This window comes from Thiothrix eikelboomii (assembly GCF_900167255.1).
GTDB lineage: Bacteria > Pseudomonadota > Gammaproteobacteria > Thiotrichales > Thiotrichaceae > Thiolinea > Thiolinea eikelboomii.
In genome coordinates, this window is the sequence record NZ_FUYB01000007.1 from 56403 (window position 1) to 114073 (window position 57671).

The following is a 57671-nucleotide window of genomic DNA, read 5'->3' on the forward strand; positions in this document are numbered from 1 at the left end:
GCCTATGCGGAACAGCACAATATTCCAGTTGACTTCAAAAAAGCAGGCAAGAAATCGCCTTATTCAATGGATGCAAATCTGCTGCATATTTCCTATGAAGGTGGCATTTTAGAAGAGCCGTGGGCCGAAGCTGAAGAAGATATGTGGCGTTGGAGTGTGTCTCCAGAAACTGCACCTGACCAAGCCACGTATATTGAGCTGACTTATAAGCAAGGTGATCCTGTTGCCCTCAATGGGCAAAGTTTAAGCCCAGCGGAGATGCTAACTATCTTAAATAAACTGGGTGGCGAAAATGGGATTGGCCGCTTGGATTTAGTTGAAAATCGTTATGTTGGTATGAAATCACGGGGTTGCTATGAAACCCCCGGTGGTACGATTATGCTCAAAGCCCATCGAGCCATTGAGTCCATTACTTTAGATCGTGAAGTAGCCCATTTAAAAGATAGCCTCATGCCTAAATACGCCGAGATGATTTACAACGGTTATTGGTGGAGTCCTGAGCGTCAAATGCTACAAACCCTGATTGATCATTCTCAGCAATATGTGAATGGCGTGGTACGGTTAAAATTATACAAAGGGAATGTGATTGTAGCTGGCCGCCAATCAGACGATAGTTTATTTGATACTAAAATTGCGACCTTTGATGAAGACGGCGGCGCTTATAATCAAAAAGATGCCGAAGGTTTTATTAAATTGAATGCGCTGCGTATGCGGATTGCGGCGAATAAAGGTCGTTAACAATAAGCTTCCTTCAGTGTTTAGTAGTAGGGCAATATGCCCTACTCCGCTTTTAAATTAATTAAGCCCTATATCTATGCAAGATCGACTCACTGAACTTGAAATTAAATTCATGGAGCAAGAGCAAACCCTAGAAGCCTTAAGTGAGCAGGTGTATTTGCAGCAAAAAGCCATTTTTAATCTCACTCAACAACTCGCTATCCTCGCTGATCGCTTGAAAACTTTATCGGTTTCGGCGGTTGCTTCCCAAGCGGAAGAAACTCCACCTCCCCATTATTAATGCAATGGCGAATCGTTATCAACTCGTAGCAACCCCCAACCGTTTGGAATTGCAAGACAGCCTCGATCCTAAAGTCGGTGCTGTTTATGTTGATTTTGTGGAGGGTAAAGCCCGGCACCGTTTGCTATTTGGTGGTGGCAAAGGCCAAGATCTTGCCAAAGCGATTGGTTTACATAAACTTAAAACACCCCAAGTTTTAGATGCAACTGCAGGTTTAGGGCGAGAGGCTTTTGTGCTCGCCAGTCTAGGTTGCCAAGTGACTTTACTTGAACGCTCACCCATTGTTCACGCCCTATTAGCCGATGGCTTACAGCGAGCTGCTGCAACACATGAGGCACAATTAACTAGCATTATTAGCCGGATGCACTTACAGCATGATGATGCTTTATCTTGGCTAGCAAGCCCTAATTTTACACCTGATGTGGTGTATCTCGACCCGATGTTCCCTGAGCGACAAAAATCAGCCTTGGTACAAAAAGACATGCGTTTTTTACAAGAACTCGTTGGTGATGATCCTGATGCTGGTGAACTGCTCGATTTAGCGCGCCGTGTTGCTAAACATCGAGTCACCGTTAAACGCCCTCGTCTTGCACCGGAATTAGCGGATCTAAAACCTGCATTTGTTATCAGCGGTAAAGCGGTGCGCTATGATGTTTATTTACCGTATCATTTTTAAGTATCATCGTATTAGCTAAGCCCAACTGTGACAAGTTTAAAGTGCTTACCCCCAACAACCGCGCAAAAAAATCCCAACTAGGAGTAAAATCCCAAACCAAGCCATCAATTTCAGGATGAGACGATACAACTGGCGTTTGTGCTCACTCTCCATACATTTAAGGATCTCTAGATTGAAAAAAAACTATTGTCTGCTATTTGCAGCGCTCTTTGGAATGCTGGCAGTGATTTTAGGCGCATTCGGTGCGCATGGTTTAGAAAAGCTCGTCGATGCTAATAGCTTGCAACGTTTTCATACCGGAGTGGAATATCAGTTTTATCATAGCTTGGCACTCGGCTTGGTCGGTTTGCTTGAGCAACAGCAAGCTCGTGCTGGGTATCGGTGGGCGGGTTGGGCATTTATAGTGGGTATCCTCCTTTTCTCTGGCAGTCTATATGCCTATGTCCTCACTGGTCAGGCTGGGTTTGGCATGATTACGCCCTTGGGTGGCTTGGCTTTTATCTTTGGCTGGGGCTTATTGGCTTGGCAAAGCTGGCACATTAAAAACTGATCAACACCTAGAGAAACTTGAACCTAAATTAAACTGAGTCACTCTAATAAAATAACTTGCTTAATCCCAGCTTAAGCAGTATTTGTAGCTAACAGTTGGTGCTCAAGATTAGCTGCGCTAGTCTGATAAACCTAGAAGTTGTTTTAATCAACTTTAATAATGGGACTCGCTGTTAACCCAACCCCTTAATGCACTCCTGGATGCCAGTGTCGAGCAGCCATGCAGAATCAGTTATTTAAGTTTTTTAGTCGTAACCCACAGGGGCGCGATTTCGTGGTAGGTGATCTACATGGTCACTTTTCTGCCTTAGAGCTCATGTTGGTACAGATCAATTTTAATCCCAAGCGTGATCGTGTCTTCGCAGTGGGGGATTTGATTGACCGTGGCCCCGAATCATGGCGGGTCGTTGAATTTTTGAATTATCCGTGGTTTCACTCTGTCTTGGGCAATCACGAGCAAATGCTACTCGACGCTGCCTCGAGTCCATCGGTCGCTAAAAATTGGCTAGGTTTTAACGGCGGTGCTTGGTGGCGCTCAGTACCCGAGGCCTATCACACCCGGATTCGTAGTGTGATTAGCCGCTTACCCATTGCGATTGAAATCAACACCTTGGCTGGGCGGATCGGCGTTGTGCATGCAGACATACCCTATGGCATGAGCTGGCAGAGCTTCGTGCGCAGCCTCGCTGAAGATAGAGAAACCCGTGAACATGCCTTATGGTCGCGGCAACGTTTCCGCCAAGTCCAAATGATGGGGCGAACTCAGCCGATTGCGGGGATTGAAATGGTGATCTTTGGGCATACACCGATTCAGCGCCCACTTCAATATGGCAATATTTGTTATATTGACACTGGGGCTACTTATACGACCGAAAAAACCCTAGGCCATTTGACTTTGATGGAAATCCACCCAACTCTTGAAATTCATCAGTTTTGTATAAAAACAGAAAAAATGCTGGTCACAAATAAAAAGCGGGAACCAGCGAAGGTGAAGGTGCCCGCTTAAAGTTTTAGAGGCTGACCGCCATCCGTGGTGGGAACATGGTGGCAATTCGGCTCGCCATCGTGTCTTGACGACGTGCGACTGCACGTACTTCAGGACGATTGATAAAGCTCGCTAAAGTCAAACCATCTAAAAACTCATACAAACTCTTACTGAGATCAGTCCACAGTTGGTGTGTTAAACATTTCTCGCCGGCATGGCAATCTTCATTACCCTTGCAACGGGTTGCATCAATTGTTTCATCCACGGCTGCAATAATATCGGCAATGCTAATCTGGCTAGCTGGCTTACCTAAACGATAACCACCACCCGGCCCACGGACTCCTTCCACTAACCCAGACTTACGTAACTTTGCAAATAACTGCTCTAGGTAAGATAAAGAGATCCCTTGGCAATTCGAAATATCAGCCAAAGTCACCGGCCCTTCATAATCATGAATAGCCAGATCCATCATGGCAGTTACTGCGTACCGTCCCTTTGTTGAAAGCTTCATATCGCTGCTCCTACTGACTGTGGTACTAATTCCTTACTAATCTACTCAAGATTATAAATTAACTGAGTAAACTCATCAACAATATTGAACAAAATCTCTCTACAAAACTTGTATTACTATCTACGATCTTTTAGATAGTAGCTGATTAGTAGTGAAAAAGCTTATACACAAAGTTTACAAAAACTTAATCTTTCTCTTGAAAGACATAACCTTGGCGACGCAAATAACTGATCCATTTGAATAAAAAACGATTCATCCGCCACCGACAGCTGAGCATATTATCCAAAGCTAAGGGTTGATTGTGCAGCATGCGCTCATCAAAGCGACAACGATGATGAATAACCTCGGCTTGCAAGGCATCATGATAAATACGCACGAGTAAATCTGGGCGAGTTGCTTGTACAGCCTCTGTATAACTACTGAAGACGTAAGTCATAAATAAAGTAGTCGTATGTGCACTGCGCTCCCTAACCTCTAAGCGCACCGGCAAGCGTTCTGCCACGCGGGCTAACTGTTGGTCAGGTAAAGCCTGTATTGAACCTAGAAGTAATTTCAGCTGCATATAATTGGTTTCGTACAGATCCATCAGCCCTGTAAAACTATTTGGCAAAGCAGGGGCAACGGCTGGGGCTTGTTCTTTAATTAGCATGGTTTCATAATGTGTTTAGTTTTTTACAAGCGCTCTGTACAGCCAGTTAGACGACTGTACTTTTCCTTAGCGCAGCTACCCTACAATGATAACAGCTACCTAGTTAGGCACTACCTCATGAATATCGAAATTGTGTCCTGTGTACCTTATAACGATCAAAAACCCGGAACTTCTGGCTTGCGCAAAAGCGTCAAGCAATTCCAGAAGCCCGATTATCTACAAACCTTCGTACAAGCTATTTTTAATACTTTACCCGAGCGTGAAGGCAGCACCTTAATACTGGGGGGAGATGGACGCTATTTCAACCGCGAAGCGATTCAAGTCATTTTACGGATGGCAGCGGCTAATGGTATTGGGAAAATCCTAGTGGGTAAAGGCGGGATTCTCTCCACCCCCGCTGCCTCTCATCTGATTCGCAAGCATCAGGCCTTAGGTGGCATCATCCTTTCTGCTAGCCATAATCCGGGCGGGCCAGACGGTGATTTTGGGATTAAGTTTAATACCAGTAATGGCGGCCCTGCACCTGAAAGCTTCACTGAAGCGATTTACGAAAACTCCAAAACCCTTGAAGAATATCGAATTACCCCGATCAAACCCGTCCCCCTTGATAAAGTTGGCGTGTATGACTTGTACTCGATGCACATCGAGGTGGTTGACTCGGTGGCGGATTATATGGCCTTAATGGAAGAAATCTTTGATTTCGACAAAATCAGCCAACTCCTGCGCTCTGAACATTTCAGCATGCGTTTTGATGCCATGCATGCAGTCACCGGCCCCTACGCACACACTATTTTAGAAGAGCGTTTAGGCGCGCCTCAAGGAACAGTTATGCATGGCCTACCTTTGGCTAATTTTGGTGGCGGACATCCAGACCCGAACCAAGCGCATGCTAAAGAATTAATGGCCTTGTTATATTCCCCCAAAAATATTGCATTTGGTGCGGCCTCCGATGGCGATGGTGACCGCAATATGATTTTGGGCAATCATTTTTTTGTCACTCCCAGCGATAGTTTAGCGATCCTAGCCGCAAACGCGCATTTAGTACCGGGCTATCAACAAGGAATAGCTGGGATTGCTCGCTCTATGCCGACCAGCCAAGCCCCTGATCGGGTTGCAGCCCGCTTAGGTATCCCTGCCTTTGAAACCCCAACCGGCTGGAAATTTTTCGGTAATTTACTCGATGCAGGCCGAATTACGCTGTGCGGTGAAGAAAGCTTTGGTACCAGCTCCAATCATATTCGTGAGAAAGACGGTTTATGGGCGGTCTTATTCTGGTTAAATCTCTTGGCTGTCAAACAAGAATCGGTAGCAAGTATTGTTCGTCAGCATTGGGCTGAATATGGGCGTAACTATTATTCGCGCCATGATTATGAAGCGATTCCCACCGCCTCAGCCAATACCCTCATGGAGCATTTACGCCAGCAATTCGACAAACTACCGGGGCAAATGTTACATGGCAAACAGGTCAAGGCTGCCGATGATTTCATGTATGTCGACCCGGTGGATGGCTCAACCAGTGCTCAGCAAGGTATTCGTATTCTCTTTACAGATGACTCACGCTTGATTTTCCGTCTCTCTGGAACAGGGACACAAGGCGCTACTTTGCGGGTCTATCTAGAGCAATATGAGAGTGACCCCGCCAAGCATGACCAAGACCCACAATTGGCCTTAGCGGATCTGATCAATATTGCCAATGATTTAGCAAAAATCCCTGAATTCACAGGGCGTATCAATGCAGATGTCATTACCTAACCGAGTCAAGGCCTAAAGCGGTCAACACCAAAGGCCAGCTGCTTAATGGATTGAGTGGCTGGCAAAAAACGCAAGTACCGCCTGTATATCCCCCACAAAAACAATGCGCTCGCGTTTTTGGCTGATTTGATAGTCATACATCGGATCGTAATAATCAGTTAACAAAAACTCAATCCATGCTTGATGCAATTGCGTCTCGCCAGTTTTGGCTTGTTGGGCTAGGGCTAATTGCAAATAAGCCAACGCTTTAGCATAGCGTACTCCGCCTAAGCGCTTTTGTAGTTTAGCCAAACTCGTCAGCAACGACTGCCTGAAAGCGATCAAAGCTTGGTCGGGATCGCCGAAGTGCTGTTGAAATGCCTGCAGTCTATCTAGAATATAATCTTGATAAGTCAACTCTAAGCGTTCAGCTTGGCTAGTTTCTAGCAATACAATTGGAGCGGTACGTAGACTAAAAAAGAGACTATCCGGCAAATGAATAGAGCCAATACTGCGGCTTTCGTCTTCAAATACCAGCTGCTGATAGCCCTTAGCTAACTGTTGCAAGAGTTTGATCGTTAACGCATTTTCAAAGTCAATTTGGCTAGGTTGAGGCTTCACCTGCGCCCCAAAAGCCGAGCCACGATGATTTGCTAAGCCCTCTAAATCAATAACTTGCTTCAGGGTATTTAAAAAGCGAGTTTTCCCACAACCGGTACGTCCGCTCAATACATAGGCTTGATAACGTCTTGGTAAGCCCGCTAATTCATCCAACAAATAACGGCGTAAGGCTTTATAGCCACCCGCAATCCGTGGATAAGCAATCCCCGTTGCTGAATACAACCATTGCTGAGTAATCCGCGAGCGCAAACCACCCCGAAAGCAATACAAGGCCCCCTGCGGATGAGCTAAGGCAAACTGTTGCCATGCCTCAATCCGCTTAGCTTTTTGCTCACCACTGACCAATTCCAAACCTAAGCGTATAGCCTGATCTTGCCCTGCATCTTTGTAACGCTTGCCAATCATAGCGCGCTCAGCATCATTCATTAAGGGCAAATTGGTCGCCTGTGGAACAGCCCCCTCCTGAAATTCAATCGGCGCACGAACATCTATTAAAGCTTGAGCTGCCAACACTAAGCCCGCTAAATCCTCAATCACCGGTAACTGCTCGGTGTTTGGCAATAAGTGCTCACGATTCATGCTAGCCCACCTTAATCAAGGGTTGCCCTTGTACAGGCGCTCGTAAATAACCGATAGACTCTAGATTAAATCCAGCCTGCTGGGTAATCGCTAAAAACTCGGCTTCTTGCTCAGGGGCAAGAGCAATCAGTAAACCACCACTGGTTTGTGGATCACAGAGCAATTGCTGCTGACGCAGACTTAATTCACCACCAAATATCGAGCCGTAGCTGGCAAAATTACGCTGAGTCCCACCCGGTGTGCAATCTTGAGCTAGATACGTATCGAGTCCCGCTAGCAAAGGAATCTGCTCAAAGGCTAACACGGCTTGCAAGCCACTCGCTTCACACATTTCCCGTAAATGCCCCCCCAAACCAAACCCCGTGACATCCGTTAAGGCATGCACACTCGGCAAGGTCCCCAATACAGCCCCTAAATCATTGAGCTGACACATGGTTGCTATCGCCAATTCGCTATGTTCAGGCAGTAGGATTTTACGTTTTTGAGCTGTACTGAGAATACCAATGCCTAAGGGCTTGGTCAGATACAACTGATCACCCGCCTGTGCGGTACTGTTTTGCTTGAGATGTTTAACTTGTACTAGACCTGTCACCGCCAGACCAAAAATCGGTTCAGGTGCATCAATACTATGCCCACCCGCTAAGGGTATACCGGCATCTTGACAAGCTTGACGCCCCCCTTCGATCACTTGCCGCCCAATTTCAGGGGCGAGCTTATCCAGTGGCCAACCAAAAATAGCAATCGCCATCAGAGGCTTGCCGCCCATAGCGTAAATATCACTAATGGCATTAGTCGCGGCAATCCGCCCGAAAGTGAAGGGATCATCCACAATCGGCATAAAGAAATCCGTGGTACTAATCACCGCTGTACCATTACCTAAATCATAGACAGCCGCATCATCCCGCGAGCTATTGCCAACCAATAAAGCCGAATAAACCTTAGGGGCAAGCGGACTATCTAAAATAACATCAAGAACCGCTGGCGAAATTTTGCAGCCACAACCTGCGCCATGACTGTATTCAGTGAGACGAACGGGGGTCATACTAACCTCTTAGCTAACTAAAGAGGCTGTATTATCGAAGATTCTAAGCCCTAAAGGCTAGACTCCTTCTCCAGTCAAAGCAACACGCACGGTTTTCAGCAGTATTTTTAAGTCTAAATACCAACTGCGATGCCGGATATAGTATAAATCATACCGATGCTTATAGCGCGCATCCTCAACCGACGCACCATAGCGGTACATCACCTGCGCTAAGCCGGTGATCCCGGGCTTAACCAAATGCCGAAAACGATAAAAGGGCACGGCTGTTTCTAGGTCTTTAATAAAGACTTCACGCTCAGGGCGCGGACCAATTAGGGACATTTCGCCTGTCAACACATTGAATAACTGGGGCAATTCATCCAGTCGGGTTTTACGAATAAACTGACCCACCCGCGTGACACGCTTATCATTTTTGCAAGCCCATTGTGCACCATTACTTTCAGCATTTTCATACATCGAACGAAACTTAATAATTTCAAATTCTTGATTATATAAACCCGTTCTTAATTGCCTAAAGAAAATCGGCCCTTTGGATTCTAAGCGAATCGCTAAAGCTACTGGCAAAAATAATGGCATTAATAATATTAATAGCAAACTTGCTATTAATAAATCAAATACCCGCCGCAAACGATCAGGCCAGATGGTATTCAAATCACTGGCTTGCTCTATTTCGAGCAGATATTCAGCATCCAATAGATTAATCTCTACCCAATGCAAATGTTGCTCAATAAAATTCTGCAAAGAGCAAATCGCTGTTCCCTGCTCTTCTACCGTTTGCAAGGCTTTCAGTTGCTGCGGGCTAAGTGCTTGCTTTTTAAAGTAACAAACATTAACACCCTGCCATTGCTGCAAGCTTTCAGCATTAAAATAACACTCAAAACCCAGTTTAGCTAACACAGCATATAAATAAGGTAATTCGGCCACGGGTGCATAAATATACAGCGATGGCAAAGGGGGCGCTTGCGCTGCTGGATTTTTAGCTGGCGAAAACGCTAATAAGTTGACATCACCCACAAAGTTCAACAAAGGGGATGGATGCAACTCTGCATAATGGTTGCTATGGCTCATGATTATTTACTCTTTCAGTAAACAACCGACCCTGTTTTTGTAGTTGGAGGATGCAAGCCCAGCTCTACGGATCGGGATTAGTTTAAGTACGAGTAAATAATGGAACAGGGTCTAAGAAGTCGCCAGTAGCTAATCTATAACTGTCAGTGATTAGCGGATGAACTGTGGCATATTTAGAATTGGCATCATAATCGCTAAAACAATCAGGGTTACAACCCCACCCATTATTAAAATTAATAAGGGTTCGAGCAAGCTAACCGTTTTCATGACCTGTGGATGAACTGTGGCATATTTAGAATTGGCATCATAATCGCTAAAACAATCAGGGTTACAACCCCACCCATTATTAAAATTAATAAGGGTTCGAGCAAACTAACCATTTTCGTTACCCGCGATTGAGTTTCACGCTCTTGCTGAATCGCAGCACGCTCAAGCATTTGATCCAATTGACCACTGCCCTCACCACTGGCAATCAGATAGATCACCATCGGCGGGAAATAACCCGATTGCTGCAAAGCTTTATTGATCGCCATCCCCTCACGAACCTTCACCGTGGCTTCTTCGACCGCCGTGCGCATGGGAATATTATTCACCACTCCCCCTGCAATTTTCAGTGCATCTAAAATAGGCACACCACTAGAGGCCAAAATACTTAAGGTACGGGCAAAATGCTCGGTATTAATCCCACGTACTAAGCGCCCGACTAAAGGTAATTTCAACAATAAACGATGATAACGAGCTTGCCAAGATGGAAACTTGAGCAGGTAGCGGACAAAAAATACAAAAATCACCAAGGCAATCAGCACTGTAACCCCATGACGCTCTAGAAAATTACTACTCGCAATTAGCATACGAGTCAGAGTAGGTAGTTGCCCATCAAAGGTATCAAAAACACTAATCACATTCGGAACGACAAATTTCAAGAGGGCGATCACTATCCCCACTGCAACTAAAGACAAGAGAGCGGGATAGGCAAAAGCTGTCGAGACTTTTTGCTGATTAAGTTGACGATTCTCAGTGTAATCGGCGAGGCGATCCAGCACTTGCGATAAATGCCCAGACTGCTCACCTGCCCCAATGGTTGCGCGATACAGTGAAGGAAATGCCGAGGGAAACTGCCCCAAAGAAGAAGCTAAAGTATGCCCTTCCATGACCCGCGAGCGAATTGCTGAAAAAATACGCCGCGAAGAACTACGCTCAGTTTGACGAACTATCGTCCCTAAAGCCTCTTCTAACGGAGAACCAGCCCCCACTAAAGTTGCTAATTGACGAGTCATTAGGGCTAAATCAGCTGAATTTAAGCTCCCCCCAAATAAGCGAGCGCCATCCGTTTTTTTTTGCTTTTGGACAACTTCATTGATTTCGAGGGGAGTCAGCGAGCTATTTCGCAATAATTGGCGAACTTGGCGAGCGGTATCGGCCTCTAAAATACCACGCTCCTCTTTCCCCCCCCCATTGAGTGCAAGATACTCAAATGCCGGCATTAACGCTCATCCTCACGAGTCACCCGCAAAACTTCATCCAACGAGGTTTTACCCGCCAATACTAAGCGAATCCCATCATCGCGTAGGCTCGGTGTATGCCCCCGCACATATTTCTCAAGCTCAACCTCACTCGAGCGATCATGAATCATTTGCCGCACTTGGCTGTCGATTTCAATGACCTCATAGATCCCCGTCCGTCCTATAAAACCGCTATGCCGACAAGCAGGGCAACCTACTGGATGATAAATAATCGGGTGTTGATAGCGTAAATCATACTGTGAATTGGCTTGAATCAGCTCAGTTTCGCTGGTCGTCGCCTCGGTAGCTTGCTTGCATTGACCGCACAAAGTACGCACCAATCGTTGGGAAGCTACCCCCAATAAACTCGAGGCAAGAAGATAAGGCTCGACCCCCATATCCTGCAAGCGTGGCACTGCACCCACTGCAGTATTAGTATGCAAAGTCGAAAAAACTAAATGCCCGGTTAAACTGGCTTGGACAGCAATTTCTGCGGTTTCAAGGTCACGAATCTCGCCCACCATTACCACATCAGGGTCTTGGCGCAAAATAGCCCGCAAGCCGCGTGCAAAGGTCATTTCCACCTTAGTATTGACTTGGGTTTGCCCTATTCCATCAATATAATATTCAATCGGATCTTCGACCGTGAGGATATTGCGGCGAGCATCATTCAAATTCGCTAACGCTGCATATAAGGTCGTGGTTTTACCTGAACCTGTCGGACCGGTGACTAAAATAATGCCATGCGGCTTTTGAATCAGTTTGGCTAAGCGCCCATGTACCTCAGGATCCATCCCCAAATTAGACAGATTCAAGCGGCCTGCTTGCTTATCTAATAGACGTAAGACCACGCGCTCACTATGCCCAGAGGGCAAAGTAGAAACCCGTACATCCACAGCCCGCCCTGCGAGCCGCAAAGAAATACGCCCATCTTGCGGGACACGCTTTTCAGCAATATCTAAGCGTGCCATGACTTTAATCCGCGAAATGATCAAGGGCGCTAGCTTACGGGGTGGCTCTAAAATCTCGCGTAACACCCCATCAATCCGCATCCGCACTTGCATCCGAGTTTCAAACGCTTCGATATGAATATCTGAGGCATTTTCCTTCACTGCTTGCGACAGCAAGGCATTAATCAGGCGAATAATCGGCGCATCATCTTCAGCTTCGAGTAAATCCTCCGGCTCAGGCATGGTTTCGGCAATATCATACAGATCAGCCTCATCACCTAGCTCCTGCATCATCGCCGCCCCCGTTTGGCTACGGTCATAGCAGGCGGCTAATAAACGCTCAAAACTCGCTGCATCAACTTGGCGCATTGCATGGATGCGGGAGCAACTGCGCTGCACCTCCATCAAGACAGCAGGCTTGAGGCTCTCTCGATAGAGTAAAACCGTACCTACTGCCTCGTGCTCAATTAAAACGCCATGTCGCTTGGCAAAGGCATAGGGCAACAAAAAAATCTCATTGGCTGCATCCTGATCGACGCTTAAAACTCCGGGTTCGGCCATGAAAATGTATACTCACTTCTCATTAATTTGACAGAAACCGGGTACACAATCATCTTCAGCAGGTCGAGCAGGCTGAGGGGGTGCAGGGCGTTGCGTAATGGGCTTTTGGCTGGGCTTAGCGGGGAAATGCAAAGAGTCCACACTGCCTTTTTTGCAATCAAAGCATTCAATATCTGGGAAAACAGCCGCAGCGCCTAAACGCCCCCGTTGCAACACTTTGCTTTGCTGCTGTTGACGTTGCAGAGTATGGTATTTACTGCGGCTATAGGCATCAGCTGCCTCACGATCTGGCAAAATCACCGGATGAATAAAGACCATTAAGTTTTGTTTGCTGCGTTGCGTACTATTTTGTTTAAACGCCTCACCAATCACTGGAATATCCGATAAAATCGGTACTTTACTTTCAGAATCATTAAAATTGTCTTGAATTAAGCCACCCAAAACTAAGATTTGCCCATCTTCGACCATCACATTGGTATCAATTGAACGCTTATTCGTAATTAAATCAGAGGCGGCCCCACTAGAAGAAACACTGGAAGCCTCTTGGGAAATTTTCATCTGAATGGTTTTGCCACGATTAATTTGTGGAGTAACCTTCAGAGTTAAACCTACGTCTTTACGCTCAATGGTTTGGAAAGGATTCTGTGCCGTACCACCTGAGGCCGAACTGGCATAAGAGCCTGTTACAAAGGGTACGTTTTGACCGACAACCATTTTGGCTTCTTCATTATCCATCGTAAGAATGGTCGGTGTAGACAAGATATTGGTTGCCCCATCGCCTTTTAAGGCATCCATGACAATACCAAAATTGCCATTGGCCACCCCCATCAATAAACCACTTGGCAAAGAGGTGATGGTTCCTTGGCCTAATTGTAAAGCGGTATTTAAGCCTCCGAAATTACTCGTACCAATCAATCCGGTTTTACCAACATTTGCATCCATCGCCGCCACGCCAAAACCTAGCCTGCTGGATAAATCATTCGAGACTTCAGCAATAATCGCTTCAACCAACACTTGACCACGCCGCCGATCCAGCTGGTAAACCACCTTAAGTAAATCTTTTTGAATATGCGCAGGCCCCGACAGAATAATCGAATTGCTGGTTTTATCCGCCAAGATACTCACTTCAGTACCTAAACCACCGGATTTAGCCGCTGCTGGCGCTGCACCGGCAGCAGCCGCTGTGCCTGCAGTTTGCTCCACAATACCTTTGGAAGCATCGTTCAAGACTTTGACTAAATCCTCTGCTTTGGCATAACGCAAAGGAATGACACGAGTGCCACCTGAACCCGAACGGGGAATATCTAATTTAGCAATGGCAGCAACAATCTGCTCACGCTCAGCTTTTTGCCCTGAAATCAGAATGCTATTCGTGCGCTCATCTGCTGCCATCCGTACTTGTTTAGACGGGGGCACCGCATTCGCAGCCGTCGCGGGCGCACCTTCAGCTCCACCCGTGACAATCACGGTTGAACCGACTTGTAGTTCTTTTAAGGTTTGAATTAACTGCGAAGCAACAGCGTATTTTAAAGGTACTACTTGGGTTTCACCCGGCTGAGTACGCGGAATATCTAAACGTGCAATCACACTGCGCACGCGCTCTCGATCCGATTTATCCCCGGCCACCAAAATACTATTGGTTCGCTCATCCACTGAAATGCGTACTTGTTGCGGTAACTGCACACCCTCAGGGCCGACGGCGGTTGAACCTAAGAGATCACGCAGGGTTTGGGCAAGCTGACTGGCCACCGAGAACTTTAGGCCAATCAATTCAAAATCTTTATTATCCGGCTGGTCAATGCTGCGAATCACTTCGGCTAGGCGCGATACGTTTTGCCCACGCCCCGTGACAATCACTGAATTACTCGATTGATTAAATTGAATGCGGGTTTCACCTTGACCTGCTAAGGGAGTAAGGGTCTGAACGGCCGTGGCTACCGGAATATATTGCAGCTTAAAAACCTGAGTAATGGTTTCATCCACATCCACTTTGGGAGCGGGCTTGGTTGGGTCTGCCTCATAAATCGGTGCGACTTGTGAGCGCGCCTTACCAAGCGGCACTATTTTAATAATATTGCCGGCCTCAATCGCTTCTAAACCATGTACTTGCAAGATCGAAAGAAAGGCCTCATAAAATTCTTCCTCACTCAAGCCTTTACCTGAGACAAAAGTGATACTCCCTTTGCCAACTTGAGGATCAATCACAAAGTTCTTTCCTGTTAGGCGTGAAACCACCTCCACTAAGGAACGAACATCCGTATTCTGTAAATTAATGCGTGGTGTTTCAGCTTCTGCCACCGAGAAAGTGGCGGCCCCGAATAGACAAGCTACTGAAAATAGACTGAGTCTTGCAGCCCGCTTGACCATGTTGTTTTCTATCATTACTTCATAACCTAAAGGAGTCAGAACACAATAACAAGCGCAATAAACCACATTGTATCGTGTCGGTGAATGTAGCTTTTTTCCTACACCAACTCAAATTACAATCCTGTCATGTCAATTACTAGTAAGAGTGATGTTTACTTTAAGACTGGATGTAAACGTTGCAGCATTTCTTTAAATACTTTTGGATTCGCTGCTAATAAATTGCCGTTCGTTAAGTGCTCGCTACCGCCGTGTAAATCACCCACTAAACCGCCTGCTTCTTGAATAATCAAAGCACCTGCAGCTAGGTCCCAAGCTTGTAAACCAAATTCCCAAAAACCATCATAGCGCCCACAAGCTACCCAAGCTAAATCCAAAGCTGCTGAACCAAAGCGACGCACACCCGCTGTACCGGGGACTAAAACTCGTAAAGTATCTAAATACAGGTCTAGATTTTGATTAGCCCGAAAAGGCACTCCTGTTGCTAATAAAGCATTTTCTAACGAGGGACGCGAACTCACGCGAATCCTACGATTATTCAAAGTCGCCCCTTCTCCACGGGCGGCGGCAAACAGCTCATCCCGCAAGGGGTCATACACCACCCCAAGCAATAAGCGCCCACGTTGCTTTAAGCCAATCGAGACCGCAAAATGGGGCAAACCATAGAGAAAATTGGTCGTTCCATCTAAGGGATCAATCACCCATTGATATTCTGCTGTCTCATCGCCGTGCTGGCCAGACTCTTCACCTAAAATGGCATGATCAGGATAGGCTCGACGTAAAGCCTGAATAATTTCGCGCTCAGCCTGCTTATCCACTTCAGAAACGAAATCATTCGCATCCTTGAGTTGAATCCGTACTTTATCCAGATCACCTACATAACGACGAATAAGATCTCCCGCTTGACGGGCAGTACGGGTAGCAATATTTAACATTGGATGCATGATTTAAGCTCAAACAGAGAACGCAATAATCGGGGCCTTAGAATAGCACAAGTTCAAGCTAGGCTTAAAAAGAAAAAGGAGCCGAAGCTCCTTTCTCAATCAGATCACACGCGACTTACCTGTTAAAATTAAGCCACTCGAGGATTTAACTCACCTGATGCGTAACGTTTAAACATGGTTTCTAAGGAGACGGGCTTAATTTTATCCGCCATACCTGCTGAACCAAAAGCCTCATAACGTGCTTTGCAAATTTCCATCATGCCTTTAGTAGAGTCTTTCAAGAATTTACGTGGGTCAAAATTCGAGCGATTTTCTTGCAAGTGTTTACGAATTGATCCCGTTGAAGCCATCCGCAAATCCGTATCAATATTTACCTTACGCACACCATGCTTGATACCTTCGACGATTTCTTCAACCGGCACACCATAAGTTTGCCCCATATCACCGCCATAATTATTAATAATCGCTAACCAATCTTCTGGCACAGAAGATGAGCCATGCATCACCAAATGCACACTCGGAATCCGAGCATGAATCTCTTTGACCCGATCAATCCGCAAGACATTTCCTGTTGGCTTTTTGGTAAACTTATACGCGCCGTGTGAAGTACCAATCGCAATTGCTAGAGCATCTACGCCTGTTTTACGCACAAAATCAGCCGCTTCTTCGGGGTCAGTTAACAGCATCGAATGATCTAATTGACCTTCCGCGCCATGTCCATCTTCCTCACCCATCATGCCCGTTTCGAGTGAGCCTAAGCAGCCTAATTCACCCTCCACTGACACCCCGCAAGCATGGGCTAAATCCACGACCTTGCGCGTAACATCCACATTGTATTCATAGCTAGCAGGGGTCTTAGCATCCGCCATCAACGAACCATCCATCATCACGGAAGAGAAACCGGATTGAATCGAGCGGAAACAGACAGCAGGCTCAGAACCATGATCTTGATGCATACAAATCGGAATATGCGGATACATCTCAATCGCCGCCAAAATCAAATGGCGCAAAAATGGCTCACCCGCATAGGAGCGTGCTCCTGCTGAACCTTGCATAATCACCGGTGAATTGGTTGCATCGGCTGCCTGCATAATTGCATGCACCTGCTCCATATTGTTCACATTAAACGCAGGCATCCCATAACCATGCTCAGCAGCATGATCTAATAATTGGCGCATAGAAATTAAAGCCATGAAGATTCTCCTTACTTAAACAACTTGAAACACAGGCACGGCTTATTAGCCATTATGATGTTCGCCCACCCGTAAGATTTTCAACATATTGGTGCCACCTTGTAGCCCCATCAAATCACCCTTGGTAATAATCACCCAATCACCGTCTGCGACAATTTTTTCCTGCAAAAGCCGCTCAACTGCTTCACGATTCGCTACTTTTGGATCACTGATCGCTTGCCGCACCCAGACGGGATAAACGCCACGATATAAACTGACCCGACGCGCAGTCTCTTCGCGTGAGGTCAAAGCATAAATTGGAATACCTGAGCTAATCCGCGACATCCATAAGGGGGTCGAACCTGACTCAGTTAAAGCGGCTATCGCCCGCACGCCCAAATGATTAGCCGCATACATCGTCGCCATCGCAATTGCTTCATCAATCCGCTCAAACTTTTCCGCCATCCGATGCCGCGAGGTACGTACTTCAATCGCCTGCTCAGCCTCTAGGCAAATCGCTGCCACCGTCTGCACCACCAAAGCCGGATGTTTACCCACCGCCGTTTCACCGGATAACATCACCGCATCCGTACCATCAATCACGGCATTCGCCACGTCAAATACTTCAGCCCGAGTTGGGATCGGATGGTCGATCATCGTTTCCATCATTTGGGTGGCTGTAATGACGGCTCGATTCAACTCACGAGCGCGCTTAATCAAATTCTTTTGGGTTAAGGGCAGTTTAGCATCGCCAATCTCCACCCCTAAATCCCCTCGTGCGACCATAATCACATCAGCCGCCAAGAGAATTTCATCCATCTCAGGCTGACATACCGCTTCAGCCCGCTCAATCTTAGCCACTAACGCGGCTGAACCACCCGCTTCCTGCAATAAACGCCTTGCCTCATGCAGATCGGCTGCCTGACGTGGAAAAGAGACGGCCAGAAAATCAACTTTAATCGCGGCAGCAATTTGAATATCTTCGATATCTTTTACTGTCAAGGCAGCAGCAGATAACCCACCTCCGCGTCGATTTAAGCCTTTATTATTAGACAGTACGCCGCCATTCAGCACCCGAGTGTGGATTTCCTGTCCCAAAATAGCGTCCACCACAAGGACAATCCGCCCATCATCCAACCACAGCTCGTCACCGATAGAAACATCCTTCACCAACTCTTTATAGCCTAAACCTACTCGAGCTTGATCACCTGCATCAGCGGCTAAGGCAGCGTCGAGGATAAAGCTATCACCGGGGGCTAGGTTGATTTTGCCATCACGAAATTGCGCAATGCGGAGTTTCGGCCCTTGTAAATCCCCCAAAATCCCCACTGTGCGTCCAACTTTCTGGGCAGCATCCCGAACCATTTGAGCGCGCTGCTGATGCTCTTGTAAACGACCGTGCGAAAAATTTAACCGCACCACATCCACACCTGCGCGCACCAAAGCCTCTAAAGCTTCAGGCGTATTCGTAGCAGGTCCTAAAGTCGCAACAATCTTAGTGCGTCTCATCCTTGAGCACGCTGCTCTAGCATAGCGACTGCTGGCAAGGTTTTACCTTCTAAATACTCAAGGAAAGCGCCACCAGCGGTAGAGATATAAGAGATTTGATCATAAATATCGTATTTTTGAATGGCTGCAATCGTGTCGCCGCCTCCCGCTAAGGTAAAGGCTTGAGTCTTAGCAATTGCTTCAGCAATGGCTTTTGTGCCTGCCCCAAACTGATCAAACTCAAACACACCGACAGGGCCATTCCAGACGACAGTGCCTGCTTGCATAATAATATCGACTAACTCCTGTGCAGAGTTGGGGCCAATATCAAAAATCATGTCATCATCTTCAACCGCATTCGCTGCTTTTAAAACTGCGGGTTCATCAGCCGCGAATTGCTTACCACAGACCACATCGGAAGCAATCGGAATACTCGCGCCACGGGCTGTCATTTTTTGCATTAAGCTTTGTGCTGTCGGGACTAAATCCGCCTCACAAAGCGATTTACCGACATTATGACCCACTGCCTTTAAAAAAGTATTGGCAATCCCACCACCAACAACTAATTGGTCGACCTTTTCTGCAAGTGCTTCTAACACGGTCAATTTAGTTGACACTTTCGAACCACCCACAATCGCTACCATCGGGCGAGCTGGATTAGCTAAAGCTTGGCCGAGAGCATCTAACTCTTCCGTCATTAAAATACCCGCAGCAGCAATCGGAGCATACAAACCCACCCCATAAGTTGAAGCTTCTGCACGATGGGCTGTACCAAAAGCATCCATCACAAATACATCACACAGCGCAGCGTATTGCTTGGCGGTTGCTTCGCTATTTTTCTTTTCGCCTTTATTGATGCGGCAATTTTCCAGAATGACTAATTCGCCTTCGGCGACCTCAAAGCCACCCTCCACCCAATCTTTAATCAAGCGCACAGGCTTGCCTAACCGAGCAGCGATATTGTCAGCAATAGGCTTTAACGAGACTTCTTCCGACCATTCGCCTTCAGTCGGGCGACCTAGATGTGAAGTGACCATCACTTTGGCGCCAGCGGCTAAGGCCTGCTCGATAGTCGCCATTGAAGCTGTAATCCGGGCATCCGAGGTAACTTTGCCCTCTTTGACCGGAACATTTAAATCAGAGCGGATCAGGACACGTTTGCCCTTGAGATCCAAATCAGTCATTTTAATAAAAGCCATGAGCTCACTCCTCGAAGCATTAAATCAGTTATTTAAAACCAGCACCTAAAGCTTAATATTGATAAGCCGATCAACCGATCACAAGACTTAGATAACTGCTCTAACAACTGAGGGGCCTCAAGCCCCTCAATCGACTACATCTTAGTGGTTGGCAACATGCTCAACAAAGCGCAACATATTGCAGGTATAACCGTATTCATTGTCATACCAAGCCACGACTTTCACGAAACTGCTGTCTAAAGCGATACCTGCTTCGGCATCGAAGGTAGAAGGTGCGGTATTGCCCACAAAATCCGTGGATACCACTTTCTCCTCGGTATAGCCCAAGACACCCTGCATAGCACCTTCAGAGGCAGCTTTCATCGCTGCACAAATTTCTGCATACGAAGCCTCTTTGCTCAGCTCAACCGTTAAGTCGACCACAGACACATCAGAAGTCGGTACGCGGAAGGCCATCCCAGTTAACTTACCCTTCAATTCGGGCAAGACCACCCCAACCGCTTTTGCAGCCCCGGTTGAAGAAGGAATGATGTTTTCTAAAATACCGCGACCACCGCGCCAATCTTTCATCGACGGGCCATCAACGGTTTTCTGAGTCGCTGTCGCCGCATGGACTGTCGTCATCAGACCCCGTTTAATACCCCAGTTATCATGCAGCACTTTAGCCACCGGAGCTAAACAGTTCGTGGTGCAAGAAGCTGCTGACACAATGGCTTGACCTGCATAAGTCTGATGATTCACGCCATATACAAACATCGGTGTACTGTCTTTAGAAGGTGCAGACATGACCACTTTCTTCGCACCCGCTTGCAGATGCTTTTGGCAGCCTTCGTCATCGAGGAAGAAACCCGTACATTCTAAAACCACATCAACACCCGCCTCTGACCATTTCAGATTTGCAGGGTCTTTTTCTGCCGTTAGGCGAATCGACTTGCCATTCACGATCAGGCTATTGCCTTCGGTGGCAATAGCGCCATTAAAGCGACCATGTACAGAGTCGTATTTCAGCATGTAAGCCAGATAGTCGGGTGATAGTAGATCATTGATTGCAACGACTTCTAATTCAGGAAACTCCTTAGAGATTGCGCGAAATACCATCCGTCCAATGCGGCCAAAGCCATTGATACCGACCTTAATTGCCATTGATTCACTCCTACAGTCATAAAAAGCTAAAAGGGCTTAGACAGCCTGCGTTCACTCGCAAGCTGCCCTCAATTTTCCTCTCGTGAAACCTTATAAGACGCTTTCAACCGCTGCCTTAACATTCTCAACCGTAAAGCCGAAATGCTTAAATAACACAGGGGCAGGTGCAGACTCACCAAACGTGTCTAAACCCACTACCTTACCCTGCAAACCGACAAATTGATACCATCCAGCGGTCACACCCGCCTCCACCGCCACACGCGCAGTCACAGCAGCTGGCAAGACTGACTCACGGTAAGCCGCCTCTTGTGCTAAGAATACATCAACACAAGGCATCGAAACGACACGAATTTTCTTAGCAGCTAATTGCTCAGCCGCCCCCATCGCTAGGGCAAGCTCCGACCCTGTGGCAATAATAATGGCATCCGGCTGACCCTCACAATCTTTCAGCACATACCCGCCCTTAGCAATATGCGCGACTTGCTCTGCAGAACGTGCTTGGAAAGGTAAATTTTGCCGAGTCAAAATCAAGCAGCTCGGGCCTTCGGTCTTTTCAATCGCAGCTTTCCAAGCTATTGCCGTCTCCACACCATCACAAGGTCGCCAAACTGACATGCGTGGAATCATCCGCAAAGTAGCGGTTTGCTCCACGCCTTGGTGAGTGGGGCCATCTTCCCCTAAGCCAATCGAATCATGGGTATAGACGAAAATATTCCGAATTTTCATCAAAGCTGCCATACGCAATGCATTCCGTGCATACTCAGAGAACATCAAGAAGGTCGCACCATAAGGAATAAAACCACCATGCAAGGCAATCCCATTCATAATCGCACTCATCCCAAACTCACGTACCCCATACGATAGGTAATTACCGCTAAAGTCTTGGCTGGGGCCATGATTAGAGTTGATATATTTACTACTTTTATTAAAGGTGTTATTGGACGGTGTTAAGTCCGCAGAGCCGCCTAAAAACTCAGGTAATAGCGGCGCAAACGCATCTAAAGCATTTTTAGAAGCGACCCGAGTGGCGGGCGACTCCGCTTTAGCAATAATCGCATCAATGGCTTTTTGAGCACTTTCTTGCCAATTGGCAGGCAACTGACCGTTAATACGGCGCTCAAACTCAGCGGCTTCAGTCGGATAAGCCGCTTGATAAGCTTGGAATTTAGCCGTCCAAGCTTGCTCAGCCGCCGCCCCTTTTTCTTTAGCATTCCAACCTGCATAAATTTCACTAGGAATCACAAAGGGTTCAGCCTTCCAACCTAAATGCTCACGAGCAGCAGCAATTTCATCTTTACCTAAAGGCGCACCATGTACATCATGGCCGCCTTGTTTATTGGGTGCACCTTTACCAATGATCGTTTTGCAACAAATTAAAGTCGGTTGATCATGCTCCATCCGTGCATCCGCAATCGCCACCCGTAATGAATCAGCATCATGACCGTCAATATCCCGAATCACCTGCCAACCATAAGCCTCAAAACGCTTAGGCGTATCGTCTGCAAACCAACCTATCACATCCCCATCAATGGAAATGCCATTATCATCATAGAAGCAGATTAATTTACCTAATTTCAAGGTACCCGCTAACGAACAGGCCTCATGAGAAATGCCTTCCATCAAGCAACCATCACCTAAAAACACATAGGTGTAATGATCAACGATTGCATGCTGATCTTGATTAAATTGTGCCGCCAATACTTTTTCAGCTAAAGCCATACCCACTGCATTACTAATCCCCTGCCCTAAAGGCCCGGTCGTGGTTTCAATCCCTGGGGTATAACCATATTCTGGATGCCCGGGCGTTTTTGAATGCAATTGGCGGAAATTTTTAAGCTCCTCGATGGGTAACTCATAGCCAGTTAAATGCAAGACGGCATACGGCAACATCGAGCCGTGTCCATTCGACATCACAAACCGATCCCGATTCGCCCATTGTGGATTGTTAGGGTTATGTGACATGAAATCATTGAATAAGACCTCAGCAATATCTGCCATGCCCATCGGTGCACCGGGGTGGCCTGAGTTGGCTTGTTGCACAGCATCCATCGCGAGAACACGAATGGCATTGGCTAAATCTTGGCGAGTCGTCATGGCAGGTGCTCCTGAAGCTTAAAACTGATCGGCCTTGCTGCAAGGGCAACAAGGCATGGCAAATGAAAAATACCGATGCCACCTGTGGTGCAAGTTGGCATGGGAAAGATTCATTCTCAATAAGCTGGTAACTTGTGTAAGTACGCAAAAAAACTGCAAGATTATTCTGATGAATTTCGTCAGTAGCAACAATGCTCCCATCCTAGATAGACAAGTACTCGCGAATAGACTAATCGGGATAGACTTGATCTTAGGCGTACTTACAGTAAATACTGGGAGCGCAATAATAACCTGACAGCCAATTTATGAAAACTCTCTTGTATGGGCCTTACTGGTTTTTCCAGTTATTTACTACTGCTAAATCCTTCCGTGCTAACCCGATTATGGGTAGCCCGAGTCTGAATAAGCTAGGTCTGCATGCCAGCCGTGTCATCCTAGCCCATGCCAGTATGCGTTTACGGATGTTTTTCTTGAGTTTTGGAGTGGATCGAGCGGATCGGCTCAGTTATCAACTCAATGGCTTTATCATGAAAGAAAATTTTGTCCCAGCTGAGCTATTTAGGCAGATCGAAACAGAAATTCGTCAGTTTCAAGGCGAAATCCGCGAATGCCAGCAAGGTGACACTCAAAACCATCGGATTTTGTTAGACCCAGCCAATCTAGCCCAGTTACCTTCGACCCGCCAATTGCTCAATGATACAGCCTTTCGCCGTTTACTGCGTTACACCGCAGGTCATCGCCGCATGCCTTTTTTTCATATTGAACAAATCCGCAACGGTGTTCATGCAGCGGGGCAAGATCCACAAAAAACCCTGCACACCGATACCTTTCACCCGACGATGAAGTTTTGGCTTTATCTAGACGATGTGGATGAACATAATGGCCCATTTACTTATATTCCGACCTCCAATCAACTCACCCGGGCACGTCTCAACTTTGAATATCAAACCAGTCAAATCGCTTATCGCCATCCTGACTCCTATTCAGCTCGTGGCTCATTCCGCTTTAGCCCTGCTGATCGGGAGCGCTTAGGTTTACCAGCACCCCGCGCATTTAAAGTACCCAAAAATACCCTAGTGATTGGCAATACCTTTGGCATTCACGGACGGGGGCAAGCGGATGCAGGCAGTACCCGCTTAGCAATTTGGGGCATGAGCCGTACTAATCCCTTTCTACCCTTTCCGGGCTTTGGCTTAGCGGTATTCGATCGCTGGCAATACAGCATTCTGCATAAGGTGCGCGCTTGGCAAGACTCACAAGCCGCTAAACAAGGCAAACAAGCCGCTTGGCATCGCCTCGACTAGTTCGTAAAATCGCAAGCGGCTGTTGGCAGCCTGTTCCATTTCTAACCATCTCATATTGCACCCACAGACTAAAAGCTTGATTAACTAATCTTCACTAAGGAGCTAACCATGCCTCAAACCCATTATCAAGATTTAGGTGAGGGAATTTATTGCATTGATACTGCCTTATGCCGCGATGATTTTGCGGCTTGTTATTTGATCGTCGAGGGCGATGCGGCTGCCTTTATTGATAGTGGCACTTATCACAGCGCACCCTTGATTATGCAAGTCTTGGCAGAGTTAGGCTTGAGTGCGGACCAGGTAAACTATGTGATTCCAACCCATGTGCATCTTGACCATGCGGGTGGTGCGGGTGAATTGATGCGTTTATGCCCCAAGGCACGCCTGATTGTTCACCCCAAAGGTGCGCAGCACATGATCGACCCGACGAAATTAATTGCAGGGGCAACCGCCGTGTATGGTGCAGAGGTATTTGCCCGTGATTATGGAACACTCACTCCTGTCCCTAAAGAGCGGGTCATTATTGCCCCTGATGCGTATGCATTTGCCCTGAATGGCCGCACGCTAAGCTTCCATGATACGCCCGGTCATGCTAATCATCATGGTAGTATTTTTGACGAACGAACTCGTTCTTGGTTTACTGGGGATACCTTCGGCATTTCCTATCGGGACTTCGATACTGAGCAAGGAGCTTGGTTATTTGCGACCACGACTCCCGTGGCTTTCGACCCTGATAGTTGGCAACGCACACTGGTCAAATACGCCAGCAAAAACCCTCAAGCCATGCTTCTTACTCATTACAGCCGAGTCACGGAATTAGAGCGTTTATTCCCCCTATTGCGCCAAAGCTTAGATGCAATGGTGGAGATTGCCTTAAGTGAAGAAGCACAACCGGAAGGTCGTCTAGCACGGATTCAAGCAAAAGTTGCTCAGAACCTCATCGAGAGTGTTCAAGCGCATGGTTGCCATTTTAGCGAAGAGAAAATTCGTGATTTACTAGCCCTCGATATTGATCTCAATGGGCAAGGCTTAGAAATCTGGCTGCAACGCCGAGCCAAAGCTGCTTAAATGGATGGCAGTCTTCAAACTTGGCTGCTGACTTTAGTCGCTGTCATGATTGTGGGTATCTCCAAAGGTGGCTTTGGCGGTGGCTTGGGCATGCTCGCCGTACCGATTATGGCGCTGACCATGCCGCCCCTGTTGGCGGCTGCGATTTTATTACCCGTCTTATGCGCGATGGATTTGATGGCCATGCGCGCCTATTGGGGACGATGGTCACTGGAGCATGTCAAAATCACGCTCCCCGCTGCAATCTTGGGGACGATCGTGGGTGCTTTCACTTTCCAATATCTGAATGCTGATCATATTCGCTTTGTGATTGGGGTGATTTCGACAGGGTTTGCGCTAAACAGTTGGTTCAAACCTGCGCAACGCTGGATTAAACACAAACCGGGGGCGAAGGCTGGGCGTTTTTGGGGGTTTACTTCAGGCTTGACGAGTTTCGTTTCACATACTGGCGGACCGCCGCTCAGCGTTTATCTGCTGCCGCAACAACTGGATAAAACCACTTTGCAAGCCACCACAGTGTTATTTTTCACAGCGGTTAATTATTTTAAATTGCTGCCTTATGCTCTGCTAGGCCAATTGAATTTCGCTAATCTCAAAATCTCGCTGTTATTGTTACCGATTGCAGCACTAGCAATTGGGATGGGCGTGTACTTACATAAACGGGTATCTGATAAACTCTTTTATCAAATCACTTATCTGGTGTTATTTATTACCGGCCTAAAACTCATGATTGATGGCTGGCAGGGATTTTAAACGGAGTGAATCATGCGCCTAGGTACTTGTCGCTATCAACAGCAAAATTATGTCTTCATCGAGCAAGCTGAGTACTTACTCTTACCCGCTTTAGAGCCTCGCTTCGCACAAGCGGGTTGGCAAGACTTGCAAACCCTACTCGAGCAAGGTACTGATTTTCAAGCTGTCTTGAATCAGACTAGCTCACGCATGCAAGTCCCAGCCAGCGCCGTTGAATGGCTAGCACCGCTACCTCGACCCCGTAAAAACATTATGTGTCTGGGCTTGAATTACTTTGAGCATATTGAAGAAGCCTTAAACTTAACGGGAAAAACTGCGAAAAAACCAGCCTATCCGATTGTGTTTACTAAAGCCGTTACTAGCGTGATCGGTCATGAAACTGCAGTCCCTTATGACCCAGATACCTGTTCACAACTCGATTGGGAGTGTGAACTCGGCGTGATTATAGGGAAAGCAGGGCGTAAAATTAGCCCCGACCATGCACTCGAGCATATCTTTGGCTATACCGTGATTAATGATCTTAGCGCCCGCGATCTTCAACTGAATCATAAGCAATACTTCCTCGGCAAAAGTATTGACGGTGGTTGCCCAATCGGGCCGGTGATTGTCACTCAAGATGAAATCGCCGACCCACAAAACTTAAATCTTGCCTGCCGTGTGAATGGGGTGACTAAACAAGCGTCCAATACAGGCTATATGCTCTTTAATATTGCGGAGATTATCGCCACCTTATCACGGGGGATGCGACTTGAGCCGGGCGATATTATTGCCACAGGGACACCTAGCGGGGTTGGTTTTGCCCGCAATCCGCCGGAGTATCTGCATCCCGGCGATTGCGTGGAATGTGAAGTGGAGAAAATTGGCGTATTGCGCAATCGAATCAGTCGAGCTTAGGCTGCCATTGCCGCCAAACGATCTAAAGCCCGATAAGATAAAGCCTCAGACAAATGCTTAGTTTGAATCGTCTCACTGCCTGCTAAATCGGCAATAGTGCGCGCCACTTTTAAGATTCGATGATACGCTCGGGCGGACAGCTTAAATTGCTCCATCGCATGACTTAACAACTGCTGATCTTTTTTGCTTAAGGCACAGTGCTGATCAATTTCTGCGCCTGTGAGTTGATTATTAATTTTCTGTTGGCGTTGTTGTTGACGCTCACGTGCAGCCTCAACCCGAGCACGCACCACAGCGCTGCCCTCGCCAACCACTAAAGACTGCAAATCCTCTTGCCGGACTCGGGGTACATCGACCTGCAAATCAATTCGATCCAAGAATGGAGCCGAAATTCGGGTTCGATGGCGTCTTTGCTGCTCTGCTGTACATTCACAATTAGCTTGAAAATCGCAAGCCCGCCCTTGTGGACAAGGATTCATCGCTGCCACTAATTGAAATTGTGCTGGATAAGTAGCTTGGCGCGCAGCGCGTGATAAGGTAATTTGCCCCGTTTCCAACGGTTCGCGTAGGGTATCTAAAGCCTTACGATCAAACTCAGTGAGTTCATCTAAAAACAGAACCCCGTGATGCGCTAGGGAAATTTCCCCCGGTAAGACTTGCGAACCACCACCGACTAAGGCCACACCGGATGAGGTATGATGCGGCTCACGCAGCGGGCGCTGTCCCCATTTAGTCAGATCAAAACCTTGATGGCTAATTGAAGCAATGGTCGCTGACTCTAGCGCTTCTTGTTCACTCAAATCCGGCAGAATCGTCACTAAGCGGCTCGCCAACATGGTTTTCCCTGTACCGGGCGGTCCTACCATTAATAAATTATGCCCACCCGCCGCCGCAATCTCTAAAGCACGCCGAGCGCTAAACTGACCTTTTACATCACGCAAATCAAAGGTATAGGTTCGAGCCTCCGCTTTAAGCGCCTGCTCCCAGCGCGATAAGCTGGGTTCACCGTGCAAATGTCGAACTACGTCTTGTAAATTGCGTGCCGGATAGACTTTTAAGCCTTTAATTAAACAAGCTTCATCCGCATTATCTAAGGGTAGAATCAGTTTGCGCCGCATACTGTGTGCACTCACAGCGGTCGGTAACACGCCACGCACGCCACGTAACTGCCCGCCTAAAGATAACTCCCCCAAAAACTCATAGCCCGTCAATTGTTCCTGTGGAATTTGCTCACTTGCAGCCAAAATACCCAAGGCAATCGGCAAATCAAAACGCCCGCCATCTTTAGGAATATCAGCAGGGGCTAGATTAACCGTGATGCGTTTGACTGGAAAATTTAAACCTGAATTAATAATCGCCGCCCGTACTCGATCACGGCTTTCTTTAACCGCCGTTTCAGGCAGACCGACAATAGAAAATCCGGGTAAACCATTGGCTAAATGAACTTCTACACTGACTAACGGCGAATCAAGGCCAGCATTAGTGCGGCTATATACGATGGCAAGGCTCATGGGGTTATTTTTATAGTTGTTATTAGAGTTATTTAAAGCATGACAAATTTTGCACAGACTCAAGGTCAAACTCAAACGACTGCGATAAAAGGTGAACTGCTGACAAATGCTTGGGCTAGGGATTAGCGGCAAGCACTTGTCAAGGTTGCAGGTTAGTATTGAGTGTATTGACTCAATTATTTGAAGGATTGCCCCAATACACGCTCAGTATTAGTCAACTTTTCTTTGATAGTACGCTCAGCCCAACGCAATAAAGTTAACAGCTGTCGACGTTCACTCGCTTGTAGACCATTCTGGCGAAATCGTGCCTCAATCACTTTAATGCGGTTTTGCTGCTTAATTAACACCAAGCGCTCTTGAGTAGTTAAAGCCCCAGAACGGTAGCCTTGCTCAATTTTCCGAGCATGCTCAGCTTGGATAGCATTGATGCTACTTTTCAGCGCAATCGGCGAAGCTTGTAAGCCACCTGCGATGAGCAGTAAGCCCCCAATCAGACCCCTTAAAATCGTTTTGTTATTCATATTATGCCCTTTAGATTAGTTATTGCCCTACAGTAAACGCCCCCGTTTACTGCTTAATAAGACGCCAGATCAAAAGAAGCGTTTAAGTTTTAACCATCAATTCATTTTATTTCCACATTTTATCCCGGATTCATGCCCAGTCAGTCCAAATGTGTATTAACTCAGCAAACTCTCCTGCTATAACTGCCTGATGAAGCTGTTAAACTCCCGCCCCATTATCTATTTTGCTGTTGGCTTGCTTGTTGGAGGCAACCTTAGCTATCTATTTGAATTTAATATTAAGTATAGTTCAGAATTTGAGCTTTATCGGCTGGAGCAATTGCTAAATTTATTACTCCATTTAACAATTTGGGGGGTAATCTTCGGCGGACTCAGCGTGTTACTGAGTCGGGGGCTGGCAGTGGTTTTTCTAGCTGAGCCTAAAAAATCCACTCAGAGCGGTTCGTCTCCCGCCTCTAAAGAATAAAAAACGCCTCCATCAGGAGGCGCTGGTTTGATCAGTTCAGCTTATTGTTGGCAGCCCGCCCACCAACAGGGACGACTACGGATAAAGTTTAAGAGTGCTTGATGTTTATAAGCCTGCCCCAAAGGTTGAGTGATGTATTCCTTACTCCCCCATGAGCCATAACGGCGGTAGGTACGCGGTGAAGAATAATGTGCGAACAAGCTACCGCCTTCACGTTTCCACCCTTCCAAAAACTGGGTATATAAACTGCCCATCCGTGGATGACGATTAGCCTGATACAAGAGTGGATTCGGCATTTGCAGATCATGCGTGGTTTTGAAATCGACTAAGCCCTGCCCCCCTTCATAAGCCATCAGTTGCAAACCGTATTTATTTGCGATGGCTTTTTGCTTACGGATAAAGGCTAAAACATTATTAATCGAATAACGATATTGATCATCGGTCATCAGTTTAAACGTTTCATCAAGATTACGAACTAACTGAATCGACTGATGATCACCGAAAAAATACGGTGCAATCGCAAAAGCATCGGCTGATTTATAAGCATCTTTATGTCCTAGCACCGTTTCGGCCACTTCCTCATTGATCGTCCAACCGGATAAAATCCGTACTAAGCGCTGTGAGCCACCAAAGACCTGTTCCCAAATGCGAAAAATCTCCACCGAGCGCTCGGAATAATAACGGTAACCAGCCCGATTTTTATTAGTGTCCAAACGCCGTGCCATGCCCATATCACGCACATAATTACCTTGGAGGAAGATAAAATTCCAAGTCTCATTACTGTATTCCACATGCGGCTTTAAATTCGGGCGCAGACGTTGCTTCACAAGCTGTGCAAACTGCATGACATAATTATTATCTGCTGCATGATGGAGTGTGAACCACGGATGTGCATTCAGCCGATTAGCTAATTCAATCTGAATTTCAATCGGTGCTCCACGGTTCGTCTGGCTTCCGCCCCAAGTAGCATCGGTGAGCTTCTGACGCTGATTCCATGAACTTTGTGGGTTATTACTGATACCACTCATATTCATAAAGCGGATCGACTTAAAGTCTTTCATATAATCCAGATAGTCTGGATTAAAAATTTGCTGCTCATAATTTTGCACAAACGGCTGGTAGTTGCCACGGCAAGCCCCGGCATTGGGTACACGTTTGAATGGATTATTCGCACAGATTCCATCCGGTGGCAGAATGCGAATATTCCGCACATAGTTATTTGGATTGGATTCTAGAATGCGCAAAGTGGCATCAAATTTATTATCGCTCCCTGCGAACAGATCAATCGTGTCTTGACCCTGACCCGCCGCTACGAGCTTAGCATCACCACCGTATTGAAGTTTACCCTGCCCTTCATACAAGACCGTGTAGCGCCCACCGGGAAGCGCTTGGGCAGGCAGATTACTTAAAAAACGAGTACCGGCTATTTGCCCATTTAAACGGGCAGGCCAGCCATTAGCATCTAATTGCACATTGGCGCCTGTCAACCAAGGGCGGGCATCTTCAAAGGGTAAAGCCGCACGGAATAGATCAATGAAGGGTACACTGGCATCATCTTCGGTAAGTTCATTGGTATTCGTTGCCAATGGAGAGCTTTGATTATTCGCCATTGCGAAGGGTGCGACTAAAGCGACACAAATCGTCGCCACGCCTAGTCCCATATGTTTCAGCAGTAATGACATTAGTCTTATATCCTCATGTTTTTAGCTCATTCAGGTGGCACTAAGCCTATCGTCTTGAGTCTTGTATATAAAGTAGTGTATGACTAAAAGTGTTGTTTTTTGTATAAAACTACGATTTAAACCAGTTTACCTAAGCTTGATGCAAGCATTACAATGTCGCCCCCAACTAAAATTTTATATTTTTTCTAAACTGATTGGAGTCCACTGTGGCTATTGAACGTACCATTTCTATCATTAAGCCTGATGCTGTTGCAAAAAATGTCATCGGTCAAATTTACTCACGCTTTGAAAATGCCGGCCTGCAGATCATTGCTGCACGCATGGTTCACCTCAGCCAAGCTCAGGCTGAAGGCTTTTATGCCGTTCATAAAGAACGCCCTTTCTTCAAAGACTTAGTAAGCTTTATGACCTCAGGGCCCGTAATGGTACAAGTCTTAGAAGGTGAAAATGCGGTAGCAAAAAACCGTGAGCTGATGGGTGCTACCAATCCTAAGAATGCTGATCCAGGCACTATCCGGGCTGATTTCGCTGATAGCATTGACGAAAATGCAGTCCACGGCTCTGATAGCTTAGACAATGCTGCGATCGAAATCGCTTATTTCTTCGGTAAAGACGGTGATCTTTGCCCACGTACTCGTTAAATACTCAGTAAATACTCAGATTGAGTAAGGCTAAGGTCATCTGTGTCTGACAACACTCATAAAGTAAACCTATTAGATTTCAGCCATGAGGCAATGAAGGAGTGGTTCGCCAGCCTCGGTGAACCCGCCTTTCGTGCCACCCAAGTGATTAAATGGCTCCATCAAATGGGCGTGGATGATGTCGCGCAGATGACCAATCTCAGCAAATCGCTCCGCGCCTTCTTACAAGAGCAGACTGAAATTCGTGCACCAGAGCTTGTGATGGAGCAGCAATCGGCGGATGGTACTTGTAAATGGGTCTTGCGCTTAGCCGATGGTAATGCCATTGAGACCGTATTTATTCCCGAAGAAGATCGGGGCACTTTATGTGTATCTTCACAGGTAGGTTGTGCTTTAGATTGCACCTTTTGTTCAACCGCACGCCAAGGGTTTAATCGCAATTTGACCGTCGCTGAAATTATCGGCCAGCTGTGGATTGCTAAACGTACCTTACAAAAAGATCCTAAAGCCGGACGTGCTGTGACGAATGTAGTGATGATGGGCATGGGCGAGCCTTTGCTGAATTTCGAGCCTGTAGTTGCCGCATTACGTTTAATGCTCGATGATAATGCCTATGGTTTAAGTCGCCGCCGTGTCACAGTAAGTACCTCTGGGGTGTTACCCGCGATGGAGCGTTTGGCAGCTACCCTCGATGTAGCTTTAGCCGTCTCCTTACATGCACCCAATGATGAGCTACGTAATCGCTTAGTGCCACTCAATCGCAAATATCCGATCAAAGACTTATTAGCAGCCTGCCAAAGCTTTTTAGATAAAAAAGATACTCAACGTAAACATATCACTTGGGAATATGTAATGCTTGATGGGGTCAATGATACCGAGCAACATGCCCGTGAGTTAGCCATCCTGCTGCAGGATATCCCCTCAAAAATCAATTTAATTCCCTTTAACCCCTTCCCTGATACACGTTATAAGCGTTCGAGTAACAATCGTATTTATCGCTTCCGCGACATCCTGCAAGAGTCCGGTTATACTGTTATGACAAGAAAAACACGCGGCGATGATATTGATGCAGCCTGCGGCCAGTTAGCCGGGGAAGTCAACGACCGTAGCCGTAGAGAGCTTCATTTCGCCCGTATTGAACAAGGGCATTAAGGGCAAAAAACAGATGAGAATAACAACTAAATCACTAGCCGTTTTGCTGCTAGCGGCTGCCTTATCGGCGTGTGCTAGCACGACTAAAGGACCTAGCAAAAAAGAAACAGCCGAATATTACTCACAATTGGGTGTGGGTTACTTACAAAAAAACCGCCTAGAGCTAGCCCAAGAAAACTTAGCAAAAGCCTTAAGAATTAACCGCGATTCCAAAGATGCCTTGCATTATTCTGCCTTGCTCGAAGAACGCTTAGGCAATATGCAACAGGCGAGTGCCTTGTTCAAACGTGCGATGCAACTCGATGGTAAAAACCCTGAGCTATTAAATAATTACGGTTCACACCTCTGCAAACAGGGTAATTATCAAGCTGCCATAACCGCTTTTAAGGCCGCAATCAAAAACCCTCTCTATCAAACCCCTGAGTTTGCCTATACCAATGCGGGCATTTGCTTACAGAAAGCTAAAATTCCGCAACAAGCAGAGGGCTATTACCGCAAAGCCTTAGAGCACAACCCTCAGTTCTCGCTCGCCTTATATCAAATGGCTGAATTAGAATATGCTCGGGGTGAAAATGCCAAGGCACAAGCCTTCCTTTATCGGTATAATGAGCGCGCTCAGAGTACAGCAGAAACCCTGTTACTATGTTATAAGATCAATCAGGCTTTAAATGATTTAACCGCAGCGGAACAATGTGCGACTCAGCTAATAGCGCATTTCCCCAATAGCGCAGAAGCCAAACAGATTAACTGAAACCTGAATTAATTAAGTATTTTTGGAGTGGGGCGTGACGGACACTAACGCAGACATGGATGTAATACCAGACGAGCAGCCTATTGTTGTTGAAAAGCGTAATGATGGCATTGTGCGTCCGGGCGATCTTTCAGCCAAGCTACAAGCTTGCCGCGAACGAGCTGACTTAGATCAAGAACAAGCAGCCATCGCCATGCGTTTATCACCGGCGATGATTAAAGCGCTGGAAAGTGAAAACTTTGCTGAACTACCCGATCCACCTTATGTACGGGGCTATTTGCGCAGTTATGCTCGCTTAGATGATAGTGATCCGCAGCCGTTAATTCGCACTTATGAAGTCTTACGCGGAGCTGATCCTGACTCCTTAAATATACCAACACCCGTGAGCTTAACCCGCGTGCACAAGCCAAGTATTTCGCCGACTACGGTGCGAATGTTAGGCTTGGTCGCTTTAGTCTTATTCTTAGGCGTATTGTCGATGATTCCGGGGATTAATCAATGGGTCAAGCAAACTTGGCAATCCTTTGCGGCTGCCCAACCCGGCTCAGCACCTACCTTGATCGCTACGCAAAAAACCAATACACCCGCTCCAGTGGCGACTGATCCTGCTACCGGAGCCAGTACGGATTTAACAGCTGCCCAACCGCTACCCAATACTAGCTCGCCCGCCTTAGCGACTACAACTCAGGATAGCCCTACCGCAACCACAGGCACAGAGTTGGTGCAACCGAGTTCGACACCGACTGAAGCACCTACTAACTTAGACTTAACTAATCCCACCGTAGCCGCAACCTCAGCTACCACGGCACCCACGACACCTGAGCCAACAGCGGTTAGCCCAACTACAGGCAGTACAGTCATTAGCCCGACGAGTCCGAGTTCTACACCGACACCAACAACAGCAGGTACAGTGGCTACCGCTGCACCGACGACCACAACGCCTGATCCGACGACAACGGCAGCGAGTACCACTGTAACTAGCCCTGCTCCGGTAGCAACCCCCAGCGCGACTGATCCTACCGCGACAGTGGCAACTGCGCCTCCTGCTGTTGATCCCAATAAGCCTGTAGAAGCCGTAGCGACCACACAGCAGCCCATTGATGGCGAGGTCACCGTGCGCATGGAATTCACTCAAGAAGTCTGGATGCAGGTCAAAGATGGCAGCAATAAATCTATTTTTGAGTCACTTAACTCACCCAATACTTGGAAGCAATTTAAAACGCGCACCCCACTCACCTTTAAGATTGGTAATGCCCCGGGCGTAAAACTGTATTTAAATGGTCAAGCTTATGATCATGCCAAATACACCCGAGGGAGTGTTGCGCGCTTTACAGTGAACTAACTCATGGCAAAAACAATACAATCCATTCGTGGGATGCATGACATCCTGCCTGAGCAATCCACCGCATGGCAGTCTTTAGAAAGTACAGTACGCCAATTACTGAGCCGCTATAGCTATCGGGAAGTACGCACGCCGATTCTTGAAGTAACGGAACTATTTAAGCGCGCCGTCGGCGAAGTGACCGATATTGTTGAGAAGGAAATGTATACCTTTGCTGATCGCAATGGCGACAGTCTTTCTTTGCGCCCTGAAGGTACGGCTAGTTGTGTACGAGCAGGTATTGAGCACGGCTTATTTTATAACCAGCAGCAGCGCCTCTGGTATACCGGCCCGATGTTTCGCCATGAACGGCCACAAAAAGGCCGTTATCGTCAATTCCATCAAGTTGGTGTCGAAACCTTTGGGATTCAAGGCCCTGACATTGATGCTGAGTTAATTGCTTTAAGTGCGCGCCTATGGCAAGAGTTAGGCTTAAAACAAGTACGCTTAGAAATCAACTCACTCGGGACACCGGCTTCGCGGGCAGTCTATCGTGACAAGCTGATTGAATACTTCTCAGCCCATTTCGATCAACTCGATGAAGAAGCCAAGCAGCGCTTGCAAACTAATCCAATGCGGATTTTAGACACCAAGCATCCACTGACTCGCCCGATTGCCGATGCTGCACCCAGTTTGCATGATTATTTAGATCCTGAATCGAAACAGCATTTTGCGCAACTCTGCAGCATGCTCGAGGCGATGGGAATTGAGTATCTGATCAATCCACGCTTAGTGCGTGGCTTAGATTATTATACCCGCACGGTCTTCGAATGGATCACTGAAGAATTAGGCGCACAAGGGACTATTTGTGCGGGTGGGCGCTATGATGGTCTCGTCAAGCAAATGGGTGGGCATGATACGCCTGCTTGTGGTTTTGCGATGGGCATGGAGCGTTTGCTAGAATTAATGCAAGTTCAAGACTCCGCCTTAAATGCAACAAGACCCGATATTTATTTAGTATTAGCGGGCGAATCGGCCATACAACAAGGTATGGTCTTAGCCGAGCAATTGCGGACTGCACTCCCTAAGCTCAAATTGCAGATTAATACTGGGGGCGGTAGTCTTAAAACACAGATGAAGCGTGCCGACAAATCGGGGGCAAGCTATGCGCTTATTTTGGGCGAACACGAATTAGCAGCAGGTGAAATTGGCTTTAAACCCATGCAAAATGCTGAAGCTAAGCAACTGAGTTTTAAGCTGACTGAGCTCAATCAACAACTCGCCACTCAGTTGCAGATCACAAATCACTAAACCTTAAAAAAATTAAGTATAACCAGCAGGACTAAGAGGCCTAAGCATGATTGATTATAATAAGACGGATGACGAACAAGCTGAAGATATTAAGAATTGGTGGAAAGATAATGGCTTGTCAGTCGTTGCAGGGATTGCTTTAGCGATTGCTGCTTTATTTGGTTGGGAGTATTGGCAAAAATACCAAATTACGCAAATGGAAACAGCGTCCTCCCTGTATAACACCACTCAAACCACCGCCGATGCGGCGATTGCTACTAAAAACCTTGAGCAATTACAGTCTGAATATGCCAAATCACCTTATGCGGCACTGGCCTCTTTAGAAACCGCTAAGCAACATGCTGAACAGGGTGAGTATGAACCTGCCTCCGCTGCTTTGCGTTGGGTGATTGAGCACAGTCAAGATCCTGATTTAAAAAACGCCGCTTCGGTACGCTTAGCACGCGTCCTCGCTGCAACCGCTCAATATGATGAAGCTCTGCAATTAGCTAGCCAAACCTATGCTACTTCCTATGAATCCGTGCTAGAAGAAATTAAAGGTGATATCTATAGCGCACAAAATAAAGTCGAGGATGCCCGTAAAGCCTATGAACGTGCTATTCTGGCTGCTAAAAATGGTTCGAATGAACTGATTAAAATTAAGCTTGATAACCTCGGTAAAGGAGCCTAGGCGTATCCATGAGATCTTTAGCTACTGTGATGACGAGTGTTATGACCAGTCTGTTTTTAGCGGCAAGCTTAACGGCTTGTAGTAGCTTTTCTAGTGTGCTGCCTGCTAAAGATCCGAATCCACCCAAAGAGCTTCAAGCAATTCAAGCCACAGCGAATATACAAACCGTATGGAAAGTCAGCACCGGCAGCAGCGATAAAGCTTATGTACGGATTTATCCTTATGTGGATGAAACAGCGGTCATTGTTGCTGGCGGAGGCTCAGCGAGTGCTTGGGATAAACGTAAGGGAACTGCACTCTGGAAAACACCGATCAGTGAAGAAATCACTGGCGGGGTGAATGGCGGGGAAGGCTTAGTGTTTGTCGGGACGAGTGAAGGTAGTGCGATTGCGCTGGATCGCCAAACCGGCAAAATCCGCTGGATTGAGCATTTAAATAGTGAAGTACTCGCCGTATCAGCCGCTAGTAAGGGGCGGGTAGTATTTCGCACAGGCGATGGCCAGCTGACTGGTTTATCAACCCAAACGGGTGAAATTATTTGGCAGCAAATCCGCCCTAGCCCTGAATTATCCTTACGAGGTGCAGGTGCGCCTTTGATTGTCGGTAGTGCGGTAATCGCAGGTTTTGATAATGGCACCGTGACGGCTTTTGATTTAGAAGCCGGAACGGGTTTGTGGGAAGCGATTTTATCCGTACCCCGTGGCCGGAATGATTTAGACAAGATTACTGACGTGGATGGACGGATTAAACAAGTCGGTTCAGCCCTATTTGCTGCTAGTTACAATGGGCAAATCGCGGGTATACGCTTGCAAGATGGTGCTTTAGGTTGGGCTCAACCTTATTCTAGTTATGCGGGCGTGGATGCGGATGCCAATGGTTTGTATAGCACGGATGTGGAAGGTAATGTCTGGAAGATCCACCCACAAACCGGTGCCCCCATTTGGAAAATGGATGATCTGCAACGGCGCACACCGACTGCACCGACCTTAATGAGTGATTATATTGTAGTCGGCGATTATGCCGGCTATTTGCACTGGATTAATACCCGCAACGGTCAAACTGTGGCACGCCTACAGAGCGATACGGCAGGTTATACTGTACCACCGATGAGTGATGGCCGAGTGGTTTATACTTTTGGTAAGAGTGGCGTATTAGCGGCTCATGCCCTGCAATGATGATGAATAAATGAGACCGGTTTTTGCCCTTGTTGGACGCCCAAATGTGGGTAAGTCGACCCTTTTTAATCGCCTGACCCGTTCACGTGATGCCTTAGTTGCTGATTTTCCCGGCTTAACCCGTGACCGTAAATACGGTACGGGTGAAATGTTTGAGCGTGATTATCTCGTCATTGATACGGGTGGTTTAAGCGGTGAAGAGGTCGGGATTGATCAATACATGGCGCGCCAAACTTTAGCGGCGGTCGCTGAAGCGGATGCGATGATGTTCATCGTTGATGGTAAGCAAGGCTTAAATGCAGGTGATGAATTTATTGCCCAGCAGCTGCGCGAAACGGGTAAACCCGTCTTTCTTATCATTAATAAAACCGATCGAGTTGACCCTGATCAAGCCGCTGCAGAATTTTATGGCTTAGGCTTTGCCGAAGTGTATAGCATTGCTGCTGTGCATGGGCGCGGGGTCAGTTCCATGATGGACGATATTTTAGGCCACTTTCCCGCCGACGAAACTAGTGAAACCCTAGCGGTGGATGAAAACGCCGAACCCTCGATTCGGATTGCCTTCGTCGGTCGTCCTAATGTCGGTAAATCCACGCTAGTGAATCGAATTCTAGGTGAAGAGCGAGTGATTGCGTTTGACGAGCCGGGTACGACTCGTGACAGTATTTTCATTCCTTTTGAACGTGATGGCCAACCCTACACCTTAATTGATACTGCGGGTGTGCGCCGCCGTAGTCGTGTGAATGAAACGATTGAAAAATTCAGTATCATCAAGACGTTAGATGCGATTCGTGAAGCACATGTTGTCATTATGTTGGTGGATGCCCATGATAGTGTCACCGATCAAGACGCACATTTATTAGGCTTAATCTTAGATGCGGGTAAAGCCTTAGTGCTTGCGATCAATAAATGGGATGGCCTAGAAAGTGATGAGCGCGATCTAATTAAGCATCAATTAGAAATCAAATTGCCCTTCTTAGATTTTGCTGAGAAACATTTTATTTCTGCTTTGCATGGTACAGGAGTAGGCTTATTGTATAAGTCAATCCATGCCGCTTATGACTCTGCGATGCTGAAAGTTCCTACCTCCCGTTTAACTCGTATTTTAGAAAATGCCGTGCAAATGCATCAACCGCCTTTAGTAAGTGGGCGACGGATTAAGCTGCGCTACGCTCATCAAGGTGGGAGTAATCCATTTTTAATTGTGATTCATGGCAATCAGACGGATAAAGTCCCGCCTGCTTATGAACGCTATTTAATTAATTATTTTCATAAAACCTTGAAGCTAACGGGTACTCAAGTCAAAATCGAATTTAAAACAGGCGAAAATCCTTTCGAAGGTAAGCGTAATAATTTAACACCACGCCAAATTCATAAGAAAAAACGGTTAATGAAGTTTGCGGCTGGCAAAAAATAATTCCTAACACACGAGGGGCTGTGTGGAGCAAAGTACTAACCTATTAGAAGGCATCTTATTACTATTGGTCATGTCAGTAGCCTCTGTGGCTGCGTTTCGTACCTTTAAACTCCCACCTATCCTCGGTTATTTATTAGTGGGTGCGCTCAGTAGTGAGCATGCTTTAGGTTGGTTACCCGAAAATCACTCGATTGAGTTCATGGCTGAAGTCGGGGTGGTTTTTCTATTATTTGCTATCGGCCTAGAGTTTTCTGTTACTCAATTTCTAGCGATGCGCCGTACTGTCTTGGGTCTAGGTGGCTTACAAATGCTACTGTCTACCCTCGTCGGCTTTGTTTTATTGAATTATCTGGGTGTGGGCTGGGAGGGTGCGATCATTGCTGCTGGCGCAATGGCGCTCTCGTCGACTGCGATTGTGATTAAGCAACTCACCGATCAAGGTGAAATGCATGAGCGACATGGGCAGTTAGCCTTAGGTATTTTACTTTTTCAAGATATTGCGGTTGTACCCTTTTTAATCGCGATTCCCTTATTAAGTCATAATACGACGGCTGATCCTGAGCTTGTCGTCATGGGTTTACATGCACTGGGGAACATACTGGTCTTAGCCTTGATGTTGTTTACGGCTCATTATGTGCTGCGGCCTTTGTTTCAAAAGGTTGCCAATGCGCAATCCATCGAATTGTTTAATATCACCGTCCTCCTCGTCGCCCTCACTTCGGCTTGGGTCACTCAGTCGCTAGGAATGTCATTAGCCTTAGGTGCTTTCCTTGCTGGTATGATGCTGAGCGAAACCGAATATAAGCATCAAATTGAAACCGAGATTCGCCCATTTCGTGATATTTTAATGGGTTTATTCTTCATTACGGTGGGTGCGAAATTAAACCTCGCCGTGTTGCCTGAGCTATGGTTATCCATTCTTTGGCTGTTACTGGGCATCATCGTTATTAAAGCGCTGATTGTGGCGGGCTTAGTATTTTTATTTGGCAATAGTAAGGGTATTTCAGTACGTACCGGTTTAGTCCTAGCTCAGGGCGGAGAGTTTGGTTTTGCTCTACTGTCTTTGGCCTTAAGTAATCGCTTACTGACTCAAGATGAAGTTCAAGCAGCCTTAGCCGCGATTGTAATTAGCATGGCACTTGCACCTTTAATGATTCGCTCCAATGATACCGTTACCCGAAAATTACTCAGTGATAGTTATCTCAGACAACGCTACAAAGATGTCCATGCTTTTAGTCGGGAAGTGAAAGAGGTCGATAATCATGTGATCATTTGCGGGTATCGACGGGTTGGACAAGGATTAGCCCGCCTATTGCAAGAGCAAGGTGTCCCCTATTTAGGTTTAGAGTTAGACTCAAAAATCGTCACTGAAGCATGGGAAGCCGGGGAAACAGTGTATTATGCGGATGCTAGCCGCACTGAAATTCTCATGGCCGCAGGAATCCAACGCGCACGTTTAGTGGTTATCACAATCACTGCACCTGAAACTGCACAGCACATCACTGAGGCGGCACGCAAAAAGAATAAAACAATTCCAATCATCGTCCGCGCTCGAGATGATACCTATCTAGAAACCCTGATTAAATTGGGCGCTACCGAGGTATTACCCGAATCTTTAGAAGCCAGCGTGATGGTAGCCCAGCGAGTTTTAGAAAAATTGGAACTACCTAATGAAGAGATTGAAGAAGTGGTCAACCGTATTCGTGTCGAGGGCTATCATCAACTTAAAAGCTTCTTTCATGGCCTAGCACAAAAAGCCACTAGCAAATCAGAAACCTTTCTGCATAGCATTGTGCTGCAAGAAACCGATAAAGCCGTCGGTAAGCGTATTGCCGACCTCAACCTAGCCAGCATGGATATTACCCTCAAAGCCCTCAAACGTGGTGAAATTCGTGGCGATCAGCCCTCCCCCGAGATGATTTTACAAGCAGAGGATACTTTAATTATTGAAGGCAAAGTTGATCGTTTTAAAGAAATTGAGAAGAAAATTCATGGGGAACGCAAAGAAAGTAAAGATAAAATCAAGGACGCTAAAACGCCCCCCGAACTCAAAACCTTAACTAGCATCACTGAGCTAGAAGAGCCTAAATCTAAGCTAGAAAACCCTGAGTAATAGTGCTGATTACTCGCCATTTTTCAATCTGCCTATTTTTTTTGCCATCTGTCTGCTGGAAATCCTCGCTTATCGAGCATTGCATGAATATTTTTTAGGACATGGTACTCTTTTAGGCAGCTAATGCGTTTAGTAAGTGATTTCTGGTGATTAATTTGCTAAAAATTCATGCTAAATAGGCACTGCGCTACATTTCGGGTCAGCTACTCTTTAAGCCGAACCATAAATTGAAGTGTTGACAGGGCTTGCTAGTAGGGTTTGCTGCTTAATGGCTGGTAAGTTAGGAAGTCACCATAACTTAGACGCATGCTGAAGACTTGATGCGCTATATTCAGGTTTGATTAGCCAAACAGTAAATTAAGGACAATGCAAAGAACTTCTGACTTAATTTACTGTCCATATCCAAACTTGTGGTGTAATCGTCATCAGGGCTAAACATGACTTTTACAGCGTGGATGTTGACCTCCGTGTGCAGGACTATCACGGACGGCATCTGGATAGGATAACCAGTGAGTCAGGTTATAAACACAGTATGTTTACAATCGTGTCCCATACAGCTAACTGCAATCACTGCAATTAGGATTTAAGTGCTGCACAAGGGCTCCAATAATTAAAGGTTACAGGAAATGAATACAGCAACTCGCGCCTTAGACTCTTCTCTGTCTGAAACCGTGACTCGCACACTCCAAGACTATTTGAATACCTTAGGGGATCATGAAGCAAGCAACATCTATCGCTTAGTGGTGGATGAAGTCGAGCGCCCGATGTTAGAAGTAATGATGCGCTATACCCACGGTAATCAATCACGTGCAGCTCAGTGCATGGGGATTAATCGTGCCACTTTACGCACCAAATTAAAACGTCATAACTTACTGTAATGCGCTAATACCTCAGTTCGCAACACAGTACGCCCTTAGGCAAGTTTGCTAAGCCTCCTGTTAATTAGCAGGAAGCTTATCCAAACCAAAGCTTAGATCACTACCCCATACCGCTGCCGATAGTCTTGAATCGCTGTTAATAAAGCCGGATCAGCAATTTGCTCTTGTACATGTTGAATAACATTCTGCAAGCCCACAATACTAATCACCGGTACACCAAAATTCACCTGTACTTCTTGCACTGCTGAGCGCTCACCTTGGCCGCGCTCTTGGCGATCCAAGGAAATAGCCACACCCGCTAACCTCGCACCCTGCCCAGCTACAATGGCTGCCGCCTCACGAATTGCTGTACCTGCGGTCATCACATCGTCAATGACTAAGACGCGACCGTGTAAACTCGCACCGACAATCGTCCCACCTTCTCCATGATCTTTCGCTTCTTTACGATTAAACGCATAGGGATAATCCAAGCCCTGCTTTTCATACAGAGCAATCGCCACCGCTGCCACTAAGGGAATACCCTTATAAGCAGGGCCAAATAACATATCAAACTTTAAACCCGACTCGACAATTGCTTGGGCATAGAATTGCCCCAAGCGGCTGAGTGCTGAGCCAGTTTGGAATAAGCCCGCATTAAAAAAATACGGGCTAACCCGCCCAGATTTCAAGGTGTATTCGCCAAAGCGCAATACCCCTTGTTGCATCGCAAACGCTAAGAAATCTTGTTGATAGGGTTTCATCTGGCACTCTCTTCTGAATTAAGCGCCAAGCATCATAGCAGAAAAATATACGGAAACAGCAGCTAACCTCGTGGTACATGTTCCCATAATAAGCAAGCACTCGGGGCTTGATAGCTGTTTAAATCAAACCCCAATTGCTTAGCAGCAGTCGAATCTAACTCCGTCACACAAGCCTCTTTTAATTGGTCAAGACTTAGACCTTTGGCTGCTGTAAGATTAGTGAACTCAATCAGTGCAAACTTTAAAGACGCATTCGTCAGATCCGTATGACTAAAATCGGCCAAACTCAAATTGGCATAATTCAAATTCGCATTTCTAAAACTAGAGCCACTGAGTTTACTGTGCGTAAAGTCAGCTAAACTCAGATTCACACCCTCAAAATTACGCCCAGACAAATCTGAATTTTCAGCATGATAGCTTGGCGTTTTTAATGATTCGCTAGCATCAGCAAGAACTTGATACCCTAAGCCTAGAGCTAAACCAAGATAAATCACTGAGCTCCTTATGTTTGGAACTTTCATCATAACACTCCATGTAATTTTAATTCATTCCTACAGAGTGTAGCTCTTTAAATCAGCTTTGCCAGCTTAAACCACAGGCGTTTTACCCATCCATTCGGCCAGTTTAATACCCATTCGCACTGGCTGATTCGCTGCCATGTTTCCCCAATCCCAGGTATTGGCTTCCAACAAAACAATCACCGTCGATCCCATATTAAAACGCCCCATTTCCTCACCCTTGGCTAAACTCAGTTCAGGATAATGCTCAACCCGAATTGCCTTTTGGTGGGGCGGTGTGATCAGTCCCGCCCAGACGGTTTCAATCGCGGCGACATTAATCGCACCGACTAATACCAAAGCCATCTTGCCAAACGCTGTTTCGAAAATAGCCACGACCCGTTCATTACGTGCAAACAAGCGAGGAATCGTGCGGACGGTATGCCCTGCTACACTAAATAAACGCCCTGGCACATAAACTTGCTCCACTAATTTACCTGCTAGCGGCATATGAATGCGGTGATAATCGCGGGGTGATAAATAAATCGTCGTAAATTGCCCGTTTAAAAAGGGCTGCGCCCGCGCTGTATCACCACCTAAGAGTTCTAAAACCGAATAATCAAAGCCTTTCGCTTGAAAAATTCGCCCTTCACGAATCGCATCAACTTGGCTAATCTGACCGTCCACAGGGCTGGCTAATACCCCGACAGCCTGATCCACCGGCCGCAATTCAGGTTTTAGGCGACGGGTAAAAAAGGCATTAAAGGTTTTATAAGCACGCGGGTCAGGCTGCTCAGCCTCACTCATATCCACCTTAAATGTCTTAATAAATTGACGAATCGCCGCCTGAGTCCAGTTGGACTCCCGCCGAGTTAAACGATACACCAGACGCGAAATTGCATGCTGTGGCAATACATACAGCGGCCAGGCTTTTAAATAGTCAGAAATAGGCATAGGGCTTGGCAAATAGCTAATAAATGCTGGATGATACGGCAATTTAGCCGAAAGGAATACACTCAATGGCGCAACCAGCTCTCACCGAACTTTCTAGTATTCTGGATTTCATCCGTTGGGGAGCCAGCCAGTTTCGTGCAGCCGAACTTAGCTTTGCGCATGGCATGGCCTCGGCTTTGGATGAAGCTGCTTATTTAGTTTTACATACGCTGCATTTGCCGGTGGATACACCTGAACTGTATTTCGCCAGTCGCCTCACTCAACCAGAAAAACTCAAGGTACTCGATATTCTGGAGCGGCGCATTATTGAACGTAAGCCAGCCGCCTATTTAACCCGTGAAGCTTGGTTTGCAGGTTTACCCTTTTATGTGGATGAAAGAGTGCTGGTACCACGCTCGCCGATTGCCGAATTAATCGAAAAGCAATTTTATCCGTGGATAGATGAAGCTCATGTCGGAAAAATTTTGGATTTATGCACAGGCAGTGGTTGTATTGGCCTTGCTTGTGCTTATGCATTTCCACAGGCAGAGGTGGATTTAAGCGATATTTCTACCGATGCTCTCGCTGTCGCTCAGCTTAATATCGAGCGGCATGGTGTACAAGCACAGGTGCACGCTATCGAATCGGATTTATTCGCCAATTTAGCAAATCAACGTTATGACTTGATCGTCAGTAATCCACCCTATGTCGATGCGGCCGAAATTGATGAAATGAGCAGTGAATTTCAGCATGAGCCGTTACTAGGCTTAGCGGCAGGGCAAGATGGTCTAGATATAGTTCATCGAATTTTAGCCACTGCCCGCGAACATTTAAACGAGCATGGCAGCTTGATTGTTGAAGTGGGTAATAGCCAATTTGCCTTGGTTGAAGCTTATCCCGGGCTTGCTTTTCAATGGTTACAGTTTGAACGTGGCGGCGATGGCGTCTTTTTATTAACAGCCGCTCAACTCGATGAATACGCTGCAGCCTTTAAAGCGGCTGCCCCCAACTCGCTTTAAATTGTTGATAATGCTCAACAAACACTTGCTCTAATTCATCAATAATCTCATTCGCAGGCCGCCCTTTAATCAAATGGGCGGCCATTAAATCGGAAGTGGGTGAAAGTAATTTATCAGCACTTAACATTGGATAGCTTGCTTTTAAGCGTTTAATCGCCTTAACGACTGATTCAGTCGTTGGCCGAGCTAGCAACACAGGCTCAGGGCAAGTTTCTGGAGTCTGCACAACCACGGTTGCAGAGCTTGCTAAAAATTCAGCAAACTTAAGCAAACTCGCCTGATCTTGAGCAGCTAGCTCACGAAACAAACTGCGCAAACGCTTTTCTTGGGGAGTACTGCTACCCTGCCCTAATGCTGGTAACATCATTAACCTTTTAATAGCAAGCTATCAATCAACTTAAAACACAATTCCCTAAACTTCAGCACGCTTAGCGCGTTGGCAATAAATCCGCGCAAACTCTAAAAGTTCTTCCATTGCTGGCACTTTAAACTTTTGGCGCTGACGGACAAAGGAAAAATCACGAGTCAATGGCGGATCTAAAGGTTTAGAAACTAAGGAGCTGAGCTTAATTTCCTTGCTAATACTAGCACTAGAAACGACCGAAACACCCATACCGGCTTCAACGGCACCTTTCACTGCTTCTGGGCTACCGAGCTCGAGGCAATTATTAATCCCGTGTTTATCAACTCCTTGAGCAAACAAATAGTCAACCATGACCTCGCGTGTACCTGAGCCTTCTTCACGACAAATCAGCGGGTATTTGACCAAATCTTTTGCTGTCACTTTATCTAATTTAGCCAGCTCATGACTTGGTGGGACAATCACGACCATCTCATCAGTCCGACAGACCTCAACCAACAAGTTTTTATTGGTTACAGGGCCTTCGACTACACCTAAGTCAATGACATTGTTTTCCACCATAGAAACGATGCCTTCGGTATTAGAGACTCTTAAACGCAACTTAATGTCAGCATTTTTGGATTTAAAATCACCCAATAATGAAGGCAACATATACTCAGAAATCGTCGTGCTCGCACCAATCGTCAACGAACCACTAATATCATCCGTCATTTCTCGAATGGCATTTTCCATTTCGCCATACAGATCAAATATTTTCTCAGAATACTCGTAAACAACTTGGCCAGCTTCAGTCAGGGTGACTCGATTATGGGTACGATCAAAAAGACGGGTATCAAACTGTTCTTCCAATTGGCGGATTTGAAAAGTCACCGCAGGCTGGGTCATATGAAGCACTTCAGCCGCTTTGGTGAAACTGAGCAAACGCGCAACCGCATGGAAGACTTGTAATCTTCTGTCTGACATTTAGAACTATTCTCCTTGTTAGTGACACTGCTTAGGTCAGGTATGAGGGGGGGGTTGACTCACTATTCCCTGATCTGATTTACCGGTCATCCATTACCGGATATTACCGTTTAATTTGACGATAAAAAATACCACTTTATAAAATATCTCTATCGAAAACTCTACAAATACTATCCTTAGAATAGGACAATTCTGTATAAACAGGGGCGGTTCGCACTGATAAAGCAAGTTTTTTTGATAAGAGGCGCAAGATTCACTACTAAATGTAAATTTTTTACACGTTAATGCTCTGTTTCCTCAGCTGGCGCCTTAGCTAGTTTTCGGTTGGACTGGTTTTGATGAGGAATACGCGGGTCATCATCATCCATCAAAATCCGGTAGGCGGGGCCTTCTAAATCGTCGTATTGACCACTGCGTACTGTATAAATAAAGGCAATCACCACCACAATCATGACACCAATCGCAATTGGAATCAGTACATACAAAGCTTCCATCGTCGATGATCTCCTTGTTCGCTTTAAAACTGTTTTAACCGCAGTGAGTTTAGCACCACGATCAGTGAACTGGCTGACATACCAATTGCCGCCATCCACGGAGCTACCCAGCCCGTAGCGGCTAAAGGAATGGCCAAGAGATTATACGCAATCGTCCAAGCAAAATTTTGCTTAATAATGGTTTGCATGCGTCTAGAGGTTTTAATCGCAAACGGTAACTGCTGTAAATTTTCTGAGAGCAACACCATATCGGCACTGGCTTGTGCCAACTGCGAACCGCTACCCATCGCGATAGATACCGCAGCCCCTGCTAAAACGGGGGCATCATTTACCCCATCACCCACCATCGCCACGACCTTACCCTCAGCCTGTAAAGCTTGCAGATAGGCTAATTTATCAGCGGGTAATTGCCCACCCCAAGCCTTAGTTATCCCTACTTGCTCCGCGATAGCTTGAACTACTGCTGGCTGATCACCACTTAATAAGCTGATTTTAATGCCTAAACTCGTCAGCTCTTGTATTGCTGGTTTCGCCCCGGCTCGCAGTTGATCAGCTAAGCTTAGCTGTGCCAACCAACCGTGAGTAGAACCGAGATACACTTGGGAATACAGAGTTTCATTGCCTTTACTCGCCGGTAAGGCTGTCTGGGTTAACTCAGCAACAAAGCTGGCTGTACCTAAGCGATAGCAAATACCTTGCCAATAACCTTGCACCCCACGCCCAGATTCTGAGCTAAGCTGTGCCAAGTGATAAGGCTGCGGACTTAATGCTGCAATGGCTTTGCCGACTGGATGCTCTGAAGCCTGCTCCAAACCAGCAGCGAGCTGCTTACATGCCTGCTCTTGCATCTCACCCAAGCACTTCAAATCAACGACGGCGAGTTGCCCATAAGTCAGAGTGCCTGTTTTATCTAAAATCAGCTCATCAATTCGCGCCAAAGTTTCTAAGGCATGACCTCGAGTCGTCAGTACCCCTTTTGAGGTCAATAAACCAGTGGCAGCCGTGAGAGCCGTAGGAGTCGCTAAGGAAAAAGCACAAGGGCAAGTGATCACCAAGACCGATAGCGCAATCCAGAAGGCTTGATTTGGCTCATGCTGATACCAATACAAAAAGACTGCCGTCGCCGTCAAGAGGATCAGCGGGACAAACCTTGAGGAGACTTGCTCAGCTAACCGCGCCAGCTCTGGCTTTTCAGCTTGAGCACGCTCTAATAAGCGAATAATCGCAGCCAGCACGGTGTGATCACCGACTTGACTGACTTGCAGAATTAAGGGGCTTTCAATATTGACTGTACCGCCGACTAGCTGATCACCTTCGGCTTTACGGCAAGGTAAGCTTTCTCCGGTTAATAAAGCCTCATTAGTACTACTCATGCCTTCGAGGACTAAACCATCGGCAGGTACGACTTCGCCCGGCTTAATCAGTACTCGATCACCACGTCTTAATTGGCTGACGGGTACTACCGTTTGCTGACCCTCTAGCAATAAAGTCGCCGTAGCGGGCATCAAACGGACTAAGGCCTCAGCCACTTGCCCAGCTTTATGGCGCGCATTCATTTCTAAATAACGCCCCGTGAGCAAAAAGAAAGTAAACATGGTCACCGAATCAAAATAGACCTCACCCCCGCCCGTAAGAGTCGCCCAGACACTAGCAATGAAAGCTATCCCAATCCCAATTGAAACGGGCACATCCATGCCAAAACGTCCGCGTCGCAGATCACGCCAAGCCGATTGGAAAAAGACTCGTGCTGAATAAAATACCACTGGCACGGTCATCACTAGACTGATCCAGCGTAGGAAATGACGCATTTGCAGATCCATATCGGAGGCAGCACCAATATACATAGCAGCGGCCACCATCATGACTTGCATCATGCCTAAACCAGCAACAGCAATCCGGCGTAAAGCCGCCGACTTTTCTTTCTTTTGCAGGGATTCTAAGCGCCCGGGATCAAAAGGATGAGCATGATAGCCAATTTCAGTAATCGCCGTTAGGACTTGGCTAAGCTTGAGTTGCTGGCTATCCCAACGCAAACTAGCCCGATGAGTCGAATAATTAATCCGAAAATCCAGCACTCCGGGGAGCTGCTTGACATGATGCTCATTCAGCCAGACACAAGCTGCACACACTATCCCTTCTAAAATCAGCGAAGCTTCACGCACGGAACCCGCCGTTTCACGCACGAACGAGCGTTGCAAATCCAGACTATCATAGACTTGTAGGTCACGGAGTTGCTCAGGAATTAAATCCTCAGGGCGCGAGCTAATATCGGTACGGAATTTATAAAAATCCGTCAGCTGATTCGCCACAATCGCTTGTGCCACGGCTTGACAACCAGCACAACAGAGGCTGTGCTTGTGCTCCTCAATTTCAACTAAATAACGTGCACCTTGAGGAATCGGCAAACCACAATGAAAACAGTTGGCCGCTAAACTCAATGACTCTGGTTTAGACATATCAACCAGCAAGCGCAGAAACGTGAGTAGTACCCTTTACCTCATGGACTTCATCCCCCCGCTGAATGCGCAACACGACCGTCCACGAACCGGGCTCGTCCAATTGCACGCTTTGGCCATAAGTCCCTAGATTACTTTCTGGCAGAGTAAACTGCTTATCTTTACTCTTATCCGCTGGGCGTAAGAACCTTACTTCGACCTGCGCCCCACTCACAGGCTGACCTGCTTTATCGGTGACACTAATGCTAAAGACGGCAGCTTGTCCGGCACGCGGTGTTTGTTGCCAACCATTGAGCACTTGCCAACCGCGCTCACGTTGAACTTCAAGCTGATCTAAATGCTGATTAAACTGCGCATACTTTTCTTTAAAATCGTGTGGAACTGCACCGGGAAAGACAGAAGTTACCGGGCTGCTGGTAAAACGTGGCGCGGGTAAAAAACGTGCCATAAACTCACTACTGGCACCCTTATTCGCGAGGGTGATAATGATACTATCCACTGTCGCTAGAACAATGAAGAAGACGACAATAATGGCTGGTGCCCAATGAAACCAACCTTTCTTTGGCTGAGTACTGGTTTGGCCTAATTTAGCCTCTAAGCGCTGTCGATGACTACGATGACTGGTAATAATCCCCAAGCCATAGCCACTCATCACAAAGAAAGCGAAATGAATCGCAAAGACATCCACCCCTGCCCAATGGGTGGCCGCTAAGGGGATATAAACGCCCATCACTAACAAAATAGTGACTAAAGCAGCCAGCTTGCTATTCCATTTTAAGCCCAGATAAAACAGGAAAAATAAGGCAAACGACGCGAATACGCCGATACCTAAGGTTGTTAGTAAGCTGTAATTCTCCATACTTAGCTCTTGCTCCTTAGGGCATCATAAACTGAGAAGGAATGATAACAGGCTCAGTCACTTCACCGCTGAGAGGCTCTAATTTAAAATGGAATTCACGATTAGTTTTACTGCCCTTCCGTGCAGTCGCTGGCTGTTTCACCTTCGCAAAAACACGTACACTGGTGTCTGGCTCTAAACGAATATTATTAGGATCAACTTGCCCCAAAGATAAGCTCGCACCTTCCAAATCAGCCAAACTCAGGCGATAAGAGGCGGCAACTTGAGTCTTATTGTTAATCTTTACCTCATAACTATTCTGAATACTACCATCTGAAAGCACCACATACAGTGGGCTACGGACTTGGACTGCCGTCGCCTCTAACATTTTGGTACTGGAAATACTCCAAACTAAGTAAGCAGCAGCTAATAAAGTGGCTAAACCATAGCCAATCGTGCGTAGCTTAAAGAAATGGGTTTTCTTCCCTTCCAAACCATTCTCAGAAGTGTAACGAATCAGACCACGCGGCCATTGATACTTATCCATAATGCTATCGCAAGCATCAATACATAAAGCACAGTGAATACAAGCAATCTGCAAGCCCTCACGAATGTCGATCCCGGTTGGGCAAACCTGCACACACAGACCACAGTCTACACAGTCACCATGTCCTTGAGCTTGGCGGACTGCCCGATCACGTAAATCTTTAATGGGGGTAGCACGCCCAGTCGAACCCTCGCCCCGCTGTGGATCATAAGAGACAATCAGCGTGTCTTGATCAAACATTACACTTTGGAAACGTGCATACGGGCAGACGTGCAAGCAGATATATTCACGCATCCAACCCGCCGCGAGATAAGTAGTGATCATTAACAAAAAAGCAGTGAAATAAGCGGCACTGGGTGCTTGACCAGTGAAGAAGTCTTTAGTCAGGGTAAAGGCATCACCCCAATATAAAACAAAGGTCAAGCCCGTCCATAAGGATAAAGCGAGCCAAGCCGCATGAGTTGCTCCGATTTTTAGGATTTTTTCTTGATTCCAAGCCTGCTTTTCTAAACGAATTCGCGCGACTCGATCCCCTTGAATGGCTTTTTCAATAAAACGAAAAGCATCTGTCCACAAAGTTTGGAAGCAAAAATAACCACAAAATACCCGTCCCAATAGCGTCGTGACAAAAAACAATAAAACCGCCGCTAAGAACAAGAGCGCCGTCAACCAGAAAACATCCTGTGCATGCATCACTAGGTCAAAGAGATAATAACGTCGGGCAGGAATATCAAACATCACGGCTTGATCAGGTCCTACAGCTCGATCCCAACGCAGCCACGGCAAGATAAAAAACACCGCATAGGCTAGAACCATAATGCCGGTTTTTAAATTACGAAAACGCCCCTTGATTGAACGCGGCTGAATGACGTTTTTTGGCTGAATCACTTGCACATTGCTCATAACGGCTTGGGCTCTCAACTGAAGATGGCTGGGCATGCTACCCTAAGGAAGTCAATTTTACCTTGAGGGAGATCAAGAAGGAACAGGAATTTTAGAGAACACTAATAAACGACCGACCTCAACACCGACCTTAACATTTGGTTAAACCACACCTTGGCCTACAAATACAAACAACCTAATCCCTCAAAACCCAAGCCTCAATGCCAAAAAACCAACCAAAGATATATTTTTTAAAGGTTTTAGTAGACACTAGCTAAATCCCTTGGAAGGTTTAAGCTACGCTAAAGCTTACATTCAAAGATTATACTGTTAAAGATTAAACCAATGAATAAAACTAGATTTCTAATCCTGTTACTGTTGTTGTTTGCTCTTGAGTGGCTACCCATCGTTCGAGCCGAGCTGATTACTCCCTTTACTGAACAGTTAGCTGCAATCAGTGCAGGCATCATGAAATTCTTTGATGCAGATGTCACCTCCAATGGCATCATTATCCAAAGCCTTGCGAATGGTACTTCCGTGGTGATTCTAGCGGGCTGCAATGGAATTGAAGCCATGATCTGCTTAACCGCTGCGATACTTGCCTACCCAGCCACTTGGCAGCAACGCTTATGGGGTTTGTTATTAGGCTATCTGGCGATTCAAAGCTTGAATATTCTTAGAATTATTAGTCTATTTTATCTACTTCAATGGAATAAGCAGTGGTTTGAATGGGCGCACCTTTACATTTGGCAAGGCTTGATTTTCCTTGATGTATTGATTGCTTTTATTATTTGGATTCGTTGGGTCGTTAAGCAGAATAAATCCACCGTACAGCAACCTGCTTTGGATCATGGCTAACAGCCTCTTGCATCAGCTGTTGATCAACTCAAACTTAAGTCCACGCTGGTTTTTAATCAGAACCCTCGTCTACTTACCAATTTTGTTGATCCTAGGCTATTTACTCTCAGCTTGGTTAGTGCGCCCTGCACTCGAGCTCGCCCAATGGTTGTTACCTTTAGGTTTACCCCATTTAATTGAAGCCGCTGATATACAGCAGCACTATTTGATGCTGCATACTTATCTAGGCGCTCATAGCAGTGCCGAATTACCGCAAGGTTTTGCGCGTTTTTCTGCTAATTTTTTTGTGACCGGTCAACACTATCCTTTCTTGCTGACCCTCCCGCTCGACAGCCTCAAATATGCTTATGGCCTACCCGTTTTAAGTGCTTTAGTCCTAGCCAGTCCCGGCCAAGCTAGCACTAAATTAACGACCTTGTTCCTAGGTTGGGGCTTAGTCAGCCTGATTGTCGTCTGGGGGCTTTATTTCAATACGGCTAATTTATTAGTGCTTGATTTTAAACCCGAGCTAACGAATCAAGCTAAAACACTCTGGCCGCTATTCAATGAAGAACTAGTACAAGCCTTCATTGCCTTAGCTTATCGAATTGGTTTTCTGATTTTTCCTGCCGTGCTACCCATCCTGCTCTGGGCGCAGCGCAACCCGCTATTCCTTGAGCAACTGATTCATGGCTCACTACGCTACGAAAGTAAGCCGCAAACTTAGTTAGGCCTATGCCTTAGTTCATCATCCTAGCCATCAGTAGGCTATGCGCTCTGTTGTGAACGCGCTAACATAGCGCCCTCTTGTCAAAAGCAATGGTGAGCTAACCCCGATGAATGCTTTGGAATGGCGTGTTGCCTTTTCACTCTCTGCTGTGTATGCCGTGCGTATGCTGGGTTTGTTTATGATTCTGCCCGTATTCGCCCTCTATGCACAGACACTCCCCAACTCCACTGAGTTACTAGCGGGCATCGCCATTGGTATTTACGGTCTGACTCAAGCTATTTTCCAAATTCCACTGGGTATCGCCTCTGACCGGATTGGGCGTAAACCCGTGATTATTGGAGGTTTATGCGTCTTTGCCTTAGGCAGTATCCTTGCTGCACTTGCACAGTCAATTGAAATGATTATTGTCGGGCGGACTCTGCAAGGGATGGGAGCTATCGCGGCCGCAACGATGGCATTAGCCGCTGATTTAACCCGTGAAGAAAATCGCGCCCGGGTCATGGCTTTCATCGGTATGACGATTGGTTTGTCATTTATGGCAGCGATTATTTTAGGTCCGATTATTTATACTCAAGCGGGCATGGCAGGGATTTTTTGGTTCACCTTTGGCCTAGCGATTACCGGGATTTTATTAGTGGGATGGGTTGTACCTACCCCGTTGCATATTCGTTCACATCGTGATGCTGGGATTGTAAGTGGCTATCTGCTGAAAGCACTTAAAAATAAGGCATTGTTACGTATGAATGCGGGGGTATTCGCTTTACATTTGATAATGACAGCTAATTTTTTAGTCATCCCTACCTTATTTATTCAGCAGCTTGACTTGCCAACTTTGGAGCATTGGAAAGTTTATCTACCGGTGTTTTTAGTAGCTTTCATTGGCTCAATTCCTTTAATTATTGTTGCAGAAAAGCGGCATAAAATTAAACCTATGCTATTAGCTGCGATTACCTTATTAGTACTAGCTGAAATATTGCTGGCACTAGGATATGAAGAGCGCTACTGGTTATTAATCGCTTTTTCTTTATTCTTTTTGGGCTTCAATTTCTTAGAAGCCATTCAACCGTCCTTAGTCGCCAAATACTCCGCCGTGGAAACTAAAGGCACAGCGATGGGGATTTATAATAGCACGCAATTTTTGGGCATTTTCGTAGGGGGTCTCGTGGGGGGTTGGGTGAACCAGCAATGGCAAGCAGCAGGCGTGTTTTGGTTAAGTGCGGTTGTAGCAGCCACTTGGCTATTGATCACCTTAAAGCTCCCCACTCCCGCCTTTTATACCAGCCGCGTCGTGCGGTTTGAACATGCGGTTTCAGACTGGGAAACCATGTATCAAACCTTGCAAAAAGTGCGCGGCATTTATGAAATTGCGATTGTGACCGAAGAGCAAGTCGCTTATCTGAAAGTCGATAAAAAAGAACTCGACGAGCAGGGGCTTCGTGCAATTTTAGAGGCAGCCGCGTAAAATTAGCCGTCATACCTCAAGAAAGGATCGAATATGGCACGCGGAATTAATAAGGTTATTTTGGTCGGTACTTTAGGGCGCGACCCAGAAACCAAATACATGCCTAGTGGTGGCGCAATCACCAATGTCAGTATTGCCACCAGTGAGCAGTGGACTGATAAGACCTCCGGTGAAAAGCAGGATCGTACCGAATGGCATCGAGTCGTTTTTTTCAACCGCTTAGCCGAAATTGCGGGTCAATACCTGCGTAAAGGCCAACAAGTCTATATCGAAGGCCGCTTGCAAACTCGTAAATGGCAAGGTCAAGATGGTCAAGACCGTTACACCACTGAAATCATTGCGGATCAAATGCAAATGCTAGGTGGGCGCTCTGAAGCTGGGAGTACAGGGGAATTTAATGCACCACCACCCACAACTAGTGGCTCAGGTAATTTCAGCGGAGCTCGCCCCGCAGCACCACCGTCTAGCACTCATTCAGCGCCAGCATCGGGACGGAATGATTTTGAAGACTTTGATGATGATATTCCGTTTTAGCTATCATTTAAGTCTAGTCAGTAAAATCAATACACTAAGCCCCTGAGGAAAAGGGGCTTTTTTATTGCATTAACCACCGTTCAAGCGAAAATTATTTCGATGCCAAATGAGAAAGGAAGCATGTTCTGGCGTAATCCAACGCAACACCATTTGATCCATCAATCCGATCCGTTGTTGTTGCTGTATTGAAATCTTGTGACTAATCAATATTTTTCCATTGGTATCAAAGCTAATTAGCCCACGATCAAACAGTGCATCCAGATTGGCTGATAGCAGGAAACCGTTGAACACATCCAGCCGTTCTTCATCGGATTCACACTCAGACCAAGGCTTGGCGTGGCTGGCGCGCAGCATTTCCGGGATGGCAATACCTGTCACGGCGCAAGCTCCACCCCAATAATCCAGCAGGGCTTCACGGAAGGTATCCTGCGCCACCCGCTGCTTGACCAAACGCTCGACTTCAGTGCCAGTGTCCTTAACTTTTGCCAGCTCACGCTGAAAGCGGGCATGGAAGGTCTCGGCGGCTTGATTGGGTAGGGCAGAGGCAAGTTCAGCCGCTCGGCGTAGCAGCCCTGCTAATTGGTCAGACGCGCTGACACTGAAGGTGATGGCATCTGTCAGCGGATAATCACGTGCCACTTCTTTAGTCAGCAGTGGTTTATTGAATGTGACGTGCCATTCACGACTGGTTGGACGGGTAATCGTTGCCTGAGCATGATGTCTGGCAGACCCCGCCAGCACTGCCATGTCGTCACTGGTGATGATGTTTTCCCAGCCGTGTTCCAAGGCGGTTTTTTCGATGCGGGTGCGTTCGAGGATGTTCATGCGTCAAACTTGGGCAACGTCAGTTTATCCAGCTCACGCTGTAATTCTTGCTGCAATTGTTCTTCGGTCGGCAAGTGCAGTTGGTAGCGGCTGGCGAAGATTTGCTGGTTGTGATTGCCCAATACATAGCGCACCACGGCATCATTTTTCTCACTGCACAGAATCAAGCCAATCGTGGGATTGTCATCGGCATTGGCAATGTCGTGGTCGTAATAATTCACATAGAGCTGCATCTGCCCTAAGTCTGCATGATTTAACTTGCCTAGTTTGAGGTCAATAACGACGTAGCATTTCAGTTTGACGTGGTAAAACACCATATCAGGATAGAAATGGTCGCCATCTAGCGTTAGGCGTACTTGCCGCCCGACGAAGGCAAAACCGCTGCCGAGTTCCAGCAAGAAATCCTGCAATTGTGACAACAGGGCTTGCTCCAGTTGGCTTTCCTGCCATTGGTGGGCTTCGGGCAAGTCGAGAAATTCCAGCACATACGGGTCTTTGATTACATCGAGTGGACGGGTGACTAGCAAACCCTGATTCGCCAGTTGCATGACCCCTTCCTTGTCACGGCTTTTGAGTAAGCGGTCGAACAGTAGGGAGCTGATTTGACGCTCCAGTTGGCGTGCCGACCAGCCGTTACGGATGGTTTCAATTTCGTAAAACTGGCGGGCTTCTTGTCGCTCAATTTTCAGTAAGATGCGGTAGTGCGTCCATGACAGCCCGGTGTGGAGTTTTCCCGGTTGCCAATCCGATTCCTGAGCGGGTGTGGTGACTCCCACAGAAATAACACGCGCTGCGTGTTGAATCTCCATGAGAGTGGGGTATGCGAGAAAAAATGCCCGCATGTATTGCAAGGCACTCACCGAAAACCCGCTACCGTATTCGTCTGTCAGTTGTTGGGAGAGGGATTTCAACAGGGCTTTGCCATAGGTTGCCCGCTGTTCGCCGCCTTGTTCGGCTTCGACAATCTGCTTGCCGATTAGCCAGTTGGCGCACACATGAGCCGAGTTGACGGAACGGATGGCTTGTTGGCGTGAGGCTTCCCAAATGTCACGGATACGCGCCATCAAGTCGGTCTCGAG

At 46.7% G+C, this 57671-nt stretch carries 55 protein-coding genes (2 of these 55 cut by a window edge); 26 read left to right on the forward strand and 29 right to left on the reverse strand.

The window, feature by feature from the left end; translation table 11 throughout:
- From B5D50_RS09305 to B5D50_RS09325, 5 genes are all read left to right on the forward strand, one after another.
- A protein-coding gene (locus B5D50_RS09305; RefSeq protein WP_078922329.1) for an argininosuccinate synthase crosses the window boundary here: on the forward strand, window positions 1–738 show its 3' portion. The gene continues 480 nt to the left of window position 1, outside the view; the window shows 738 of its 1218 coding nt (coding positions 481–1218); its start codon lies beyond the left edge, outside the window; the stop codon is at window positions 736–738.
- A 76-nt stretch (window positions 739–814) separates the two neighbouring features.
- Window positions 815–1018: a SlyX family protein gene (locus B5D50_RS09310; protein WP_078922330.1), complete on the forward strand. Its 204-nt coding sequence runs from the start codon at window positions 815–817 to the stop codon at window positions 1016–1018.
- 4 nt (window positions 1019–1022) lie between these two features.
- A complete protein-coding gene (locus B5D50_RS09315) occupies window positions 1023–1694 on the forward strand; it encodes a class I SAM-dependent methyltransferase (protein WP_078922331.1) in 672 nt (223 codons plus the stop codon).
- A gap of 172 nt (window positions 1695–1866) precedes the next feature.
- Window positions 1867–2244 (forward strand): DUF423 domain-containing protein, encoded by a 378-nt coding sequence (locus B5D50_RS09320; RefSeq protein ID WP_078922332.1) that lies wholly within the window; start codon window positions 1867–1869, stop codon window positions 2242–2244.
- 219 nt (window positions 2245–2463) lie between these two features.
- Window positions 2464–3249, forward strand: a complete 786-nt coding sequence (locus B5D50_RS09325) for a metallophosphoesterase (RefSeq protein WP_078922333.1) — start codon at window positions 2464–2466, stop codon at window positions 3247–3249.
- Between the two features lie 4 nt (window positions 3250–3253).
- On the opposite strand, the gene B5D50_RS09330 is transcribed toward B5D50_RS09325, so the two are convergent.
- Together B5D50_RS09330 and B5D50_RS09335 are read right to left on the reverse strand one after the other, a co-directional pair.
- On the reverse strand, window positions 3254–3739 hold the full coding sequence (locus B5D50_RS09330; RefSeq protein WP_078922334.1) for a Fe-S cluster assembly transcription factor: 486 nt from the start codon (window positions 3737–3739) through the stop codon (window positions 3254–3256).
- 184 nt (window positions 3740–3923) lie between these two features.
- Entirely contained in the window at window positions 3924–4388 is a 465-nt protein-coding gene (locus B5D50_RS09335) for a DUF1249 domain-containing protein (RefSeq protein WP_078922335.1), read from the reverse strand.
- A gap of 117 nt (window positions 4389–4505) precedes the next feature.
- Here B5D50_RS09335 and B5D50_RS09340 point away from each other — a divergent pair, with 117 nt between their 5' ends.
- Complete coding sequence (locus B5D50_RS09340; protein ID WP_078922336.1) at window positions 4506–6140, forward strand: alpha-D-glucose phosphate-specific phosphoglucomutase; 1635 nt, start codon at window positions 4506–4508, stop codon at window positions 6138–6140.
- A 42-nt stretch (window positions 6141–6182) separates the two neighbouring features.
- Here the strand turns inward: B5D50_RS09340 and mnmH are convergent, their stop codons facing one another.
- The 12 genes from mnmH to tkt all read right to left on the reverse strand — a co-directional run bounded on the left by mnmH (window position 6183) and on the right by tkt (window position 22846).
- A complete protein-coding gene (gene mnmH, locus B5D50_RS09345; protein WP_078922337.1) occupies window positions 6183–7319 on the reverse strand; it encodes a tRNA 2-selenouridine(34) synthase MnmH in 1137 nt (378 codons plus the stop codon).
- A gap of 1 nt (window position 7320) precedes the next feature.
- Window positions 7321–8361 carry a selenide, water dikinase SelD gene (gene selD / locus B5D50_RS09350; protein WP_078922338.1) on the reverse strand — a complete coding sequence of 347 codons (1041 nt, stop codon included), beginning with the start codon at window positions 8359–8361 and terminating at the stop codon, window positions 7321–7323.
- Between the two features lie 57 nt (window positions 8362–8418).
- Window positions 8419–9429 carry a sugar transferase gene (locus B5D50_RS09355; RefSeq protein ID WP_078922339.1) on the reverse strand — a complete coding sequence of 337 codons (1011 nt, stop codon included), beginning with the start codon at window positions 9427–9429 and terminating at the stop codon, window positions 8419–8421.
- A 263-nt stretch (window positions 9430–9692) separates the two neighbouring features.
- Window positions 9693–10913 carry a type II secretion system inner membrane protein GspF gene (gene gspF, locus B5D50_RS09360; protein ID WP_078922340.1) on the reverse strand — a complete coding sequence of 407 codons (1221 nt, stop codon included), beginning with the start codon at window positions 10911–10913 and terminating at the stop codon, window positions 9693–9695.
- Window positions 10913–12442 (reverse strand): type II secretion system ATPase GspE, encoded by a 1530-nt coding sequence (gene gspE / locus B5D50_RS09365; RefSeq protein ID WP_078922341.1) that lies wholly within the window; start codon window positions 12440–12442, stop codon window positions 10913–10915. The genes gspF and gspE overlap by 1 nt, the downstream gene beginning before the upstream one ends.
- A 12-nt stretch (window positions 12443–12454) precedes the next feature.
- Window positions 12455–14824 carry a type II secretion system secretin GspD gene (gene gspD, locus B5D50_RS09370; protein ID WP_078922342.1) on the reverse strand — a complete coding sequence of 790 codons (2370 nt, stop codon included), beginning with the start codon at window positions 14822–14824 and terminating at the stop codon, window positions 12455–12457.
- Window positions 14825–14961: 137 nt separating this feature from the next.
- Window positions 14962–15750, reverse strand: coding sequence for an inositol monophosphatase family protein (locus B5D50_RS09375; RefSeq protein WP_078922343.1), 789 nt, complete (start codon window positions 15748–15750; stop codon window positions 14962–14964).
- 128 nt (window positions 15751–15878) lie between these two features.
- Window positions 15879–16943, reverse strand: coding sequence for a class II fructose-bisphosphate aldolase (fba, locus tag B5D50_RS09380; RefSeq protein ID WP_078922344.1), 1065 nt, complete (start codon window positions 16941–16943; stop codon window positions 15879–15881).
- A 45-nt stretch (window positions 16944–16988) separates the two neighbouring features.
- Entirely contained in the window at window positions 16989–18431 is a 1443-nt protein-coding gene (gene pyk, locus B5D50_RS09385) for a pyruvate kinase (RefSeq protein WP_078922345.1), read from the reverse strand.
- The gene (locus B5D50_RS09390) at window positions 18428–19609 is read right to left on the reverse strand and encodes a phosphoglycerate kinase (RefSeq protein WP_078922347.1); all 1182 of its coding nucleotides are present in this window, start codon (window positions 19607–19609) and stop codon (window positions 18428–18430) included. The genes pyk and B5D50_RS09390 overlap by 4 nt, the downstream gene beginning before the upstream one ends.
- 141 nt (window positions 19610–19750) lie before the next feature.
- Window positions 19751–20752, reverse strand: coding sequence for a type I glyceraldehyde-3-phosphate dehydrogenase (gap, locus tag B5D50_RS09395; protein ID WP_078922349.1), 1002 nt, complete (start codon window positions 20750–20752; stop codon window positions 19751–19753).
- 90 nt (window positions 20753–20842) lie between these two features.
- On the reverse strand, window positions 20843–22846 hold the full coding sequence (gene tkt, locus B5D50_RS09400) for a transketolase (RefSeq protein WP_078922350.1): 2004 nt from the start codon (window positions 22844–22846) through the stop codon (window positions 20843–20845).
- 305 nt (window positions 22847–23151) lie between these two features.
- On the opposite strand from tkt, the gene B5D50_RS09410 reads away from it, so the two are divergent.
- The 4 genes from B5D50_RS09410 (at window position 23152) to B5D50_RS09425 (ending at window position 26865) form a co-directional block, all read left to right on the forward strand.
- Window positions 23152–24150 (forward strand): phytanoyl-CoA dioxygenase family protein, encoded by a 999-nt coding sequence (locus tag B5D50_RS09410; RefSeq protein WP_078922352.1) that lies wholly within the window; start codon window positions 23152–23154, stop codon window positions 24148–24150.
- Between the two features lie 108 nt (window positions 24151–24258).
- Complete coding sequence (locus B5D50_RS09415; RefSeq protein WP_078922353.1) at window positions 24259–25218, forward strand: MBL fold metallo-hydrolase; 960 nt, start codon at window positions 24259–24261, stop codon at window positions 25216–25218.
- On the forward strand, window positions 25219–25971 hold the full coding sequence (locus B5D50_RS09420; RefSeq protein WP_078922354.1) for a sulfite exporter TauE/SafE family protein: 753 nt from the start codon (window positions 25219–25221) through the stop codon (window positions 25969–25971).
- Window positions 25972–25983: 12 nt separating this feature from the next.
- On the forward strand, window positions 25984–26865 hold the full coding sequence (locus B5D50_RS09425) for a fumarylacetoacetate hydrolase family protein (RefSeq protein ID WP_078922355.1): 882 nt from the start codon (window positions 25984–25986) through the stop codon (window positions 26863–26865).
- Here the strand turns inward: B5D50_RS09425 and B5D50_RS09430 are convergent.
- Together B5D50_RS09430 and B5D50_RS09435 are read right to left on the reverse strand one after the other, a co-directional pair.
- Window positions 26862–28376: a YifB family Mg chelatase-like AAA ATPase gene (locus tag B5D50_RS09430; protein WP_078922408.1), complete on the reverse strand. Its 1515-nt coding sequence runs from the start codon at window positions 28374–28376 to the stop codon at window positions 26862–26864. The genes B5D50_RS09425 and B5D50_RS09430 overlap by 4 nt on opposite strands.
- A 176-nt stretch (window positions 28377–28552) precedes the next feature.
- On the reverse strand, window positions 28553–28897 hold the full coding sequence (locus B5D50_RS09435; RefSeq protein ID WP_078922356.1) for a hypothetical protein: 345 nt from the start codon (window positions 28895–28897) through the stop codon (window positions 28553–28555).
- 190 nt (window positions 28898–29087) lie between these two features.
- Here B5D50_RS09435 and B5D50_RS09440 point away from each other — a divergent pair, with 190 nt between their 5' ends.
- Entirely contained in the window at window positions 29088–29363 is a 276-nt protein-coding gene (locus B5D50_RS09440; protein ID WP_078922357.1) for a hypothetical protein, read from the forward strand.
- 41 nt (window positions 29364–29404) lie between these two features.
- Here B5D50_RS09440 and B5D50_RS09445 read toward each other — a convergent pair whose 3' ends face one another.
- On the reverse strand, window positions 29405–31045 hold the full coding sequence (locus B5D50_RS09445; protein WP_078922358.1) for a hypothetical protein: 1641 nt from the start codon (window positions 31043–31045) through the stop codon (window positions 29405–29407).
- Between the two features lie 206 nt (window positions 31046–31251).
- Here B5D50_RS09445 and ndk point away from each other — a divergent pair, with 206 nt between their 5' ends.
- The 10 genes from ndk (at window position 31252) to B5D50_RS09495 (ending at window position 42474) form a co-directional block, all read left to right on the forward strand.
- Window positions 31252–31686: a nucleoside-diphosphate kinase gene (ndk, locus tag B5D50_RS09450; RefSeq protein WP_078922359.1), complete on the forward strand. Its 435-nt coding sequence runs from the start codon at window positions 31252–31254 to the stop codon at window positions 31684–31686.
- A 42-nt stretch (window positions 31687–31728) separates the two neighbouring features.
- Window positions 31729–32838, forward strand: a complete 1110-nt coding sequence (gene rlmN, locus B5D50_RS09455) for a dual-specificity RNA methyltransferase RlmN (RefSeq protein ID WP_268807809.1) — start codon at window positions 31729–31731, stop codon at window positions 32836–32838.
- A gap of 13 nt (window positions 32839–32851) precedes the next feature.
- Window positions 32852–33589: a type IV pilus biogenesis/stability protein PilW gene (pilW, locus tag B5D50_RS09460; RefSeq protein WP_078922361.1), complete on the forward strand. Its 738-nt coding sequence runs from the start codon at window positions 32852–32854 to the stop codon at window positions 33587–33589.
- Between the two features lie 34 nt (window positions 33590–33623).
- Entirely contained in the window at window positions 33624–34931 is a 1308-nt protein-coding gene (locus B5D50_RS09465) for a helix-turn-helix domain-containing protein (protein WP_143594314.1), read from the forward strand.
- A 3-nt stretch (window positions 34932–34934) separates the two neighbouring features.
- Window positions 34935–36221 carry a histidine--tRNA ligase gene (gene hisS, locus B5D50_RS09470; protein WP_078922363.1) on the forward strand — a complete coding sequence of 429 codons (1287 nt, stop codon included), beginning with the start codon at window positions 34935–34937 and terminating at the stop codon, window positions 36219–36221.
- A 46-nt stretch (window positions 36222–36267) separates the two neighbouring features.
- Window positions 36268–36891 carry a YfgM family protein gene (locus tag B5D50_RS09475; RefSeq protein WP_078922364.1) on the forward strand — a complete coding sequence of 208 codons (624 nt, stop codon included), beginning with the start codon at window positions 36268–36270 and terminating at the stop codon, window positions 36889–36891.
- Window positions 36892–36899: 8 nt separating this feature from the next.
- Entirely contained in the window at window positions 36900–38066 is a 1167-nt protein-coding gene (bamB, locus tag B5D50_RS09480) for an outer membrane protein assembly factor BamB (protein ID WP_078922365.1), read from the forward strand.
- Window positions 38067–38076: 10 nt separating this feature from the next.
- Window positions 38077–39483, forward strand: a complete 1407-nt coding sequence (gene der / locus B5D50_RS09485; RefSeq protein ID WP_078922366.1) for a ribosome biogenesis GTPase Der — start codon at window positions 38077–38079, stop codon at window positions 39481–39483.
- Between the two features lie 22 nt (window positions 39484–39505).
- Entirely contained in the window at window positions 39506–41596 is a 2091-nt protein-coding gene (locus B5D50_RS09490) for a monovalent cation:proton antiporter family protein (RefSeq protein ID WP_200807070.1), read from the forward strand.
- A 626-nt stretch (window positions 41597–42222) separates the two neighbouring features.
- Window positions 42223–42474: a helix-turn-helix domain-containing protein gene (locus tag B5D50_RS09495; protein WP_078922367.1), complete on the forward strand. Its 252-nt coding sequence runs from the start codon at window positions 42223–42225 to the stop codon at window positions 42472–42474.
- A gap of 92 nt (window positions 42475–42566) precedes the next feature.
- On the opposite strand, the gene pyrE is transcribed toward B5D50_RS09495, so the two are convergent.
- From pyrE to asd, 3 genes are all read right to left on the reverse strand, one after another.
- Window positions 42567–43214: an orotate phosphoribosyltransferase gene (gene pyrE / locus B5D50_RS09500; RefSeq protein WP_078922368.1), complete on the reverse strand. Its 648-nt coding sequence runs from the start codon at window positions 43212–43214 to the stop codon at window positions 42567–42569.
- A gap of 62 nt (window positions 43215–43276) precedes the next feature.
- Window positions 43277–43708 carry a pentapeptide repeat-containing protein gene (locus B5D50_RS09505; protein ID WP_159448605.1) on the reverse strand — a complete coding sequence of 144 codons (432 nt, stop codon included), beginning with the start codon at window positions 43706–43708 and terminating at the stop codon, window positions 43277–43279.
- A 93-nt stretch (window positions 43709–43801) separates the two neighbouring features.
- Entirely contained in the window at window positions 43802–44731 is a 930-nt protein-coding gene (gene asd / locus B5D50_RS09510; protein ID WP_234975843.1) for an archaetidylserine decarboxylase, read from the reverse strand.
- Here asd and prmB point away from each other — a divergent pair.
- Complete coding sequence (gene prmB / locus B5D50_RS09515; protein WP_078922371.1) at window positions 44731–45663, forward strand: 50S ribosomal protein L3 N(5)-glutamine methyltransferase; 933 nt, start codon at window positions 44731–44733, stop codon at window positions 45661–45663. The two genes, asd and prmB, sit on opposite strands and share 1 nt — an antisense overlap.
- Here prmB and B5D50_RS09520 read toward each other — a convergent pair.
- From B5D50_RS09520 to ccoG, 6 genes are all read right to left on the reverse strand, one after another.
- Entirely contained in the window at window positions 45635–46030 is a 396-nt protein-coding gene (locus B5D50_RS09520) for a hypothetical protein (protein ID WP_234975844.1), read from the reverse strand. The genes prmB and B5D50_RS09520 overlap by 29 nt on opposite strands.
- 45 nt (window positions 46031–46075) lie before the next feature.
- Window positions 46076–46987 carry a LysR family transcriptional regulator gene (locus B5D50_RS09525; RefSeq protein ID WP_078922373.1) on the reverse strand — a complete coding sequence of 304 codons (912 nt, stop codon included), beginning with the start codon at window positions 46985–46987 and terminating at the stop codon, window positions 46076–46078.
- 281 nt (window positions 46988–47268) lie between these two features.
- Complete coding sequence (ccoS, locus tag B5D50_RS09530) at window positions 47269–47481, reverse strand: cbb3-type cytochrome oxidase assembly protein CcoS (RefSeq protein ID WP_078922374.1); 213 nt, start codon at window positions 47479–47481, stop codon at window positions 47269–47271.
- 23 nt (window positions 47482–47504) lie between these two features.
- Entirely contained in the window at window positions 47505–49937 is a 2433-nt protein-coding gene (locus B5D50_RS09535) for a heavy metal translocating P-type ATPase (RefSeq protein WP_078922375.1), read from the reverse strand.
- A 1-nt stretch (window position 49938) separates the two neighbouring features.
- Window positions 49939–50796, reverse strand: coding sequence for a FixH family protein (locus B5D50_RS09540; protein WP_078922376.1), 858 nt, complete (start codon window positions 50794–50796; stop codon window positions 49939–49941).
- Window positions 50797–50812: 16 nt separating this feature from the next.
- The gene (gene ccoG, locus B5D50_RS09545) at window positions 50813–52225 is read right to left on the reverse strand and encodes a cytochrome c oxidase accessory protein CcoG (protein ID WP_078922377.1); all 1413 of its coding nucleotides are present in this window, start codon (window positions 52223–52225) and stop codon (window positions 50813–50815) included.
- 324 nt (window positions 52226–52549) lie between these two features.
- Between ccoG and xrtH the strand changes: the two genes are divergently transcribed.
- The 4 genes from xrtH to ssb all read left to right on the forward strand — a co-directional run bounded on the left by xrtH (window position 52550) and on the right by ssb (window position 55767).
- Complete coding sequence (xrtH, locus tag B5D50_RS09550) at window positions 52550–53062, forward strand: exosortase H (RefSeq protein ID WP_078922378.1); 513 nt, start codon at window positions 52550–52552, stop codon at window positions 53060–53062.
- Complete coding sequence (locus B5D50_RS09555) at window positions 53055–53768, forward strand: exosortase H-associated membrane protein (protein ID WP_078922379.1); 714 nt, start codon at window positions 53055–53057, stop codon at window positions 53766–53768. Before xrtH ends, B5D50_RS09555 begins: the two co-directional genes overlap by 8 nt.
- Before the next feature lie 109 nt (window positions 53769–53877).
- Window positions 53878–55233: an MFS transporter gene (locus B5D50_RS09560; protein WP_078922380.1), complete on the forward strand. Its 1356-nt coding sequence runs from the start codon at window positions 53878–53880 to the stop codon at window positions 55231–55233.
- A 33-nt stretch (window positions 55234–55266) separates the two neighbouring features.
- Window positions 55267–55767, forward strand: coding sequence for a single-stranded DNA-binding protein (ssb, locus tag B5D50_RS09565; RefSeq protein ID WP_078922381.1), 501 nt, complete (start codon window positions 55267–55269; stop codon window positions 55765–55767).
- Between the two features lie 69 nt (window positions 55768–55836).
- On the opposite strand, the gene B5D50_RS09570 is transcribed toward ssb, so the two are convergent.
- The 3 genes in view from B5D50_RS09570 to B5D50_RS09580 are tightly spaced (each overlapping or abutting the next) and all read right to left on the reverse strand, a layout consistent with a single transcriptional unit that may run on beyond the window.
- Window positions 55837–56592 (reverse strand): HNH endonuclease, encoded by a 756-nt coding sequence (locus B5D50_RS09570; RefSeq protein WP_078922382.1) that lies wholly within the window; start codon window positions 56590–56592, stop codon window positions 55837–55839.
- Window positions 56589–57656 carry a PDDEXK nuclease domain-containing protein gene (locus B5D50_RS09575; protein WP_234975845.1) on the reverse strand — a complete coding sequence of 356 codons (1068 nt, stop codon included), beginning with the start codon at window positions 57654–57656 and terminating at the stop codon, window positions 56589–56591. Before B5D50_RS09575 ends, B5D50_RS09570 begins: the two co-directional genes overlap by 4 nt.
- On the reverse strand, window positions 57640–57671 hold the 3' end of the coding sequence (locus B5D50_RS09580) for a DEAD/DEAH box helicase (protein ID WP_078922384.1). The gene runs 862 nt beyond the window's last position; 32 of the gene's 894 nt are visible here — the last part of the coding sequence; its start codon lies beyond the right edge, outside the window; its stop codon occupies window positions 57640–57642. Before B5D50_RS09580 ends, B5D50_RS09575 begins: the two co-directional genes overlap by 17 nt.

Bases quoted from the DNA above. Each gene is read 5' to 3' on its own strand.
- B5D50_RS09310 (WP_078922330.1), top strand. From the start codon at position 815: ATGCAAGATCGACTCACTGAACTTGAAATTAAATTCATGGAGCAAGAG.
- B5D50_RS09315 (WP_078922331.1), top strand. From the start codon at position 1,023: ATGGCGAATCGTTATCAACTCGTAGCAACCCCCAACCGTTTGGAATTG.
- B5D50_RS09325 (WP_078922333.1), top strand. From the start codon at position 2,464: ATGCAGAATCAGTTATTTAAGTTTTTTAGTCGTAACCCACAGGGGCGC.
- B5D50_RS09330 (WP_078922334.1), bottom strand. From the start codon at position 3,739: ATGAAGCTTTCAACAAAGGGACGGTACGCAGTAACTGCCATGATGGAT.
- B5D50_RS09335 (WP_078922335.1), bottom strand. From the start codon at position 4,388: ATGCTAATTAAAGAACAAGCCCCAGCCGTTGCCCCTGCTTTGCCAAAT.
- B5D50_RS09340 (WP_078922336.1), top strand. From the start codon at position 4,506: ATGAATATCGAAATTGTGTCCTGTGTACCTTATAACGATCAAAAACCC.
- mnmH (WP_078922337.1), bottom strand. From the start codon at position 7,319: ATGAATCGTGAGCACTTATTGCCAAACACCGAGCAGTTACCGGTGATT.
- selD (WP_078922338.1), bottom strand. From the start codon at position 8,361: ATGACCCCCGTTCGTCTCACTGAATACAGTCATGGCGCAGGTTGTGGC.
- B5D50_RS09355 (WP_078922339.1), bottom strand. From the start codon at position 9,429: ATGAGCCATAGCAACCATTATGCAGAGTTGCATCCATCCCCTTTGTTG.
- gspF (WP_078922340.1), bottom strand. From the start codon at position 10,913: ATGCCGGCATTTGAGTATCTTGCACTCAATGGGGGGGGGAAAGAGGAG.
- gspE (WP_078922341.1), bottom strand. From the start codon at position 12,442: ATGGCCGAACCCGGAGTTTTAAGCGTCGATCAGGATGCAGCCAATGAG.
- gspD (WP_078922342.1), bottom strand. From the start codon at position 14,824: ATGATAGAAAACAACATGGTCAAGCGGGCTGCAAGACTCAGTCTATTT.
- B5D50_RS09375 (WP_078922343.1), bottom strand. From the start codon at position 15,750: ATGCATCCAATGTTAAATATTGCTACCCGTACTGCCCGTCAAGCGGGA.
- fba (WP_078922344.1), bottom strand. From the start codon at position 16,943: ATGGCTTTAATTTCTATGCGCCAATTATTAGATCATGCTGCTGAGCAT.
- pyk (WP_078922345.1), bottom strand. From the start codon at position 18,431: ATGAGACGCACTAAGATTGTTGCGACTTTAGGACCTGCTACGAATACG.
- B5D50_RS09390 (WP_078922347.1), bottom strand. From the start codon at position 19,609: ATGGCTTTTATTAAAATGACTGATTTGGATCTCAAGGGCAAACGTGTC.
- gap (WP_078922349.1), bottom strand. From the start codon at position 20,752: ATGGCAATTAAGGTCGGTATCAATGGCTTTGGCCGCATTGGACGGATG.
- tkt (WP_078922350.1), bottom strand. From the start codon at position 22,846: ATGACGACTCGCCAAGATTTAGCCAATGCCATTCGTGTTCTCGCGATG.
- B5D50_RS09410 (WP_078922352.1), top strand. From the start codon at position 23,152: ATGAAAACTCTCTTGTATGGGCCTTACTGGTTTTTCCAGTTATTTACT.
- B5D50_RS09415 (WP_078922353.1), top strand. From the start codon at position 24,259: ATGCCTCAAACCCATTATCAAGATTTAGGTGAGGGAATTTATTGCATT.
- B5D50_RS09420 (WP_078922354.1), top strand. From the start codon at position 25,219: ATGGATGGCAGTCTTCAAACTTGGCTGCTGACTTTAGTCGCTGTCATG.
- B5D50_RS09425 (WP_078922355.1), top strand. From the start codon at position 25,984: ATGCGCCTAGGTACTTGTCGCTATCAACAGCAAAATTATGTCTTCATC.
- B5D50_RS09430 (WP_078922408.1), bottom strand. From the start codon at position 28,376: ATGAGCCTTGCCATCGTATATAGCCGCACTAATGCTGGCCTTGATTCG.
- B5D50_RS09435 (WP_078922356.1), bottom strand. From the start codon at position 28,897: ATGAATAACAAAACGATTTTAAGGGGTCTGATTGGGGGCTTACTGCTC.
- B5D50_RS09440 (WP_078922357.1), top strand. From the start codon at position 29,088: ATGAAGCTGTTAAACTCCCGCCCCATTATCTATTTTGCTGTTGGCTTG.
- B5D50_RS09445 (WP_078922358.1), bottom strand. From the start codon at position 31,045: ATGTCATTACTGCTGAAACATATGGGACTAGGCGTGGCGACGATTTGT.
- pilW (WP_078922361.1), top strand. From the start codon at position 32,852: ATGAGAATAACAACTAAATCACTAGCCGTTTTGCTGCTAGCGGCTGCC.
- hisS (WP_078922363.1), top strand. From the start codon at position 34,935: ATGGCAAAAACAATACAATCCATTCGTGGGATGCATGACATCCTGCCT.
- B5D50_RS09475 (WP_078922364.1), top strand. From the start codon at position 36,268: ATGATTGATTATAATAAGACGGATGACGAACAAGCTGAAGATATTAAG.
- bamB (WP_078922365.1), top strand. From the start codon at position 36,900: ATGAGATCTTTAGCTACTGTGATGACGAGTGTTATGACCAGTCTGTTT.
- der (WP_078922366.1), top strand. From the start codon at position 38,077: ATGAGACCGGTTTTTGCCCTTGTTGGACGCCCAAATGTGGGTAAGTCG.
- B5D50_RS09495 (WP_078922367.1), top strand. From the start codon at position 42,223: ATGAATACAGCAACTCGCGCCTTAGACTCTTCTCTGTCTGAAACCGTG.
- pyrE (WP_078922368.1), bottom strand. From the start codon at position 43,214: ATGAAACCCTATCAACAAGATTTCTTAGCGTTTGCGATGCAACAAGGG.
- prmB (WP_078922371.1), top strand. From the start codon at position 44,731: ATGGCGCAACCAGCTCTCACCGAACTTTCTAGTATTCTGGATTTCATC.
- B5D50_RS09520 (WP_234975844.1), bottom strand. From the start codon at position 46,030: ATGATGTTACCAGCATTAGGGCAGGGTAGCAGTACTCCCCAAGAAAAG.
- B5D50_RS09525 (WP_078922373.1), bottom strand. From the start codon at position 46,987: ATGTCAGACAGAAGATTACAAGTCTTCCATGCGGTTGCGCGTTTGCTC.
- ccoS (WP_078922374.1), bottom strand. From the start codon at position 47,481: ATGGAAGCTTTGTATGTACTGATTCCAATTGCGATTGGTGTCATGATT.
- B5D50_RS09535 (WP_078922375.1), bottom strand. From the start codon at position 49,937: ATGTCTAAACCAGAGTCATTGAGTTTAGCGGCCAACTGTTTTCATTGT.
- B5D50_RS09540 (WP_078922376.1), bottom strand. From the start codon at position 50,796: ATGGAGAATTACAGCTTACTAACAACCTTAGGTATCGGCGTATTCGCG.
- ccoG (WP_078922377.1), bottom strand. From the start codon at position 52,225: ATGAGCAATGTGCAAGTGATTCAGCCAAAAAACGTCATTCAGCCGCGT.
- xrtH (WP_078922378.1), top strand. From the start codon at position 52,550: ATGAATAAAACTAGATTTCTAATCCTGTTACTGTTGTTGTTTGCTCTT.
- B5D50_RS09555 (WP_078922379.1), top strand. From the start codon at position 53,055: ATGGCTAACAGCCTCTTGCATCAGCTGTTGATCAACTCAAACTTAAGT.
- B5D50_RS09560 (WP_078922380.1), top strand. From the start codon at position 53,878: ATGAATGCTTTGGAATGGCGTGTTGCCTTTTCACTCTCTGCTGTGTAT.
- ssb (WP_078922381.1), top strand. From the start codon at position 55,267: ATGGCACGCGGAATTAATAAGGTTATTTTGGTCGGTACTTTAGGGCGC.
- B5D50_RS09570 (WP_078922382.1), bottom strand. From the start codon at position 56,592: ATGAACATCCTCGAACGCACCCGCATCGAAAAAACCGCCTTGGAACAC.
- B5D50_RS09575 (WP_234975845.1), bottom strand. From the start codon at position 57,656: ATGGCGCGTATCCGTGACATTTGGGAAGCCTCACGCCAACAAGCCATC.